Raw genomic sequence first — 55,663 nt, forward strand, 5'->3', positions numbered from 1 at the left:
GGGGCGCTGTCCCTGCTGTCCGTCGTGGGCGCGCGGGCCCCGGGGGGGGCCCCCGCCCCGCCCGCGTCAGCGCCCGCGACCCGTCTTCTCCTGCAACCGGTCGATCAACTGCGAAGCCTCCACCTTGGTCAGCTCCGCCGGCACCTCTTCGCCCGCCTCCTGCGCCAACGTGTGCAGGTAGGACTCCTGCGGACCGGTCATCGGCTCGTCGCCGGTCGTCCACTCCCGCGGGTCCTTCTCCGGATTGCGGTCCACGCGCGCCTCCTCACCTCGAACGCTCGTTCGAGGTACCCGCTGCGCTGTTCGGTCAACCACCTCCGGTCCACCCTTGACACGCCACAGGTGGTCTAGTCCAATTCTTCCCACCTGGAGGCCGCCACCGCTGGGAGGAGACGAATGTCGCGCAGAGTCCTGTTCGCCAGGGTGGCGGCGGTGACGGCGTTGGTGGTGGGCGCGGCGGCGGTGAGCTTCGCGCCCGCCTACGCCGCCTCGGTCACCGCGACGTTCACCAGGACGTCGAGTTGGGAAACCGGCTACACCGCGCAGTTCTCGATCAAGAACGAGACCAGTTCGGCCGTCTCCGGGTGGAAGGTCGAGTTCGACCTGCCCGCCGGCACGACCGTCGGCGCCTACTGGGACGCGTTGCAGACCAGCTCGGCCGGGCACCACGCGTTCACCCACCGCGAGTACAACGGCGGCATCGCGCCCGGCGCCACGGTGACGTTCGGCTTCAACGCCTCGGGCACCGCGAGCCCGACCAACTGCAAGATCAACGGCGCGTCGTGCGCCGGTTCACCGACCACCACGACAACAACCACCACCACGACCACGACCACGACCACGACGACCGGGCCGACGACGACCACGACCACGCCACCGGTCACCGGCCTGCCGAAGCGGGTCCTCGTCGGCTACCTGCACGCGAGCTTCGCCAACGGTTCCGGCTACATCCGGATGAGAGACGTCTCCGACGACTGGGACATCGTCAACCTGTCCTTCGCCGAACCGACCTCCGCCACCTCCGGCGACCTCCGCTTCGCCCAGTGCCCCGTCGCCGAGTGCGCAGGCGTCGAGTCCGAGGCCGAGTTCATCGCCGGCATCCGGGACAAGCAGGCCAAGGGCAAGGAGGTGCTGATCTCCATCGGCGGCGCGAACGGCCAGGTGCAGCTGTCCACCACGGCGGCGCGCGACGCGTTCGTCCGCTCCGCGTCGGCGATCATCGACAAGTACGGCCTGGACGGCTTGGACGTCGACTTCGAAGGCCACTCGCTGTCCCTCAACGCGGGCGACACCGACTTCCGCGCGCCGACCACGCCGGTGATCGTCAACCTCATCCAGGCGTTGAAGACCCTGAAAGCGCGCTACGGCGCGAAGTTCGTGCTCACCATGGCCCCCGAGACGTTCTTCGTCCAAGTCGGCTACCAGCACTACGGCGGCAGCGGCGGCGCCGACCCGCGCGCGGGCGCGTACCTGCCGGTGATCCACGCGCTGCGCGACGACCTCACCCTGCTGCACGTCCAGCACTACAACTCCGGGCCGATCATGGGCCTGGACAACCAGTACCACTTCATGGGCGGAAGTGATTTCCACGTCTCCATGGCGGACATGGTGCTGGCCGGCTTCCCCGTGCGCGGTGACGCGACGAAGGTGTTCCCGGGCCTGCGGCAGGACCAGGTGGCCATCGGCCTGCCGGCCGGCGTCAACGCGGGCAACGGCTTCACGTCCGTCGCCGAGGTGCACAAGTCGTTGGACTGCCTGATGAAGGGCGCGAACTGCGGCGCGTACCAGCCCAAGGCGGTCTACCCGAACCTGCGCGGCCTCATGACGTGGTCGGTCAACTGGGACCGCCACAACGGTTTCGAGTTCTCCCGCTCGCACCGCGCCTACCTGCCGAGGTGACCGGTGGCGGACCCGCCGGGACGTCACCCGGCGGGTCCGCTCGGCTCACAGCCGGGGGAACAGGGGCTGGGGCTGCGGGAGTCGGTCCGTCAGCGTGACGCACTGCTCGGAGATCCGCGTCGCCAACGCCGGCACGAACGGGGTGAGTTCGCGGGCCAGGACCCGGCACGCGGCCAGCAGCGAGGTGACGGCCGCGTCCAGGCGCTTGCCCGCCTCGGCGTCACCGCCGCGCTCGGCACGGGCCAGGTCCCACGGCCGCACCTGCTCGACGTACCGGTTGGCCTCCTCCACGATCCGCCACACCGCCGCCGTCGCCCGCCGGAAGTCGAAGTCGGACACGGCGGCGTGCACGAGGTCCGGCGCGTCCCGGCACGCCGCCGCCAGCGGTTCGGCGTCCGGGTCCGGCGCGGCCATGGGTGGTCGGCCCTCGCGGTAGCGGTGGACCATCACGGTGACGCGGTTGACCAGGTTGCCGAGGCCGTTGGCCAGGTCCTCGTTCGCGCGGGCGACCAGGCGGGCCTCGGTGAAGTCGGCGTCGCCGACGCGCGGTACGTCGCGCAGCAACCACCACCGCACCGCGTCCGAGCCGTACCGGTCGGCCAACGCCACCGGGTCGACCACCGCGCCGGCCGATTTGCTGATCTTGCGGCCGTCGGTGGTGAGGTAGTCGTGCACCAGGATGTCGGTCGGCAGCGGCTCGCCCGCCGACAGCAGCATGGCCAGCCACTGCACGGCGTGGAAGCGGACCACGCCCTTGCCGATCACGTGCACGCGCCGGTCGCCCTCCGCCCACCAGCGGCGGTAGTTCGAGCCGTCCGCGCCGTAACCCAGGCTGGTGATGTAGTTGCCCAGCGCGTCCCACCACACGGAGACGACCTGGTCCGGATCACCCGGCACGGTGATGCCCCACCCGTGCGCGCGGGCGCGGGAGCGGGAGACGGAGAAGTCGCGCAGGCCGGCGGCGATGAACGCCAGCACCTCGTTGCGACGCGCGGCGGGCTCGATCCGGACCGTGCCGTCGACGATCAGGTCGCGGAGCCGGTCGGCGTGGCGGGAGAGCCGGAAGAACCAGTTCTCCTCGGCCACCGGCTGCGGCTCGACCTCGTGCTCCGGGCACTTGCCGCCCACCAGGTCGGCGAGGGCGTAGAACTGCTCGCAGCCGACGCAGTACAGGCCCTCGTAGTGATGTCGGTAGAGGTCGTGCGCGCACGCCCGCCACAGCCGTTCCACACCGGCGCCGTGCCTGGCGTCGCGGCTGGTGCGGATGAAGTCGGTGAACGACAACGCCAACGGGTCGCGCAACGCCGCGAACGCCGCCGAGTTCCGGTCGACCAGCTCGCCGGTCGACACGCCTTCCGCCTGCGCGGCCAGCACGTTCTTCAGCGAGTTGTCGTCGGTGCCGGTCAGGAACCGCACCCGGTCGCCGCGCAGGCGGTGGTGCCGGGCCAGCGCGTCGGCCTGCACGATCTCCAGGGCGAAACCCAGGTGTGGGCGCGAGTTGACGTACGGGATGGCGGTGGTCACGTAGTAGCGCGACATCGCGAACCTCCTGGTGCGGGGGTTCACGGCCGGCTGAGACCCCCTGGGGCGGGGGCCTCGGACTCGTCATCCGTGCAGCGTCGGCGGCCCCGCGTGGCGGGGCATCATGACGGGGCACGACGAGGACATGGCGGCGACGCTAGCAGCGCCACCGCCCGTCCCGCGCCTGGTTTTCGCCCGGCTAGCAACCGATGCGGTCGGAGCCCAACGCGATGTCGTCCAGCCAGATGTCGTAGCTGCCCTCGTTGGGCTGGTAGAGCTGCCAGCCCAGCTTGACCGTGTCGAACCGGGGGAACAGGAAGTCGACCTGGTTGCCGCCGTGCTCGCGGGTCGAGACGGTCAGGTCCGGGTTCGGCTTGCCGTCGAACCACAGCGTGATCCGGTTGTCGGAGGCGTCCATCCGCCACTCGACGCACTGCCACACGCCGGCCTTCGACGGCGCCGACTCGCGCCAGTTCGTCCAGTCGCCGGTCGGGCCGCCGTCCGCGCCGACGCCCCACAACGCCTTGTCCAGCGTGGGCACGTACTGGCCGCCGAGCGGGCGGACGACCTCCGGGCCGTTGCCCGTGGCCTCGATCAACGTGTAGTGCGCCCAGTCCGGCGCGTCGGGGAACGCCTCGACGCGCACCCGGACCCGGCCGTAGAAGCTGTTGCCCGGCGCGGCGAAGTCGTCGACCTTGAGGAACGCCCGGCCGTTGCCCTCGGCCCGCACGTGCAGCACCTTCTGACCGCGCCGGTCGCGTTCGACCTCCAGCGAGCCGTTGCGGGTGTCCACGCCCCACTCGAGGCTGGTGCCCGCGCCGGTCGGCACGTGCTGGAAGTCCTCGCAGAACAGCAGGTCGGCGCGGGCGCAGGTCTTCAGCCGGTGATCGGCCTGACCGGGACCGGCGGCGTCCGCGACCGGGAGGGCGACGACCGACAGCAGGACGGCGAGGACCGCCGTGGACAACCGTTTCCGCACTGGTAGCTCCTTCTGCGCTGAGGGGGCAGCAGGAAGCTATCCGGTCTGGGAACGCTCCCATACCTCTGACCGGCGCAACAGTGCTGGTCCCTTCGCGGGTGCTACTCGAAGCGGGATGGATCGCCCGCGCCGTGCCGGACGATCTCCGGCTCGCCCTGGGAGAAGTCGACGACGGTGGTGGGCACGGTGCCGCAGTCGCCCGCGTCCAGCACGGCGTCGACCACGTGGTCCAGCCGTTCCTTGATGTCCCAGCCGTGGACCAGCGGTTCCTCCTGGTCGGGCAGCAGGAGCGTGCTGGACAGCAGCGGCTCGCCGAGCTGCGCCAGCAGGGCCTGCGCGACCGGGTGGTCGGGGATGCGCGCGCCCACCGTCTTCTTCTTCGCGTGCATCAGCCGGCGCGGCACCTCGGTGGTCGCCGGGAGGATGAACGTGTAACTGCCCGGCGTCGCCGCCTTGATCGCCCGGAAGACCGCGTTGTCCACGTGCACGAACTGCCCCAGCTGGGAGAAGTCGCGGCACATGAGCGTGAAGTGGTGCCGGTCGTCCAGGTGCCGGATCTGCCGGATCCGGTCCAGGCCCGCCTTGTTGCCGAGCCGGCAGCCGAGCGCGTAGCAGGAGTCGGTCGGGTAGGCGACCAGGCCGTCGGACTTGATCAGCTCCACCGCCTGGTCGATGGACCGTCGCTGCGGGTTCACCGGGTGCACGTCGAAGTACCTGGCCATGCGCGGAGCCTAGTAGTCCGATCGGCTCGCCGCGTGCAGGCCCGCGGGGTCAGGCGAACGCGAGCATGGCGCCGAGCGCGACGAAAGCGCCCGCGAAGCCCCGCCGGATCCACGTCTGCACGCGGGGGCGGCCGATGACGTGGTCCCGGACCGCGGCGGCGAACCAGCCGTAGCCGACGAACACGACGAACGTGAGCGCCATGAACACCGCGCTCAGCTCGACCATGCGCGGGACGGCGGCCGGCTCGTCCGGGCGCACGAACTGCGGCAGGAACGCGAAGAAGAAGATCGTCAGCTTCGGGTTGAGCAGGTTCACCATGACGCCGGACGCCACCACCCGCGCCGCCGTCCGGTTCGGCGCGCCCGGGTCGACGGCCAGCGCGGTCTTGTCGCGGAGCGTGCTCCACGCCAGGTAGAAGAGGTAGGCGACGCCGAGGTACTTGAGGACCTGGAACGCGGGCGTGCTCGCGTTGAGCAGCGCGGCCAGCCCGGTGAGCGCGGCCAACACGTGCGGCACGATGCCCAACGTGCAACCGAGCGCGGCCACGGCGGCGGCACGCGCGCCGCCGGTGAGGCCGGCCGAGGTCGTGTAGAGCACGCCGGTGCCGGGCGTGGCGACGATGACGAGGGACGTCAGCAGGAAGTCGACGGTCACCGGGAGCGCCCGGTCGTGGAGCGGTTCATGCCGTCCACCCTGGTGACAGACTGGTCCGGTGAACAGGTCCAATCCAGGCCCCGTCGACAGGTCCATAACGACGGGATCGGACTTCCTGCAACTCGACATCGGCGACGCGCCGGTGGGAGGTCGGGCCGACTGGCTGGCCCGGCGGCTCCGGCAGGCGATCGCGGACGGGCGGCTGCCGGTGGGGAGCCGGCTGCCCGCGACCCGGGTGCTGGCGGGCGAGCTGCGGATCTCGCGCGGGGTGGTCACCGAGGCGTACCAACGGCTCGCCGAGGACGGCCACGTCAGCGGACGGGGCCGGGCGGGCACCGTGGTGGTGGCCGCGCCGCACGCGGTCCCGCCCCGCCTGGGTGGTGCGCCGGGCGCGGGCGGTGTGGCGGGTCGGCCGGCCGATGGCGGCGTGTTCGCACGGCCGCCCGGCGCGGACGCGTTCGACGCGTTGCGCGGCGTCCGCGCGCGGATCGACCTGTCGCCCGGTGTGCCGGACCTGACCGCGTTCCCGCGCGCTGCCTGGTTGCGCGCCGAACGTGCCGTCCTCCGCACGTTGTCCGCGTCGGACTTCGGCTACGGCGACCCGCGCGGCACGCCGGCGCTGCGGCACGCGGTCGCGCACTGGCTCGCCCGCTACCGGGGCGTCCGCGTGGACCCGGACGAGGTCGTGATCGTCGCCGGCGTCGCCCAAGCGCTCGGCCTGCTCGCCCAGGTGCTGCGCCGCGACGGCGTCACCGAGGTCGCCGTGGAGGATCCCGGGTCGCTCGGCGCGCGTCAGCACCTGCGCAACTGGGACCTCGACACCCCGCCGGTACCAGTGGACGGCGAGGGCATCCGGGTGGACGACTTGCGCGCCGGGGGAGCGCCCGCCGTCTTGTTGACGCCGGCGCACCAGTTCCCGACCGGAGTGGTGCTCGGTGGCGCGCGTCGACGTGAGCTGATGCGGTGGGCCGAGGCGGGTGGTCTTGTCATCGAGGACGATTACGACGCAGAACACCGTTATGACAGACCGCCCGTGCCCGCGTTGCGATCAATGCTCCCCGAACGTGTTTGTTACGCCGGAAGTGTGTCCAAAGTGCTCGCTCCCGCATTGCGCGTCGGGTGGTTGCTCGTCCCCGACGCGAATCGAAACAGTGTGATCGAAGCGAAGCGGTACGCCGACCTCGGCAATGCGGTGCTGCCCCAACTCGTGCTGGCCGCCATGATGGCGTCCGGGGACCTGGAACGGCACCTGCGGTTCGTCCGCCGACGCCACCGCCGAAGGCGGGACGCGATGATCGCGGCGATCGCCCGGCACCTGCCCGGCGCGGTCGTGCACGGCGCCGCGGCGGGGTTGCACCTGCTGATCACCTTCGACGACGGCGTGCCCGACACCGAACTCGCCGCCGCCGCGCTCGCCCGAGGGGTGAAGGCGCAGCCGTTGTCGTGGCACGGGCAACGATCCGGGCGACCCGGATTGGTGCTCGGTTACGGCGCGAGCACGCCGACCGACATCGCCGAAGGCGTCGCCGTCATCGCGGACGTGCGCCGGCAATCGTGATCGTCCCTCTTGTTTTTGATCACTCAGAATTCCATCGCCGGCGGGACGGATCACACTATCGCGTGGATGATGTGCACGGTCGGATTTTGTTGATCATCCTAAGTGGACATGTCTGGCCGGCGCGGTCACGATGAGCGGACGCCGGGAAGTCGGGCGCGGAGATCCTGCGGCACTTCCGGGCAATTCACGCTCTTCGTTTGAAAGCAGAACACCACTCATGACCGCACAAGCACCTACGAAAAACCGCGATCGAGAGCACGACCGCGACCCGTTGCCCGTCCACCTCGTCGGCTCGCTGCCGCGTCCGCTGTGCGACGACCCCGCCACCGCCATGGGCTGGTTCCTCCGGCACCGGGGCGACGCCGCGCTGACCGCCCTGCCGTCCGACCGCGATCCGCGCTGGATCGTCGACTGGCTCACCCACCACATGTCCTCCGTGCCGTCCCTCGAACAGGTGCGCGGCGGCGAGAGCCGCGGCTACGACGACATGCCGTACTACCGCGTCCGGCCCGGTCAGCGGCTGTGCGCGGAAGAGATCGGCCTGTCCCGCGTCGACCAGGCGGACGCGGCGTTCGCGGCGCTGGACCGCATGCGCGGCACCGGAACCGACGAAGCGCTGCGCGTGCAGGTGGGCATCCCCAACGCCCTGGACCTGGCGGTGTTCGCGTTCGGCTCGATCGACGCCGCCCACGAGTGGCTGCCGACGATGCAGGTCGCGGTGGTGCACGAGGTGACCGAACTGGTCGCCCGGTGGGGTGACCGGCTGCAGCTCCAACTGGAGACGCCCGCGGTGCTGGTGGCCTACCACCTCACCCCGCCGTCCGCGTGGCCGGCGCTGACCGCCCAGCTCTCCGGGCAGGTGGCCGGCGTGCTGGCCGCCGCGCCGCTCACCCGGTGGGTGCTGCACCTGTGCTACGGCGACCTGGAGCACGTGCCGGTGTTCACGCCGACCGACCTGCGGTCGGCGGTGCTGTTCCTCAACGCGCTGGCCGACGTGCTGGCCGAGCGGGGCGTGCCGATGCCGACCGTGCACCTGCCCGTGGCCAGTGGTGCGAACCCGCCGCCCACCGACCCGGCGTTCTACGACGAGCTGAAGCACCTGCGGCGCGGGGTGGAGGTCATCGCGGGCGTCGTGGCCGAGGATCACCCCGAGGAGACCCGCGAGGCGCTGCGGCTCACCGCGGACGCGCTGGGCGGGCCGGTGGCCGGCGTCGCGGCGGCGTGCGGGTACGGGCGACGGACCGAGGACGCCGCCGCGGCGAACCTCGGTCTCGCCGCCCGGCTCGCCCAGGAGTGGAGCGTGCGCTGACCGCCCGGGCGGTGGGACCTCCGGCGTCCCACCGCCCGCCGCGGGAAGCGGGCCGCCCGGTGTCCCTCCGCCCGGTCCCGGAACGCACCGTGACGAGGGAGGTGCGAGGTGTGAAGATCGGCGGCCTCTGATGGCCCTGGTCGGCCGGCACGTACGGTGAAGGCTGGTTGCGCCGTTGGAATCACCGAGGAGTACGCGACATGGCCGAACGATCCCGTGCCAGGAGCGGGCGCGTGGTGCGCACCGAGCGGATCGCGCCGCAGATGGTCCGCGTGGTGCTCGGCGGTGAGGGGCTGGCCGACTTCGCCGTCGGCCCGTACACCGACAGCTACCTCAAGCTCGCGTTCCCGCTGGACGACGTGCTCTACCCGGAGCCGTTCGACCTCGCCGCGATCCGCGCGACCATGCCCCGTGACCAGTGGCCCCGCACCCGCACGTACACCGTGCGCAAGTGGGACGCGCGCGCCGGCGAGTTGTGGATCGACTTCGTCACGCACGGTGACGCGGGTGTGGCCGGTCCCTGGGCGGCGAAGGCCCAGCCGGGCGACGTGCTGCACTTCGCGGGTCCCGGCGGCGGGTACGCGCCCGACCCGGACGTCGCCTGGCACCTGATGGCCGGCGACGAGAGCGCGTGGCCCGCCATCGCGGCGGCGTTGGAGGCGTTGCCCGCCGGCGCCCGGGCGGAGGTGTTCGTCGAGGTCGACGGGCCCGAGGACGAGCAGACCGCGTGGTCGGCGGGTCGGGTGGACCTGCGGTGGCTGCACCGCGGCGGCGGCCCGCGTGGACGACTCCTCGTGGACGCGGTGAAGGCGTCGGCGTTCCCCGAGGGCGTGGTCCAGGTCTTCGTGCACGGCGAGGCGAACATGGTCAAGGACCTGCGCGGGCACCTTAAGGTGGACCGCGGCGTCCCGCGCGAGCAGATGTCGATCTCCGGCTACTGGCGGCTCGGCGCGGACGAGGACGGGTGGCAGTCGTCCAAGGGCGAGTGGAACCGGCGGGTCGAGCAGGAGCAGGGTTAGCGGTTCGTGCCGTCGGTGGCCCGGTGGGCGGCAGTGCCGCGCTTCTTGACGAGGGACTCCAGGTAGAGGTCGGCGTACGTGCGCGAGTCCTTGATCAGGTCGTCGCAGAACGCGGCGACGTCCTCGCCGACGAGCTCCAGGACGCCCTTGCCCGCCGCGACGCCCTCCTCGAAGAAGTCGACGATCCCGGAGAGCAGGGTCCCGTCGGCCAGCTCGACCGGGCCGACCTTGAAGAAGTACCGCTGCATCTCCTTGTAGACGATCCGGTAGTCCGGCGGCAGCGCCTTGACCCGCGCCACGTGCGCCCGCCACTGCTTCTTGCCCTCGATGATGTCCTGGATGCCCACGTCAGCCTCCCAGCTGGGCCAGTTTCCTCGCGACGTTCCGGTTCAACTGCTCGCGCCACCGGTCGCGGTGGGTGCGACCCCCGTGCTCGCCGGCCAGCGCCGCGCAGAAGCCCGCGACGTCGTCACCCAGCACGTCGCCGAGGGGCTGCCCGTCGGCCGCCGTCTCCTCCAGCAGTCCCAGGGCGCTGTCGAAGATCGGCATCAGACCCCGGCCGGTGAAGTCGGAGTAGCCCATGAGGTGGCCCTTGACCTGTTCCCACGCCGCCCGGTAGTCGGCCGGCAAGGCCGCGGCCCGTGCTTCGAACGCGTTCCACTCCCTGGTGAGGTCGCTGCCGGTGATGGTCTCCCAGAAGCTCATCTCCCGCCCTCCTTGAGCTTGTCGATCCGTGACGAGACGTACTCCCACTTCGCCCAGAACGTCGCGAGCTGCTCGCGTCCCGCGTCGTTGAGCGCGTAGAACTTGCGCGGCGGGCCCAGCTCGGACGGTCGTTTCGCCACCTGGACGAGCCCGTTCTTCTCCAGTCGCAGGAGGATGGTGTACACCGTCCCCTCGACGACGTCGGTGAAGCCGAGGTCGTTCAGCCGACGCGTGATGGCGTACCCGTAGGTCTCCTCGCTGCCGATGATCTCCAGCACGCAGCCCTCCAGCGTGCCCTTGAGCATCTCCGTCAGGTCGTCCATCGCGGGTCCTCTTCGGTCTTCCGGTACCCGGTGTCACCGAGTACTGCTACAAGGTATCACGGAGTAGTGGGTCAGCCCAGGGCGTCGCGCAGGCCGAGGCGCACCGGCGGCGGCAGCGGGTCGCGGGCCTGGAACGCCTGGAGGAAGTAGGCGACCAGGCGGCGGGAGGCGGCCACCGCCGCGTCCACCGAATCGGCGACCAGGCCGTTGTTGGCCATCAGCACGAGCGTCAAGTCGTCGAGGGTGAAGTCGGGCCGCAGCCTGCCGGTCGCCTTGGCGCGGGCCACGACCCCGGCGAACGCCTCCTCGGCCCGTGTGCGCAGCTCGTCCACCGGCACGGCGTCGGGGAACGCGGTCAGGAACGCCGCGCTGAACCCCCGGTCCCGGGCCTGCATCTCGCACAGCTTCTCCACCACCCGGCAGAAGCCGCGCCACGGGTCGGGGTCCTCCGCCGCCCGGTGCACCTCGCCCGTGCAGGCGGCCAGCTGCTCCGCGAACACCTCCCTGACCAGGTCGTCCTTGGTCGGGAAGCGGCGGTAGAGGGTGGCGACGCCGACCCCGGCGCGCCGGGCGATCTCGGTCATCGACACGTCCAGGCCGTCGGCGGCGAACGTCTCCCTCGCCGAGGCGACGATGCGCTCGCGGTTCTGCCTCGCGTCCACGCGCAACCGAGTCGTCTCACCTGGCACGTCTCTCACTTTAGCTCAAGTGGAGGGCACCCTCCGGTTCGCGTGTTAGCGTCGAAGTGGAGGGCGTCTTCCACTTGAGCGAGAGGTGAGCGATGCGCGCAGCGCTGTTCGACCGGTACGGGCCGCCCGAGGTCTTGTACGAGGGCGTCGTGCCCGACCCGGTGGCCGCGCCGGGCCAGGTGCTGGTGCGGGTCCACGCGGCCAGCGTCAACGGCGGCGAGCTGATGGGCCGGTCCGGGAAGCTGAAAGTCCTGCTCGGGCGGAAGTTCCCCAAGCGGGTCGGCATCGACTTCGCCGGCGAGGTGGTGTCCGGCCCCGGCTTCGCGCCCGGCGCGCACGTGTGGGGCGGACTGCCGCGCGGCCGGTTCGGCAGCGTCGCCGAGTACGTCGTCGTGCGCCCGCGCCAACTCGCGCTCAGTCCCGCCGGGCTGGACCTGGTCCAGGCCGCCGCGTTGCCGGGCGTCGGCACGACCGCCATCACCGCCCTGCGCGACAAGGCGAGGCTGCGCCGGGGGGAACGCCTCCTCGTGCGCGGCGCGAGCGGGGGAGTGGGCAGCGTCGCCGTGCAGGTGGGCAAGGCCTACGGCGCGCACGTCACCGCCCTGGCGGGCAGGGGAACCCTCGACTTCGTCCGCGAGCTGGGCGCCGACGAGGCGATCGACTACCGCACCGATCCCGCCGACCTCGGCCACTTCGACGTCGTCCTCGACACGTACGGCAGCACGCCCCGCGCGTACCGCCGCCTGCTCGGGCCCGGTGGCCGCATGGTCGGCATCGCGTTCCGCTCCGCCGCGGACGTCGGCTACCTCCTCGCGTCCGCGGTGTTCGGCCCCCGCCGCGTCCGCTTCTTCAGCGGCAACCCCGGGTCCGACCTGTTCGCCGACCTCACCGCGCTGGTCGAGGGCGGCGCGGTGAGGTCGGTGGTCGATGCCGTCCACCCGATCGCCCGGGTCGCCGAAGCCCACCGCGCGCTGGAAGCCGGTGGCGTGCGCGGCAAGCACGTGATCCAGGTGCTCTGATCACACGATCGGGCTGACGGTGTTCTCCGCGCCCACCAAGGCCGCGCCGTAGAGCTCCAGGTTCACCTGGGGGAGGAGCATCCCGTGGCGCGCGGCCACGTTCGCGTCACGCCAGATCCGCTGCAGCGGGCTGGCGTCGGCGAAACCACGCGAACCGTGCGCGTACAGCAGCGTTTCCAGGGCGCGGGTCACGTGGCGGACGGCCACGGAGGAGTCGGCGCGGCACCGGGCGCGGAGCAGTTCGGACGGGTACTCGGCGTCGGCGGCGTACCGGTCGAGGAGGTCGGCGGCGCGGTAGGCGTGCAGCTCGGCGCTGTCCACCGCCGAGGCGGCCTCGGCGACGAGGAGCTGGAACGCGGCCGAGTCGCGTTGCCGGTCGAAGCTGGTGTAGGCGATGCCCTTGTCCGCCGCGGCGTCGATGACGTGCGCCAACGCCGCACGGCCCAGCCCGAGCAACGGGCCGCTGATCATCGTCACGAGCGACGGCACGAAGGCGGCGCGGTAGGCGGCGGGGGTGTCGGGCGTGACGTTGGCGCCCGCGACCATCCGCTCCAGCCGCAGCACGCGGTGGTCGGGCACGAACGCCTCCCGCACCACGAACCGGTTGCTGCCGGTGGACCTCATCCCGGCCACGTGCCACTCGTCCACGACCTCGAAGTCCTCGCGGGGCACCAGCGTCCACGCCAGGCTGCCGTCCAGGACGGCCGCGGCCAGCCCCCACGACGCGTGCCCGATGCCGGAGGCGTAGGCCCACTCGCCGCTGAGCCGGTAACCGCCCGACACGCGCTCGACCGGGCCGCTCGGCATCAGCGTGCCGGCGACCAGGGCTTCGGGGTCGGCGCCCCACACGTCTTCCCGCGCCTGCTCGGGGAACAGGGAGGTGATCCAGTTGCTGCCGTTCCACAGCGCCGTGCACCAGCCCGCGCCACCGTCGATCCCGGCCACCGCCGCCGACACGTCCAGGTGCGTCCGGATCGACGCCTCCCCGCCGCCGTACCGCGCCAACCGCGTGACGCGGAACGTGCCCGCGTCCCGCATGGCCGCCACGGTGTCGGCGGAGACCTGGCGTTCCTCGTCGGCCCGCGCGGCGGCAGCGGTCAACCGCGGCGCGAGGCCCGCGATGGCGGTCAGGACTTCGGCACTCATCACGGAACCCCCTGCGACGGCGGCGGCGAGTGATCCATCGTCCCACCGCCGGTCGTCGGGCCGGCACGACCATTCGCGTGGCCCGGCCCGCCGAACGGGTCGAGGGCAACCGAACACCGACGCCATCTCGTCGTCCTGTGCGAGGGGGTGGACGGGTGAAGGACAAAGACGCCGAGTTCGTCGAGTTCGTGCGCGCGAAGCATCGCCACGTGCGGAGGACGGCGTTCCTGCTGTGCGCCGACTGGCACCTGGCGGAGGACCTGGCGCAGGCCACGTTGCTCAAGCTGTACCGGTCGTGGTCACGCGTGCGGCGGGCCGACTCCGTCGACGCGTACTGGCGCACGGTGCTCGTGCGCACGGTGATCGACCACCGGCGGCCGTTGAAGGGCTCGGAGAAGCCGGTGGCCGAGCCGCCGGACCTGCCCGCCGACGAAGTCGAGCACGAGAGCGGCATCGACGTGCAGCGCGCGCTGGCGGCGTTGCCACCAGGTCAACGTGCGGCCGTCGTGCTGCGGTACTGGGAGGACCAGTCGGTCTCGCAGACGGCGAAGCTGCTCAAGTGCAGCGAGGGAACGGTCAAGAGCCAGTGCGCCAAAGGGCTCGCCGCGTTGCGCCGAGACCTGGGCAGCACCTTGGAGAAGGGAGGAGTGGCGTGATGAACGACGTGGACGAGGTGCGGAGGATGCTCGCGCCGGCGCTGGAAGGCGACACCGGGCCCCGGCACTCACCGGAAGAGGTCGTGAAGTCGGCGCGCGAGGCCACGGCGCGACGGCGGGCGGTGGTGGCCAGTGCGTTGTCCGTCGGTGTCGTGCTGGCGATCGGGGCGAGCGCGCTCTTCGCCGTGACCGATCGGTCCACTGTGGAATGGGCGTCGAGTCCCGTGCTCACGACCACGCCGACCGACGTCCCCGCCGTGCCGACCACACCCGGGCACGCCGCCGAGCTGACCGCGAGACTCGCCGCGGCGGATGTCATCCCCGACGGCTTCGAGATCCTCCCCGCGCACTCGGACTGGAGCGCGCCGCCGCTGCGGTTCACCGCCTTCGGTCCGGACACCTCGGGCGGCTACCTGGCGTCGGCGGTGTTCTCCGACGCCGAGGGCAGCGTGACGCTGAGGCTCTACGTGCGGTCGGTCACCGAGCCGGAGAAGTGCACGGTGGAGAGCCGATGCATGCGCTTCACCGCGTTGAACGGCCCGTTCTTCCACCCGCCGACCGTGAAGTCCGTCGACGGTGTCGAGGTCCGGGTCGCGCGTGACCTCGGCACCGGCCTGCCGGGGGAGGTGTCGGCGGAAGCCCGCTTCCCGGACGGCACCGTCGTGGACGTCACCGTCACCAACCAGACCACGGTGAGGGACGACGGCTCGCTGTACATCCAGCCGTCCACTCGCGACGGCGTGCCGTTCACCGAGCAGCAGCTGATCGACATGATCAGCAAGCCGGGCTTCACCTACCGGTCGTGACCGCGCGGTCGTCGGCGTGCCTCCCCGCGGGGCGCGTCGACGGCCGCGCGTCGGCTCAGGGCACGCGCTGGTCGGCGATGTTCCGGTAGCCCGCCGCGTGGAGCAGGCGGGTGCGCCGGCGGTCGATGCTGGTCCTGGCCGGTGAGCCGGGCGGTGAGCCGCCGGCCAGCGCGCCGACGGCGACCGCGACGAGCAGCGCCGGCAGCAGCACGGTCCGGACCGTCATCGCCCACGGCGCCTTCAGCCCGACCCGGCGTCCGCTGGACACCCGCACGAGCTGGGTGCCGGTGAGCACGGCGCCGAGCGCGCGGCCGTTGCCGTAGCACAGGCCGTACAGCGGGGGCACCACGACGAACAGCGCGAGGTCGGCCAGGACGAGCTGGTTGTCGTCGATGGTCCCGGCGGTGTACAGCAGGCTGAGGACGACCACGCCGACGCCGACCGCGAGCAGGAACACCACGAAGTCGACGAACCACGCCAGGAGTCGGCGCAGGTCACCGGCGCCGACGTAGAGGACCCCGTCGGCGAACGCGTCGACGCGTGCGGCGGCGGCCCTCGACCCGAGGACGTGCGCCGCCTCGGCCTGGACGACCTCCAGCCTGGTCGGCGGCCGGTCGATGCCGGGAGCGGCCATGGCGTCCTCCAGTCGGTCGTGACAGGCGACATTCTGCATCACGTCGAATCCGGATCGGCCGCGAACGTATGATCCGGGCTCCACGACGTCAGGGGGACGGGACATGAACCCGAGTCCGAACGCCCGCGGCCACGCCGCCGCGCAGGCCGCTCCGGCGAAGGCGTCGATCGTCCCCTACTTCCTGGCGCACCTGCTGACGGGGATGGTGGTGTTCGTGGCGATGAGGTTCATCAGCCCCGCCCGCGACCCCCTCCCGTTCGGTTCCGATCTCCTGTACTACGTGACCACCCACCTGCCGGTGCCGCTGGTGCTCTCGACGGTGCTGGCGTGGTTGCTGACCAGGAGGGCGAGGCTGCCGTTCTGGGCGGTCCTGCTGCTGTCAGTGCCGTTCTACCTGGGCGCTTCGTTCGTCTACATGATGGGCCAGATCATGGCGTCCACCCAGCAGTGAGCCCGGCTCGCGTGCGTGCGGGCTCGTTCCCGGTCCACGTCTAAGGTCCTCGTGTGCCGACCGAACTCAGCCCCACCGCGAAGGCGCTGCGCGCCATGGAGATCCTCCAGGCGCGCCCCGGGGTGACGGCGGGCGAGCTCGCCGCGGGGCTGGGCGTCACGGAACGGGCCGTGCGCCGGTACGTCGGGATCCTCCGCGAGGCGGGCATCCCGGTGGAATCGACCCGGGGCCCCTACGGCGGCTACCGGCTGGGGCGCGGCACGCGGCTGCCACCGGTCGTGTTCACCGAGCCCGAGGCGCTCGTCCTGGTCATGGCGGTGCTCGACAACCCGGCCGACGACCTCGTCGACAGCGCCCTCGGCAAGGTCGTCCGGGCGCTCCCCGAGCACGTCGGCAAGCAGGCGGCGGCGCTGCGCGAGCACGCGTCGGCCGCGCCCGACCGGAACTCGGTCCGCCCGGACCCCACCACGACCAGCGCACTCGTCGCGGCCATCGCCGCACGGCGTCGCGTGGTGGTCACCTACGGCCAGGACACGGGCAGCGAGTGGGAGTCCGAGGTGGACCCGTGGGCGGTCGTCGTCCGGCACGGCCGGTGGTACCTGCTGTGCCACTCCCACCGCGCGGACGCGCTCCGCACGTACCGGATCGACCGGGTCCGCGCGGTGCGGCAGACCGAGCACGGGTTCGAGCCGCCCGCCGACCTCGACCCGGTGGCGGCGGTGGAGGAGAACCTGGGCGCCGGCTGGGAGTTCCCGACCCGCGTCGTGTTCCACGCGGCGCCGGAGCAGGTGGCGCCGTGGGTCCGGCCGCCGATGGGCCGCCTCGAACCGCTGGACGACGGGTGCGTGCTCGTCGGCAGCACGAGCAACCCGGCCATGTACGCGCAGGAGTGGTTGGCGGCCGTGCCCTTCGCCTTCCGCGTCGAGGGCGGGCCGGAACTGCGGGCCGCGGTCGTGGCGCTCGCCGCGCGGTTCGCCGCCGCCGTGGACTGACCACGAGCACGACCGCCGCCGCGGTCACCAGCGGTCCGAGCGGGTGACCGAGCCCGTTGGCGGTGCTCGTCGCGGGCAACGCACGTCCCCGGTCGCCACGCGCTGCCCGAGCCCTGCTCGCCGCCGGGTCCTGACACCGAACCCGTTCGGCGGATTGGCGGACGGGGTGACAGGGGGACCATGGGTCGGGGGGAGTGCTCATGGAATTCGGTCGCAGAAGTTTCATCCAGGCCACCGGACTCGTCGCGCTCGGCGCGTGGGAGAACGAGTGGGACCGGCTGCGCCGCGTGCTCACCGGCAGGCTGGTCCTGCCCGGTGACGACGTCTACGACACCGTGCGCAGGCCGTACAACACGGTGTACGCGCACCGCAGGCCGGCGGCCGTCGCGCTGTGCGCCGACGAGTCCGACGTCGCGCGGTGCCTCGACTTCGCGGCACGGGAGCGGATCCCCGTGGCCGCGCGCAGCGGCGGGCACAGCTACGCCGGTTACTCGGTGCCCGAGAACGGTCTCGTCATCGACCTGTCCGCGCTGCGCGCGATCCGCGTGGACCGCCGCGGCCGGGTCGAGGTCGGCGCGGGCACGCGGATGATCGACCTGTACGACGAGTTGGCGCGGACCGGCCGGTTGCTGCCCGCCGGGTCGTGCCCGACGGTCGGCATCGGCGGTCTCGCGCTGGGCGGCGGGATCAGCGTCGTCGGGCGCAAGTACGGCCTGACCGTCGACCACCTGCGCGCCGCGCGGATCGTGACGCCGGGCGGCCGGCCGCGCCGCACCGACGACCACGTGGAGCCCGACCTGTTCTGGGCGCTGCGCGGTGGCGGCGGCGGCAACTTCGGCGTCGTCACGTCGTTCACGTTCGACACCGAGCCCGCGCCGGACGTGGCCGCGTTCGTCCTGGGGTTCCCGGCGGGCGCGGCGACCGACGTGCTGGGCGCGTGGCAGGAGTGGGTGCTCGACACCCCGGACGGCCTGTGGTCCGCGTGCAACGTCCGGGCCGGCAGCCCACCGCCCGTCAACGTCATCGGCAGCTGGATCGGGCCCGAGGACGAGCTGGACCGGCTCCTCGACCGGTTCGCCGCGAAGGTCGCGCCGACCAGCCGCACGGTCCTGCCGATGGACTACGGCACCGCGATGCGGTTCTTCGCCGGCTGCCTGCCCGCGTGCCTGCCGGACGACGGCTCGCCGTTCGTGGCGTCGTCCAGGATGCTGCACCGGCCGGTGGACCCGGCGCGGGTCGTGGCCCTGCTGGAGGGGCGGCGGACGGGACGGGCCCAGTTCGACACGTTCGGCGGCGCGATCGCGCGCGTGCGGCCGGAGGCGACCGCGTTCCCGCACCGCCACGCCATCGCCAGCGCGCAGGCGTACGTCGACGTGGTCGGCGTCAGCGAGGCCGAAGCCCGCCGCATCATGGCCGACCTGCGCGACGGGATCGGCCACGACACCGGCTACGTCAACTACATCGACCCCGACATGCCGGACTGGCCGACCGCCTACTACGGCCGGAACCTCCCGCGCCTGCGCCGGGTCGCGCGCCGCTACGACCCGGACCGCGTCCTCGCGTTCCCCCAGGGGCTCGCCTGAGCCGGTTGTCACCCGTTGCCGGGCCGTGAGTCCCCCGGTCCGGTCACCGGTCGCCGCCGCGCCGGTCTGACGACGTACGACTGGGAACGGATCCGGTTCGCCATAGGCGTCCGGGAGTGTTACGGGCTACCCTGGGAGCGCTCCCAGGAGATTCCCCGCCGTCGTGGACCCTTCGGAAGGAGTTCCATGCGAAGCACTGTCCGCGCCTTCGTGCTGGCCGGGTTGATGGCCGCGTCCGCGGTCGTCGCCGCGGCCGGGCCGGCCCAAGCCGACACCACGATCTGCGAGCAGTACGGGTCGACCACCATCCAGGGCCGCTACGTGGTCCAGAACAACCGCTGGGGCACGTCGGCTACCCAGTGCATCAACGTCACCTCGACCGGTTTCCGGATCACCCAGCAGCAGGGCTCGGCGCCGACGAACGGCGCACCGCTGTCGTACCCGTCGGTGTTCCTCGGCTGCCACTACTCCAACTGCTCGCCGGGCAGCAACCTGCCGATGCAGGTCAGCCGGATCCGCAGCGCCTCGTCCTCGATCAACTACACCTACGTGGGCGGCACCTACAACGCCTCCTACGACATCTGGCTCGACCCGTCGCCCAAGACCAACGGGGTCAACCAGATGGAGATCATGATCTGGTTCAACCGCCAGGGCTCGATCCAGCCGATCGGCAGCGCGGTCGGCAACACCACCATCGGTGGCCGCAGCTGGCAGGTCTGGCGCGGCAGCAACGGCGCCAACAACGTGATCTCCTACGTCGCGCCGTCGCCGATCACGTCGTGGTCGTTCAACGTGCTCGACTTCGTCAACGACGTCCGCAACCGCGGCGCGATCACCACGTCCTGGTACCTGACCAGCATCCAGGCCGGTTTCGAGCCGTGGAACGGCGGCACCGGCCTGGCGGTCAACAGCTTCTCCGCCTCGGTCAGCGGCTGATCCCGGCACCGGGCCGGTCCGGGCCGACACCCGGACCGGCCCCTCGGCGCGGTCAGCGCCCGAACACGACCTCCGCCGCCGGCGCCAGGCGCACCGCGCCGCCGGGGTGGACGGCCGTGCTGAGGATCCGGTTGTGCCGGTCGACGACCTGCTCGGCGGTGAGGCCCGCCTCCGGGTCGCCGTCGGCCGCCGGCGAGTGGCCGTCGGTGACCAGCACGACGTCCAGGCCGTGGCTCAACGCGGACCGCGCCGTGGCGTCCACGCAGTAGTCGGTGGCCAGGCCGGTCAGCACCACGGTGTCCACGTCCCGTTCGGCGAGCAGCACGGCGAGGTCCGTGCGGTAGAACGCGTCGGTCGCCGTCTTGTCGAGCACCACGTCGGTCGGTTCGAGGCCGAGCCGTGAACTGATCCGCGTTCCCGGGTCCTCGGGGTCGAACGGCGTGCCGCTGGGCCCGATCTGCCGCAACGCGACCACCGGCACGCCGTTGCGACGGGCTTCGCGCGCCAACGCGGCGACGCGGTCAACCAGTTCCTCGCCGCGCCAGACGAGCGGGACCAGCATCTCCTGCAGGTCGACGATCAGCAGTGCCGCGTTCATGCCGACGCAGCCTATCCGGGCGGCTCGACGCGGTCAGTTGCTCCAGGTGTAGCCGGTGGTCCCGACCTGGGCGCCGCTGTCTGCGGACGCGGTGGCGGTCGAGCCGAGGAAGATCGTGCCGATCGCGAGCGCGAGAACCGGCAGCAGTCGCAGAACCCTTGCCATGGCGCGTCCCTTCCGATCCGACGAGGTCGCCTGGCGAACGCAGGCCCGGCCAGTGTCGCAGAGCGGGACCGGCCCGAGGACGCGAACGACGTCGGCGGTGCCGGCCTGTCACCCCATTGCCGCAACGCCACGACCGCGGCCCGGGCAGGCCGGGCTTCCACCCGGGTGACGAGGCCGGGCTCGACCAGGTGACCAGGCGACCGCTTTCCGTTCGCAGTGGGCCCTCGGTTTGCGGTGGGGGCGGTGTAACCGGTATAACCAGTTACATGGCACTGAGCTGGAAGCTGGTCATCGACACCAGGAACGCACCCGCCCTCGCGGACTTCTGGGCCGCGGCCCTGGGCTACGAGGTGGAGGACCCGAGCGCGCTCATCGAGCAGTTGCTGGCGGCCGGCCACCTCGGCGCGGAAGCGGTCATCGAGCACAACGGCCGCAAGAACTTCCGCGGTTTCGCCGCCGTCCGCCACCCCGAGGACCCGTTCGACGCGACCAGCGGTGTCGGCCGCGGGCGGCGGCTGCTGTTCCAGGACGTGCCCGAGGCCAAGTCCGGCAAGAACCGCCTGCACATCGACGTCCACAGCGAGCCGGGCGGCCTGGACGAGCTGGTGGCCCGCCTGGAAGGGCTCGGCGCCACCCGCGTCAGCGAGTTCGACAAGGGTCCGGCCGGGCACTGGTGGGTCATGCGGGACCCGGAAGGCAACGAGTTCTGCGCGTCATAGGGGAGCTCGGAGGAGTGACGGGGGCGTTGATCGGGTACCTGAGGCTCACTTGACTCGAAGGCGTGAACGTGGCCGTCTCCGGAATCGTCAGCGTCCTCGTCGTGGGCCTGATCACCGGTGCACTCGGCAGACTCGCGCTGCCCGGCGAGCAGAGCATCCCGATCTGGCTGACCATCGTGGTCGGCATCGTCGCGGCTGTCATCGGCACCTTCATCGCCAACGCGCTCGGCGTGGGTGACACCCGTGGCATCGACTGGATCGAAGTGGTCATCCAGGTCGCGCTCGCGGCCGGCGGCGTCGCCGTGGCGGCGGGCTCCTACACCCGCAAACGGGTCTCCTGACCGGGGGCAACCGACCTCGTCGCGCCTGACCTCCCGCTCACCCGGCGGGGGTTAGGCTTCGGCCATGTCGAGATGGCGCGGCCGGACGGCGGACACCGCCGCGGCGATCGCCGCCGGCCTGGTCGCGCTGCTCGGGCTGCTGGTGCAGTCGCGCGGCGTCGACACCCCGGCCGAAGGGGCGGCACTGCTCGTCGTGCTGGCCTCCTCCGGCGCGCTGGTCTTCCGCCGTCGCCACCCGATCCCGGTCGGCGTGGCGGCGTTGGCCGCCATCAGCGCGTACGGGGCGCTGCTGCACCAACCCGGCCCGGTCATGGTCGTGTTCGTCGTGGCGCTCTACACCGTCGTCGACGAGGGCCACCTCGCCGTGGCCATCGGGCTCGGCGTCGCCTCGGTCGTCGCCTTCGCCCTCGCGGACAGCTTCAACCGGACCGACAACGGCGCGACGTTCCTGCACGCCGGCTGGCTCATCGCGGTCATCGTCGGCGTGACCCGCAACCGCCGGGCCTACCTCGCCGAAGCGGAGGCCCGGACCCTCGCCGCCGAGCGGCGGATGGAGGAGGAGGCCCGGCGACGCGCCACCGAGGAACGGCTGCGCATCGCCCGCGAGCTGCACGACGCGCTGGGTCACCACCTCTCGCTGATCAACGTGCAGGCGAGCGCCGCGCTGCACCGCCCGGACCCGGCCCGCTCCGAGCAGGCGCTCACCGCGATCAAGCAGACCAGCAAGGAAACGCTGCGCGAGCTGCGCGCGACGCTCAACGCGCTGCGCCAGGACGGCGACGCGGCGCCCGGCCTGAACCGCCTGGGCGAGCTCGTCACGACGGCGGGCCGGTCCGGGCTGGAGATCCGCGTCGAGCTCGCCGAAACCCGGCCGCTGCCGCCCGAGGTGGACCTGGCGGCGTACCGGATCGTCCAGGAGGCGCTCACCAACGTGACCCGGCACGCGGACGCGACCGCCGCCGTGGTCCGCGTCCGTCCCGACCACGACACCGTGCTGGTGGAAGTGGAGGACGACGGCACCGGCGCACCGGGCGCGCCCGGCAACGGGATCCTCGGCATGCGCGAACGGGCCCAGGCGCTGGGCGGCGAGCTGACCACGGGCCCGCGCCCGGACGGCGGCTTCCGGGTCCACGCCCGCCTGCCGCTGCGCGAGGACCGGGTCCCTGCGTGATCCGCCTGCTGCTCGCCGACGACCAGACCCTGGTCCGCGCCGGTTTCCGGTCCATCCTGGACGGTGAGGACGGCATCGAGGTGGTCGGCGAGGCGGCCGACGGCGCCGAGGCGGTGCGGCTCACCCGGCACTTGCGGCCCGACGTCGTCCTCATGGACGTCCAGATGCCCGGGTTGGACGGCCTGGCCGCCACGCGGGAGATCACCGCGACCTCCGACGTCCGCGTGATCATCCTGACCACGTTCGACCTGGACGACTACGTCTACGGCGCGCTGAGGGCCGGTGCGAGCGGTTTCCTGGTCAAGGACACCGAGCCGGCCGAGCTGATCCACGGCGTGCGGGTCGTGGCCCGCGGTGACGCGCTCATCGCGCCGTCGGTCACCCGCCGGCTGATCGCCGAGTTCGCCACCCGCGCCACGCACCCGGACCCGGGCCCGCGGCTGAGCGCGCTCACCGACCGTGAACGCGAGGTGATGGCGCTGGTGGCCGCCGGCCTGTCCAACGACGAGATCGCGGCCAGGCTGGTGCTGAGCCCGGCCACCGCGAAGACCCACGTCAGTCGCATCATGACCAAGGCGCGGGTCCGCGACCGGGCCCAGCTGGTGATCCTCGCGTACGAGTCCGGCCTCACCGTCCCGGGCTGGCTGACCGATCAGGCGGTCTCCCGGCGGGAGCGCGCCAGCGCCGACCCGCCGAGGACCACGGCGACCGACCCGACCACCAAGGCCACGTAGGCGCCGCCGCGCCCGTTGCCCGTCCCGATGCCGCTGTCGGCGGTGGCCGCGACGAGCCCGCCGAGCGCCAGGGCGACGACGCCCGTCACCAAGGACACGAGGGCTCCGAGCCGTCCGGTGCGGACGCCGAAGCGACCGCGGGGTCGGGCCAGGGCCAGCGCGCCGACCACGAGGCCGACCAACCCCAGCAGCGCGCCCAGGCTCGCGCCGATCCGTCCGGGGCTCATCGTGTAGGCACTGGCTGCGGCAAGCACATTGGCGACATGCATCGGGGATTCCTCCGCTCGTACAACAGGTACGGGGAGCGTAGGAACCGACGTGGCCGCGAGTCGTCGTGCCGGAGTTGCCGATCGGCCTACCACCCCGGTTGTACGCCCTCCGCGCGCCGTACCACCGCAGTGGCGGTCACGGGGTCACGGTCACGTGCGGCATCGCGATCCTGAGGTCGGCCAACAGTCTCGGGTCGACCGACCCGTAACCCACCACGGACACCTTCTTCAGCGAGTCCGCCCACCTCTCGACGCCGGCGAACGACCGCAGCGAGCCACCCTCGATCCGCAGCTCCACGACCGACTCCGCGAACTCCAGCGACCGGAGGTCCCGCAGGTCCATCTCGAGGATGCTGAGGTTCGCCAGGCGCAACCTCGTCCTGATCGACGCCAGGTGCTCCTCCGGCCACCCGGAGATCCTCAGGTTCGACACCTGGGCGGGCAACTCGCAGCGGAGCTCCGACGACCAGCCGTCGCCGGGGTGCGGCAGGTGGACCTGCCTCAGCGAGCTCATGTACGTCACCGCCGTCCGCGCGACTTCGCTGTCCACGAGCAGGCGCGGCAGGGTCGACTTCGCCAGCACCGCCTCGCCGTACTCCCGGACGTCGAAGAACGCCATGCACCGCAGGACTTCCTGGAACACCCGGGACCGGGGATCGGAGGCGAACCGCGCGATCACCGGCAACGCCTCTTCGAGCCGCGTCTCGGCCAACGCCCGGATCGTCGCCGTCACCTCGTCGACGGTCTGGGGTCGGCAGTCCGCCAGCAGGTCGAGCACGAACGGGCCCGCCGACGCGATCGCCTTCGCCTTGTTGATCGAGGACGGCGGCAGCAGCCGTGCCGTGTTCAGCTGGATCTCCCGCCGCAGCGACCCGCTCAGCTCGGGCGCGGTCTCCAGCGACGCCAGCACCAGCAGGTTCAGGTCACCCCGTTCGAGCAGTCGCCCCAACAGCTCCTCGCGCTGCGCCTGCGACGCGTGGCCGACCGCCATCACGGCCACCTCGTGCCACTGGTCGAGGTGGCCGTTCTGCACCACCGTGCCCACGTCGTCGGTGTTCATGGCGTCGTGGGCGGCCAGGTACTCCTGGAACGTGCGGTGGATGAAGTCGACCCGGCCCTCGACCGGCTCGCGCAGCAGCCCCGAGCGTTCCAGCAGGTGCCGGTAGACGTCCTGGTTGCCCGCCCGGACCTGGGGCATCAGGTGCAGCCGCTGGGAGATGCGGTAGAGCGCCCGCGGCACGTCGACGTCCGTGTAGCCGTTGCGGATGAGCCAGTACGCGAGGTCGGCCAGCAACAACAACTTCTCGGTCCGGCCCAGCCCTTCGATCGCGCCGATCTTGCGCTCGACGTCGCGCCGCTCCAGCAGCATCTGCAACGCCACCTCGTACAGCTCCATCCGGTTGGCGGGCAGCGTGGCGCGCCGGTCGCGGTGCAGGGCGCACAACAACGCGCACAGCAACGGGTACCCGGCGAGCTTGCGCAGGTGGCCACGGGTGTCCAGCAGTTCGAGCAACCCGGTCTCGTAGTCGTCGAGCGCCTGGCGCGACTCGCCGTCGACGCACCCCAACCGCATCGCGTCGTGCCACCGCGCCACGAACAGCCGGACGTCGGCCCGGCTCATCGGTTGCAGGTCCAGCACCGAGAACCGCGCGTCACCCAGCCACTGCGGAGGCGCGGCGCCGGGCCGGGACGTGACGATCACCCGCGCCAGCGGGAACGCGCCGACCAGGTCGCGCAGCCACGTGCGCGCCTCGTCGCGGCGGTCGGCCGCCAACTCGTCCACGCCGTCGACCAACAGCAACGCGCTGCCGTCGCGCAGCTTGCGCTGCACCCAGCCGTGCGGCATCTCGTCCGCGACGTACTTGCCGACCTCGTCCAGGAACCGCTCCGGCGCGGGCAGGTCGCGGCCCGCGTAGCGCCGCAGCGGGATGAAGAACGGCACCGTCCCGTTCCAGTCGGCCAGCCTCTCCGGGAAGTCGCTCAACGCGCTGCGCACCGCGACCCACTGCAACAGCGTCGTCTTCCCGAGGCCGGCCTCGCCCCGGATGAACACCCGCCGCGCGCCGGCCAGCAGTTCCTCGACCCGGTGCACGGGGCTGAGTTCGTCGGCGGAGGCCATGAGGCTGATGTAGGCGACCGACAGCGGGTAGCGGCGGCTCGCGTCGGCCAGCGTCACGCCGAACATCTCGACGTGGTCGAGCTTGCGCGCGACGAGCTGCCGGTAGTCGTAGTCGAAGCCGTCCGTGCGGTCGCGCTGCGGCAGCCGGGCCAGGACCTCGCGGATGCCGTCGAGCATCTCGCGGTCCCGGCGCAGCAGCTCGGTCAGGGCGTTCGCGGAGAACGCGGGCAGCCCGCGGGAGATCTCGATGACGTAGCCGCAGCACTCGCGCAGCAGCAGGTCGTGCAGCGCCGTGCCGTCCGCCGACAGCAGTGCGCTCCGCGCCGGGACGCGGCGGCGGATCGCCCGGTCCAGGTGGCCGGCGTCGAGGTCGGCGGCGAACAGGTCGTCGTCGTCGAGGGCCGCCTCGTCGAACGTGTCGCGGACGGCGTCGATCGCGGCGAGCCGCTCGTGCTCGGGGAGCGCGCGGAACTCCGCGTCGACGATGGGCTCGATCCGGTCGACCACGGCTTCGGCGAAGTCGTCCAGGAGCCGCGCGAACTTGCGCCGGTCGCGTTCCCTGGTCAGCTGGCCGGACAGGTGGTCGACCGCGGCGCCGCCGACCTCCGCGGCGATCTTGTGATCGCCCAGCCACAACTTGGTGGCGGTGCGGACGGCGACCGTGCCCAGCGCGATCAGGGCGGCTTCGACGGACATCGCCCCATCCAAGCCCATCGGACGGCGGTGGGAGGTCGGATCGCGCCGGCCTCACCCGAATCGGCGCGCCGGTCCCTCCCGGCCGTCGTGGAGTGATCCGGGTCTTTTGACCACGGCTTGACACGGCGATACCACCCGGGGGTATGTTTCCGGTCGCTCCACGGGATACCCCCGGTGGGTATCAATCAGGAAGGACCCGTCATGAACCCCCATCCCCGGCGCTGGTGGGCACTCGTCGTGCTCGCGGCGGCGCAGTTCATGGTCATCATGGACACCTCGATCATCGCCGTGGCGCTGCCGGACGTGCAGCGCGAGTTGGGCTTCACCCCCGGCGGGCTCCAGTGGGTGTTCAACGCCTACGCGGTCGCACTCGGCGGACTGCTCCTGCTCGGCGGCAGGCTGTCGGACCTCTGGGGCGCACGGCGCGTGTTCGCCGTCGGCTGGACGACCCTGATCGTCGGCTCGGTCGTCGCCGCCGCCGCGACCGGCGCGGGCGTCGAAGTCCTCGGCCGCGCGGTGCAGGGCGTCGGCGCGGCGCTGATCGCTCCGGCCGCGATGACGCTGCTCATGGTGCTGTTCGCCGGTCAGTCGAACGAACTGCCCAAGGCGATGGCGTTCTACGGTGCGGCGGCGCCGGCCGGTGGCACCGCGGGCGTGTTCCTCGGCGGCGTGGTCACCGAGTGGCTGAGCTGGCCGTGGGTGTTCATCATCTACGTTCCCATCGGCCTGTTGACCCTCGCGCTCACGCCGAAGCTGCTCCCCGCCGTACCGGGGCGCAGCGGTGGCTTGGACGTCGGCGGAGCGGTCGCGGTCACCGGCGGGCTCGCGCTGGCCGTCTACGCCATCGTGCAGGCACCCGAACGCGGCTGGGCGTCGACCGCCACGCTCGTGCAGCTCGGCGCCGCGGCGGTCCTGCTGGTCGGGTTCCTGCTGGTGCAGCGTGCGGTGAAGAACCCGTTGATGCCGCTGAAGGTGTGGCGCACACCCGACCTGGCGCCGGCGAACGTCGCGATGGCGCTGCTGGGCGCGGCGTGGATCCCGATGTGGTACTTCCTCAACCTCTACGTCCAGCAGGTGCTCGGGTTCGGCTCGTTCGCCAGTGGCGCGGCGCTGCTCCCGATGACCGTGCTCACGACCGTGTTGATGACCACCGCCGGCGGACGGCTGATCGGCCGGTTCGGCACCAAGCCGCCGATCGTCACCGGACTGGCCGTGCCCGCCGCCGGCCTGGGCCTGCTCGCCACCGCCGACCCGGACGGCAGCTTCGTCGCCGACGTCCTGCCCGGCTCGCTGATCTCGGCCGTCGGCATGGCGCTGGTCTTCATCCCCGCGACGATGGCCGCCATCGGCGGGGTCGCCCCCGACCAGGGCGGACTGGCCTCGGGCATCGTCAACACCACCTACCAGGTCGGCTCGGCGCTCGGCCTGGCCGCGATGACCGCGGTGGCCACCTCGCAGGGCGCCGACCGGCTCGGCGACGCGGTCGCGCTCACCGACGGCTACTCGGCCGCCTTCACCGGCGCCGCGCTGGTCGCCCTGGCAGCCGCGCTGCTGGCCGCCTTCGCCCTGCGCGGCCGGGTCGCCGAGCCGGTGGCAGTCGACGCCTAGTGTCGCGGTGATCAGTACCCCGGCTGGGTATGCTACCTTCCCCTGCATACCCGACCGGGGTACTGGCCGTTTCCGCTGGTTCACCGCTGGATGGAGATCAGGTGCCCGAAACGAGCAAGTTGACCGTCTGCCGAGGCTGCTGCTGCGGCACGGTCGAGAAGCACCCGGACGTCGACCACGCGACGCACCTGCGGAAGTTCCGGGAAGCCGTGGGACCGGACGCGATCACCGTGGCCAACTGCCTCAGCTCCTGCGAGTTCTCCAACGTCGTCGTGGTCCGGCCTGCCCGGGGCGCGGGCGCCCGGCCGGTGTGGCTGGGCGGGGTGCTCACCGACGAGGCGGTGGACCACGTCCTCGACTGGGTCGCGGCGGGCGGCCCGGGCCGGGCCGAGATGCCGGCCGGCCTGGTCGAGCACCTGATCGACCGGCCGGCCGACGACAGCGCCGCGAGCTGACACCCGCGGTCGCCGTCGCCGTCCACCGGACGTCAGCCTGTCGGCAGCAGGCCCTGCATCTCGGTGATCTCGGCCTGCTGCGCGTCGATGATCCGCTGCGCGAGCTGCTTGGCCTCGGCGTTGGAGCCCTGCCGGAGTTCCGCGTTCGCCATGTCGATCGCGCCTTGGTGGTGCCTGATCATCATGCCCAGGAACATCCGGTCGAAGTCGGCGTCCTTCGCCTGCTCGAGCAGGTCCATCTCGGCGGCGCTCATGCCGGGCATGTCGGCGCCGTGGTCCATGCCCGGCATGCCCGTGGTGTGCACCGGGACGCCCCAGCCGGTCAGCCAGCCGGTCAAGGTCTTGATCTCCGGGTCCTGCGCCTTCTCGATGCGTGACGCGAGGTCGAGCAGCCGGGGGTTGGTGGTCCGGCCCTGGACGAGCTTCGCCATCTCGAGGGCGCCCTGGTGGTGGGGGATCATGCCCTGCGCGAACGCGATGTCCGCGTCGTTGTGCCCACCGGACGGCGCGCCGGCGGCGGCGCTCGTCGTGCCGGTCGTGCTGCCCGTGTCGTGTCCGGTGGAGTCGCTGCCGCACCCGGCGAGCACGAGTCCGGCGGTCAGGACGGCAAGCGCCGTCCCGACCAGGTTCTTCCTGGTCATGTTGTCCTCTGCGGTGTGAAAGTCGAGTCGGTCGCACGGCGTCGCGTCGGCGTCCTGAGAGGACGTCACGCGCCGCCTGTCACAGCCGCAGGACGCAGAGGGTGGCGAGCCGCGCCGGAGCGCCGCCCGGTCTCGGGGGAGGTGAGCGCGGCCGTGCCGACCGCTTGGCGACCGACGTGAGCCGCACGACGGCGCCGCGGCGGAAGAACGCGAGCAGCGCGAGCGCCAGACCGACGCCGGCGGCGAGGATCGCCAGGCACAGGTGCAGCAGGTCGTGCTGCTGCACCGGGCCGGGAGTGCGCTCCTCGGACGCGCCGTGCGCACAGCAGTCGGCCACCGCGGTCACCGCTGTCTGCTCGTGCGTGCCCGACTCGTGCGTGCCGAGGTGGTGCATCCCCACGACGGCGAACGCGACCGCCCACACCAGAGCCCACTGAGAGGCTCGGAGGCGGACGCGGTGCAGCACGGCCCCATGCTACAAGCACCTACGATGACGGATCGTCGACCACGAAGTACACGGGAGTCCGGGGGAGAACGGTGCGGCACGTGCGGGTGGTCGGCCTGGCCGTCGTGGTCGTGGTGCTCGCCGTCGCGGCGGCGGTCCTCGACCTGCCGGACCCCGACCGGCTCCGGAACTGGATCGACGGCAACGGCGCGTGGGCGCCGCTGGTGTTCTTCCTGGTGTGCGCGGTCGGGACGGCGGCGTTCTTCCCGAAACCGGTGCTGGCCACGGCGTCCGGCCTGCTGTTCGGCGTCCTGCCCGGACTCGTGGTCGCGGTGGCGGGCTTCACGGTGGGTGCGTTGATCGCCTTCGTCGTCGCACGCCTGCTGGGACGGCGGTCCGTGGCGCGGTGGCTGGGCTCGGGCAGGCTGAAGGTGCTTGACACGGTGTTCGAGCGCAACGGCCTGGCCGCCACGGTGGTGCTCCGCCTGCTCCCCGTGGTCCCGTTCGCGGTGTCCAACTACGGCGCGGGTGTCACCGCCGTCACACCGAAGTCCTTCGCCGCGGGCACCGCGCTCGGGTTGCTGCCGACCACCGCGCTGGCCGCGACCCTCGGTGACGCCGCGCTCGACCTCGGCTCACCCCGCTCGATCGCGGCCGGGGCGGCGTGGCTGGTGCTGGCCGTGGTCGGTGTCGTGTGGGGCAGGCAACTGCTCCGCCGGTCGAAGGGCTAGTACCGGCAAGGGTCACCCACCGAGCACGGCGCGGGCCAGGTCGTCGGCCACGGCGTGCCGGTAGGGGTTGGTCGCCGGACCGGCCGCCGTCGGGTGCACACGGTTGGTCAGCAGCAGCACGAACGACCGGCTCGCCGGCTCGACGACCAGCGAGGTCCCGGTGTACCCGGTGTGCCCCACGGTGTACGGCGTGGCCAGCATGCCCATGAACGCGGGCTTGTTGACGTCCAAGCCGAGCCCGCGGTCGGCGCCGGGAATGGCCGCGTTCCAGTTGGCCGTCATCGCCCGGACGCTGTCCGCCCGCAGGACCCGCCGGTTGCCGTACCGGCCGCCGTTGAGCAGCATCTGGGCGAAGACGGCGAGGTCGCGCGCGGTGGAGAAGACGCCGGCGTGCCCCGCCGTGCCGCCGAGGTACCAGGACGTCGAGTCGTGCACCTGGCCCCAGATCAGCCCGCGCGAGCCGCCTGTGAACTGGGTCGGCGCGATGCGCGGTCGCAGGCTCTCCGGCGGGTTGAACATGGTGTCGCGCAGCCCCAGCGGCTCGGTGACCTCCGCGGCCACGAGGTCCGGCAGCGACCGGCCGGTGACCCGTTCCAGCACCTTGCCGATCACGATGAGGCTCAGGTCCGAGTAGACGTACCTGGTGCCCGGCTGCGACCGGAGCGCCACCGCGTAGACCGCGGCCAGCCGTTGCTCGACCGTCGGGTAGGAGCCGAGCGCCAAACCGGCCGGCAGCCCGGAGGTGTGGGTCAGCAACTGCTTGAGCGTGACGTCCTGCTTGCCGTTCTGGGCGAACTCTGGCAGGTAGCGCGCGGCGGGCGCGTCCAGGTCGACCAGGCCGCGCTCGACCAGCCGCAGCGCGACCACCGCGGTGAAGAGCTTCGAGATCGACGCCACGTCGAAGATGGTGTCCTCGCGCATCGGGATCCGTTGGTCGGGCGGCAGTTCCGCGCCGTCGGACCCGTACCGCAGCGCGTCCCCCACGGCCGCGTGGCGGGCGATCACGCCGTTGCGCGCGGCCAGCACCACGCCGCCGGGGAACGCCTGGGGCACCGCCCGCACGCCCGCCTCGACGTCGGGCACCAGTCGGTCGACGTGCTCGGCGGCGAGTCCGGCTTGCCGTGCCGTGCCGTGGCGCAGGCGTTCGTCGGGAAGCGGTCCGTCCCAAGGGGAACCGTGCCGTCGGACGACGGCCAGCTCGGCCACCACCGGCAGGTGGTCCGACGCGCCGGTCGTGACGACGCGCGTCTCGCGCACCCGGGCCGGGTAGCCGGCGGCGACGTAGTCGATGCGCTTGGTCGGCGCCTCCGCCGGGTAGGTCGTGCCGGGGGAGGACGGGTCGGTCATGGCCCACGCGTCGACCAACTCCGTCCACAGTGGAGCGAGCTCGGGCGCGTCCGGCGTCGCGTTGAAGTCGCCGAGCAGCACCCGCGCCTCGCCCCGGTCCTCGGCCATCACGCGCAGCATGTCGGCGACCTGCGCCCGGCGCACCGCCGGGTCGGTGCGGTAGTCCAGGTGGGTGTCGTAGACGTGCACGCGTTCGCCGCGCACGTTCAGGACGACCTCGGGGAACCCCGGCGCCGGTGCGGGCGTCGGGTCCGGCACCTGGGTGGACAACCGGGTGATCGGGTGGTTCTCCGCCGCGGTGATCGGGTGCCTGCTGAGCACCGCCACGCCGTACTGCCGCCGCGGCTTGCCCGGTTCCGCCGGGTCGAGGTCGTAGATGGGCGCGAAGTAGACGTCCATGCCGACCGCGGCGGCCAGCTCCGCCGCCTGGTCACGCCACTCGCTGCGGGCCATCCAGTGGACGTCGACCTCCTGCACGCCGACCACGTCGGCGCCGGAGGCCGTGATGTCCGCGGCCACCCGCGCCAGGTCCAGCCTGCCGTCCACGCCGATACCGGTGTGGATGTTGTAGGTCATCACGGTCAACGGCACGTTCGCGGTGCTCGCCGGTTCGGCCACCGCGGACGGTGCCGCGACCAGCAGCGCGCACAGGACGGCGGTCGGCAGTCGACGCATCGGGTTCAGCCCTCCCAGGTCAGGCCGTGGCCGAACGGGTGCAGCGCGGTCGAGGGGTCGCCCGCGACCGGGATCGTGACGGGCAGCTTCCCGACCGGGGCGTGCTCCCCGTACAGCACCCGCACCGCCGACTCCACCGAGACCTCGGTGTAGGAGTAGGTCGCGAGGTAGGTCTGGGCTTCCGGGAAGTACGCGATGTCGTAGGGGTCCCGGACCGCGATGACGACGACCGGTTTCCCGGTGGCCAGCAGCGCCTTCACCAGGTCCTGCTGGCCGACGTCGGTCCACGCCTTGTTGGTCGCGACGATCGTCAGGTCGGCGGCGACGGAGCCCGCGACCGCGCTGTCGATCGTCGCCTGGCTCGGGTTCGTGCCGGTGACCAGCGCGTTCGTCGTCGCGGAACGTCGGCCGACGGCGTCGGCGAGCCGGTGCGGCACCGGGTCGGCGGTCGTGCCCCAGCCGGTGGTGAACACGGTTGCCGGCGGCGTGCGCAGGGGCAGGACCGCGTTGCGCACGAGCGTCGTGGTCCGGTCCGTGATCCGCTGCGCGGCCTGCTTGTTCGGGGCCGTCCCGACGACCTCCGGCAGCTTCGCCGGGTCGACGAACGGGTCGTCCAACAGACCGCGCTTCGCCTTCATCCGCAGGATCCGGCGGACCGACTGGTCGATGCGGCGTTCGGTGAGCTCGCCGCCGCGCACCGCCGCCAGCACCGCGTTGAACGCGAGGTCGATGTTCGGAGGCATCAGCAACTGGTCGACGCCCGCCTTCAGGGCCAGCACGGGCACGCGGTCGTCGCCGTACTTCTGCCGCACACCGGCCATCCCGAGCGAATCGGTGATCACCACGCCGTCGTAGCCGAGCCGGTCGCGCAGGACGCCGGTGATGATCGGCCGGGAGAGCGTGGCCGGATCGCCGGACGGGTCGAGCGCGGGCACCACGATGTGCGCGGTCATGATCGAGTCGATGCCGGCGGCGATCGCGCGGCGGAACGGCGGCGCGCCCAGCCGTTCCCAGTCCTCGCGGCTGTGCCCGATCACGGGCAGGCCGGTGTGGCTGTCCACGGCGGTGTCGCCGTGCCCGGGGAAGTGCTTGGCGGTGGCCGAGACACCACCCCGTTCGTACCCCCGGACCTGCGCCTGCACCAACCTGGCCGTCAGCTCCGGGTCCTCGGCGAACGAACGGACGCCGATCACCGGGTTGAGCGCGTTGACGTTGACGTCGGCGACCGGCGCGAAGTCCTGGTTGACGCCCATCGCGCGCAGTTCCCGCCCGGCGATCAGGGCCGCTTCGCCCGCCGCCTCCGGGTCGCGGGCCGCGCCGAGCGCCATGTTGCCGGGGAACGGCGTGACCGGCTCCCCGATCCGCGACACCACGCCGTACTCCTGGTCGGTGCTGATCAGGGCGGGGATGGCCGACACCCGCTGGATGCCGTTGGACAGCGCCGCGACCTGCGCGGGATTGGCGGTGTTGCCGGACCACGCGAAGTAGACGATGCCGCCGAGGTGGTACTTCCGGATCAGCTGCTCGGCGTTGTCCACGCCGTGCTGACGCCGGTTGGCGGCCACCGAGGCCGGGTCGGACGCGTCGACCGTCGCGCCGTAGGCGTAGGTGACGAACAGCTGGCCGACCTTCTCCTCCAGGCTCATCCGCCGCAACGCGTCCGCCACGACGTCACCGGTGCCGGCCGCCGCCACCGCCGGGGCGGAGGCGACCAGCAGGGCCGACAGCCCGACGAGCACCCGCCGCCGGTTGAAGATTTTCCTCATGTGCTCTCCTACAGTGAGGAAATCACCGATCCGGTCGAATGTACGCAGCCGGCGCCGGCGTCGGCATCGCCCGTTCGGGGGGCATTGGCGCGAAGGGCCGCGCCGGGACCCACTCGAAGAGGGCGTACTTGCCGGACGCCCGTGACGACCGCCGTCGGACCGACCACGCGGGAACCACCGCCGCGACCCCTGCCGTCGACGACTGCGGTCAGGTGCGGTCGTGGACCACGCGTGAGGTGCCCGATCGCGCGTAGGCGCCGGGTGCGGTGCCGAGCATCCGGCGGAAGTGCCGGGTCAGGTGGGACTGGTCGTAGAAGCCGACGGCCGGCGCGACCTGGGCCGGTGGCAGCCCGTCGAGCAGCAGGCGGCGGGCCAGGTCGACGCGGCGGCCGGTGAGGTAGCGGTGCGGGGGCAGGCCGAACTCGCGGGTGAACGCGCGGACCAGGCGCTCCGGGGCGGCGGCCAGCCGGGTGGCGGCGTCGGACAGGGTGAGCCCGTCGGTCACGTGGGCGTCCAGCAGGTCCCGCAACGTGCGGGCCAGGCCCGGCTCCGCGTCCGGTGTCGTCGGCGCGCGCCGGGTGAGGTGGGTGCGCAGCCGGTCGCGGACCAGGGCCAACCTGGACTCGGCCTCCCACTCGTCGCCGCCGTGCAGCACGCCGTGCAACTGGTGCACGCGCAGGCGCAGCGCCGGGTCGGCGAACGCGGGGTGGTCGACCGCCGCGCCGACCAGGTCCGTGCCGAGGACCGACGTGTCGAGGTAGAGGACTCGCTTGCGGAAGCCCTCGGAGGTCGCGTTGCGGCCGTCGTGCGGCACGTGCGGCGGCAGCAGGGTGACCGACGCGGGCGGCGCGCCGTGCTCGCGGTGGTCCAGGCCGTAGGTCACCGTGCCGGTGTCGACCAGCAGCAACGTCCACGCGTCGTGCGTGTGCGCTGGGTAGGCGTGGTCGGTGAAGCGCGCGTGCAGCACCTCGGCGATGCCCGGCACGGCGGGCCGCCACGCGGCGATGTCGGGGCCCACGTCAAGAACGTACAAGACGGGCGCCGTCCGGTTCGGCGACGGTGTGCGGGTGGAACGATTCGAGACGAAGTTCGCCGTCCTGCTCCGCGACGACCTGGCGCCGTGGCAGGCGTTGAACGTGACCGCCTTCCTGGCCGGCGGTCTCACCGCGGCCGTGCCGGAGGCCGTCGGGGAACCGTACGAGGACGCGGACGGCACGAAGTACCTGCCGATGCTCGGCCAACCGGTGCTCGTGCTGACCGGTGGCAAGGAAGTGCTGACCACCGCGCACGCCAAGGCCGTCACGCGGGGCCTGGCGCTGGCGGTGTTCACTTCCGACCTGTTCGCCACCGGCAACGACGTGGACAACCGCGCCGCGGTGCGAGCCGTGCCGGGTGCCGCCTTGGACCTCGTGGGCATCGGCGTGCACGGCCCGCGCAACGCGGTCGACAAAGCCCTCAAGGGCGCCCGGATGCACCCTTAGTGCTTCGAGTTGCTTCAGGCCAGGGGTTCAGGAGTGCCTTCGGCGCTGGAGGCCAGATCGGGTCTGAACCGGCGGACGGCGTCCATGCCATGGCGGCTTGTGGTCCCTGACAGGGTGAGTCGGCGAATGTCGTCCAGCGTGAGCAGGGTGTGGGGATTGTCGTGACCGAGCGTCAGCGCACGGGCGTCGGCCACAAGTCGAAGATGCGTCTCGGCAGCTCCTCGTTCTCCCAGTGCGACGAGGACGCGCGCGAGGTAGTGGCGGGTGGTCAGCGTCTTGGGATGGTCCGGGCCGATCACCTGTTCACGCGTGACGAGCGTTCTCTCGAACGTGAGCCTTGCCCTTTCGAGTTCGACGCCTTCCAGCCAGTAAGCACGTGCGAGGTTGTGCAGCGCGTAGAGCAAGAAGGGGTGTCGGAATCCGTAGACCTCCCTCATGGTGGAAATTATTTCTTTGAGTCCACTTTTTGCCTCGGCGTAATGACCCGCTTCGGCTTGCGCGCGATACAGATTATGTGCCGCTCTCGCAGTGTGGAAGTGTGTGGCGCCGAATCGCTGCCGCAATCGGTCGACTTGGTAGGTAAAACGGGCGATGATTTCCTCGCGGTCGGAAGTCAACTCGCTCAGCGCCGCATCCAGGCTCTGCACGGTCCGAAGGGTGTCCGGGTGATCGGGCCCCAGGGTTTCGAGTTGGATGGAATGCACTCGATCGGCGATCGACTTCGCTTGGTCGAGGTTGCCGAGTTCCGTCAGGACGAAGCTCAGTTGGGATTCCGCCTTGAGTGTTTCGGGATGCTCGGGTCCGAGCACGTTCGCGGTAGATTCTGCAACCTGTCGGAAGAGTAATTCGCTGTTGACGAACTGTCCCAGGCGGTATGCGATCTGTGCCAACTGGTAGGTCGGCCCGAAGAGGTCCTCGTGTTGAGTGCCGAGAGTTCGCTGTCTTATTGCCAGGCAACGCTCGAAGTGGGTGCGGGCGGCCGCGTACTCGCCACGGTCATGCAGGTACGCGGCCAACTTGTTGCTGGCGGCGTCGAGGATCTGCGGGTCGGAGTCGGTTCGCGTGGCGTGGTTGATATACGAGTCGACGTGCGGCGACAGCGTCACACACCTGTGCCAGAGTCGAAGATCGCCCGGATCTTCCGGGAATGCATGCGCCAGAAGTGCTCCGACGCTGTCGACCCATCGTTTCTCCGTCCAATGACCACTCCGGTCGCGAATTGAACCGGCCATATGTGCCAGGCGTTTTACGGGAGACCTGGTCGATTGGCTGACGGTGGCGCGGATAATACCTTGAACCAGGCCGTGAGTACGGATGAATCCGGGTCGGTCGAGACTGACCAGCGATGTGCCGACCAGGATTTCGACCAGGCTGTCCAGGACCAGCGGATCGCCGGATGCGGCGGCGAGTTCAGACGGCAATGCGGCGGGGAGGCAGGTCGAGAGATCACGGGGCACGGCTTCGGGGCCCAAGAATGCCAACATTCGGAGCAGTTGCACGGCGGCGACACTCTTCCGTCGCACTTGTTCCACTGCGAGGCCGACTGTGACGGTGACCGGAGCGGGGTAAGGGCTCACGTCCCCCTCGACCATCAAGCGCGCGACGCCGTCGAGGAATCGCTCATGGTACTCCGCCAAAGTGACGGCTCGGAATCGACAGTATGTGCCTGCCTGCGCGATGGCCAACGGCAGGCCATTCAACTCGGTGGCGAGCCTTGTCGCCGCCGGGACGTCCACATCACCGCTATGTGCGAGCAGGAGCTTCACTGCGTCACGTTCAGCGAGTGCCGGGACCGCGTTGGTCACTGCGACTGAGCCCCAAGCTGGATTCCGGGACGTGATGACGACTTGACCGGGACCATTAGGAATCAGTCCGGCAAGGGTCGAGTGGTCCGCCGCGTCGTCGAAGATCAGCAGCCATCCTCGCCGCCTCTCCAATGTCGCGATGACTGCCTGTGCGGCGCTCTCGTGTTCGTGGTCCTCGGTCGCCACACCAAGGTGCTGAGCGAGTTCGGCCAGTCCGGCCAGAGCCCAGAGGCGATCCGACGCGGTGATCCACCAGCCGATCTCAAAGTTTCCCCGAGACCGTTCCGCATAAGCCATGGCGAGCTGCGTCTTGCCGAGACCGGGCATGCCGTGCAAAGCCGCCACTGCGACGGACGTCGACGTCCGCGAGAGCTGCCGTCGTAACCGTGCGAGTTCGGTCGACCTCCCGATGAAAGTTTGCACCGGTTTTGGAATCGACCAGACCGGCTCCACGGTGCTCGTGTCGTTCGTCCTTGGCCCTTGTTCGGTGGGTGAATCGGCAACGACACTGGCGACGCGTCTCATTCGACGTTCGGCTAGCCCGGCGATCATCCCGCCGGTGACCAGCACCAACGTGCCAGCGACGTACTGATAGAGATTGAACAGAAGGCCGGCAAAGCCGAGTGTTACCCCGCTGAGCCCGATCAGGAGCGGTCTCCTCGGCACCTGACGCATCGGATGCCGAGACCGTCGCTGCTTCGTCCTGACGATCGTCACTACCACCTCAAGGGACTGCGATGCCAGAACCGGCATGGCCTGCACGCTCCCCGTGCGGGCCATGCCAAGCAAACCACACCGGGACTCACCGATGAACGGCTTGGTCTCCGCTATGTTGCGGACACGCCGGAAGCACGTTCAGTAGTTCCGTTGTGAGACTCCTGGACTTTGAGTACGAGGGCGTTTCGCTGGTATTCGATCGAGCCGTCGTGACGAATCGTCACAATTGACTTTACCGGTATCGGGCTTCACGGGCGGAAGGCGCGGAGGGTGGCGGTGACCAGGGCGTCGGCGAAGGCGTCGTCCAGTGGGCCGGAGCGCAGCAGCCAGCGTTGGGCCAGTGGCGCGTACAGCAGGTCGATGACGAGGTCGAGGTCGGCGTCGGGGGACAGTTGGCCGGCCTCCTGCGCGCCGCGCAGCCGTCGGCGCTTCGCCTCGCGCATCGGCCGTTCCATCTTCTCCCGGTAGGCGGCGGCGAGGTCGGGGTCGTTGATGATCTCCGTGTTCAGCGCCCGGATCGGGGCCTCGAACCCGGGATCGGAGAACTCGGCCGCCGTCGCGCGCAGGACTGCTTTGAGGTCGCGCTCGACGTCCCCGGTGTCGGGCAGTTCGATGCCGCCGTCCGGCCGTTCGCTCAACGCCAGCAGGGAGTCGAAGACGACCGCGCCCTTCGACGGCCACCAGCGGTAGATCGTCTGCTTGCCGACGCCCGCGCGGGCGGCGATGGCCTCGATCGTCAACTTGGCGTACCCGAGGTCGCCGATGAGCTCGCGCGTCGCGGTGAGGATCGCCAGTCGGGACCGCTCGCTGCGACGGGTGCTGTTCGGCGTGGTGCTGGTGGCCATGGCGGCACTGTACCGGGAACGAGACGGTCCGTCTTGACTTCTGTCCCGGCGTCTGCCAGGGTTCCGTACATCGAGACGGAACGTATCGTCTCACAACTGCGGGGAGACGCCATGACGCGCGAACACACTCGTACCTGGTTCATCACGGGCGCCTCGCGCGGTCTGGGGCGTGCGTTCACCGAGGCCGCGCTCGCGGCGGGCGATCAGGTCGTCGGCGTCGCCCGCGACGTCACGCCGTTGGACGACCTCGTCACCGGCTCCGGGGGCAGGCTGGTCGCCTTCCCGCTGGACGTGTCCGATCGGCAGGCGGTCGTCGGCGGGGTGCGGCGGGCGTTCGCCGCGTTCGGCCGGCTGGACGTCGTGGTCAACAACGCCGGTGGTGCGCTGCTCGGCATGGTCGAGGAGGTCACCGAGGAGCAGGCCCGCGCCCACCTCGACACCAACTTCTTCGGCGCGCTCTGGGTGAACCAGGCGGTCGTCCCGCTCCTGCGGTCGCAGGGCTCGGGCCACATCGTCCAGGTCTCGTCGATGGGCTCCGCCGGGGGCTTCGCGGCGACCGGCCTGTACAGCGCGGGCAAGGCCGCGCTCGACGCGATGAGCGAAGCGCTGGCGATGGAGGTCGAGCGCTTCGGGGTCAAGGTGACCATCCTGCAGCCCGGCGGCTACCGGACGGACCTGTTCACCCACGGCCTCACCATGACCGAGGAGGACTCCGCCTACGCGCCGCTGCGCACGTGGCTGAACGAGCTGTGGGGCGAGTCCGAGGACTTCGACCCGGGACTGGCCGCATCGGTCCTCATGCAGGTGGTGGACCTGCCCGAGCCGCCGAAGCGGCTGGTCCTGGGAGGTGCGGCCTACGGCATGGTCGAGGAGATGGCGCGGGCGCGCGCGGCCGAGCTCGCCAGGTGGGAGCACCTCAGCCGGCAGGCGGGCTGAAGCACGTCGGTCCGCCCGCCGCCGTCGGGCGGCGGGCGGACCCACGGGATCAGGACGCGGTGCAGGTGAGGGTCGGCGTCCCCGCGGTGCCGGAGGCGACGAACCCGAAGGTGGCGCTCGCGCCCGCGCCCACCGAGCCGTTGTAGGCGGCGTTGCGGGCGGTGACCGAGGACCCGCTGGTGGTCACGACGGCGCTCCACGAGGAGTTGATCCGCTCACCGTTGGTGAACGTCCAGCTGACCGTCCAGCCGGAGATCGCCGTCGCGCCGGCGGTCACGCGCGCCTCGACCTGGAAGCCGCCGGACCACTGCGAGGTCACCCGGAAGGTGGCCGAGCAGCCCGCCGAGGGGTTCCCCGTGGTGGTGGTGGTGGTGGTCGTGGTCGTGGTGCTGGTCGGGGTGGTGGTGGTCGTGGTGCCACCGTCGGTGAAGTTCACGTCGCTGCACGCGTAGTAGCTCTGGTCCAGGTGGCTGGCCTGCCACACCGTGAACAGGACGTGGTGGCCGCTGCGGCCGGGCGCGTTGACCTCGACGGGCGTCCGGTTGCCGGTGGGGATCCTGCCGGTCTGGCCGACCAGTTCCAGGTCGCTCCACTTCACGGCCTGGGTCTTGGGGTCGAAGCCCTGCTTGGTGGCGTAGACGCGGATGTAGTCGGCGCCGTGCGAGGACGTGTCGTTCAGGTTGAGGGTGAACCGGCTGGGCTTGCTCGGGGCGACCCACGCGCCGATCTTGTCCATCGCGGCGTAGCGGCCGTTGAAGGTCAGGCCGCCGCTGCACAGCTGCCCGTCGGGGATGGCGCCCTGGTGGTTGCCGGCGACGCCCTCCCGGAACAGGCCGTTCCAGTTGTACATCGCGGACGGGTCGGCCTGCCAAGCCTGGTAGCACATGGGGTCTTCGGTGGCCATCTGCTGCGACGGGCCGTTGGGCCAGCGGTGGTAGCAGCCGTAGTGGCGCGACGGCGGGTCGCTGACCGCGCCGTGCGCGGCGGCGTTGCCCGCGCCGAAGGTGACCAGCACGGTCGCCAGCAGCGTCAGGCAGGCGCCGAGGATCGCGGACGCCCGCCAGACGGCCGTCTTGCCGCGGGCCGGCACGACCTCCGTCGGGGTTCCCGGCGCCCGGCGGCGCCGGGCGGGGACGTCTTGGGAGAAGCGAAGCATGTGTACCGCCAAATCTTCGTTGATCGACGACGCGGACGTGCGCGGGTGCCTCCGCTTGCACCTGGGAGCGCTCCCAGAGCGGTGTTAGTGTCAGGTCGTGCCACTTGGTCGGCATCCGCCATTCGGGTTACGAGTTCGCAAAGCGGCCAGGTGGACCTGGGGGTGGGAGGCGAACCGGCCGTCTCGGGGGAGACCGTTCGGGGCCTTGCGCAACGTTGCGCAACGTGCAAGGCCACCCCTGGCGGTGCCCCGCCGGTGGTCTCCGCCGGGAGAATTCGAGGCGTCGAAGGGGGATCAGGGTGCCGCGCACGGAACGTCCGCTGGTCGAAGAGGACACCCCGGTGCTGAAGTTCGCCGGTGACCTGCGGCGGCTGCGCCGCGTCGCCGGGCTGCCGTCCTACCGCGAGCTGGGCCGCCAGGCGAACTACTCGCCCGCCGCGCTGTCCGAGGCGGTCGCGGGACGGAGGCTGCCCAGCCTCGCGGTCACCAGGGCGTTCGTCCGCGCCTGCGGGGGCGACGTCGAGGAGTGGACGGCCCGCTGGCGCGAGCTGGCCGCCGAGGGCCAGGACGACGGCGACGTGCCCTACGTCGGGCTGGCCGCCTACCAGGTCGCCGACGCCGACCGGTTCTTCGGTCGCGAGGCCGAGGTGGGCCGACTGCTGGCGCTGGTGCGGGAACGGCCCTTCGTGGGGGTGTTCGGCGCGTCCGGCGCGGGCAAGTCGTCGTTGCTGCGCGCGGGACTGGCCGCCCAGTGGGGGGCGCACCTGGTCATCACGCCCGGATCGGACCCGATCACCGAGTTGGCCGCGGCCCTCGCCGACGACCGGTCCGCGGTCGAGGTGCGCGCCGAGCTCGCCGCCGACCCCGAGCACCTGCGCGTCCTGCTGCGCCGGGCCGCCGACGACCTGCTGCTCGTGGTCGACCAGTTCGAAGAGGTCTTCACCCTCTGCCAGGAGGCCGACCGCCGTTGGCTGGTGCGCGCGCTCACCCACGCCGCGGGCGCCGCCCACGTCGTCATCGGCGTGCGCGCCGACTTCTACGGCCACTGCGCCCGCCACCCCGAGCTGCTCGACGCGCTGCACCGCTCGCAGTCGCTCGTCGGCCCGATGAACGCCGAGCAGTTCCGCCGCGCGGTCGTCGAACCCGCCGCCCGCCGCGGAGCCTCGCTGGAGAACGCCTTGGTGGCGCGGCTGATCGCGGACGTCGCCGCCCAGTCGGGCGCGCTGCCGCTGGCCTCGCACGTGCTGGTCGAGACGTGGCGGCGGCGCCGTGGCGCGGTGCTCACCCTCGCGGGCTACGAGGACGCGGGCGGCGTCGAACACGCCCTGGCCCGCACCGCCGAACAGGTCTACGACGCGTTACCCGGGCCGGACCGGGAGGCGGCGCGGCAGGTGTTCCAACGCCTGGTCGCACCCGGTGACGGCACCGAGGACACCCGCCGCCGCGTCGCCCGGGCCGAACTCGAGGCGGGCGACGCGCTGCTCGACCGGCTCGCCGCGGCCCGGCTGATCACCCTCGACCGCGACACCGTCGAGCTGACCCATGAAGCGCTGCTGCGCGCGTGGCCGCGGCTCGTCGGCTGGCTGGACGAGGACCGCGAGGCGCTGCGCGCCCACCGCAGGCTCACCGGCGCCGCCGACGACTGGCGCGCGCACGACCGCGACCCGGACGCGCTCTACCGCGGCGTCCACCTCGAACAGGCACGCCGCCTGGCGTCCCGCCTCAACGCCGCCGAGCGGGAGTTCGTCGACGCGGGCCTGGCCGCCGAACGCGACCGCGAGGCGCTGCGCAGACGGGGCGTGCGCAGGCTGCGGCGGCTCGTCGCCTGCCTCGCCGCGCTCGTCCTGCTGCTCACCGCCACCGCCGTCTACGCGGTCACCGCCCAACAGGCCGCCACCCGCGAACGCAACCAGACGCTGTCGTTGCGCGCCGCCGACACCGCCCTGGACCTGCTGGCCCGCCCGCGCGAAGCGGCGGCGCTCGCCCTGGCCGCCTATCGCGTCACCCCCACCACCCAGGCCCGCGACGCGCTCCTGCTCGCCCGCGCGGCGGGCACCGCTACCACCCTGGGCAGCGGTTACGTGCGCGTGCCCGGCCGCATCGCGGTGACCCGGGAGTACGGCCCCGAACCCGGGGTCCCGGGCGCACTCCGGCTCTGGGCCGGCCCGGAACAGCAGCAGGCCGGTCGGTTGCCACAACCGCCCACCGGCTTCCTGTACCAGATCAGCGCCGACGAGCGCACCGCGCTCGTGGTGGTCGACACCGACGAGTTCCAGCTGTGGGACCTGAGCGACCCCGCCGCGCCGCGCATCGCCAGCACCATGACCGACTGGCCGTTCCCCCTCGGCATCGACGCGACGGGCACCCTCCTGACCGGCGTCGAGGACGGCGGCGCGGTCCACTGGCGCCCCGGCGACACCACCCGCACCCGCCTGCCCGTCGACGACGTCGAGTACGCCATGCCGCTGGACGACGGCACCGGCGTGGTCCTGGCCCGCCACGACGGCGACCGGCGGCAGGTGGAGGTGTGGTCGCTGGACGGAAGGGTCACGCCGGTGTTCAGCCGCGACGCGCGGCTGTCGCTCGTGACGGGTCCGGGAGCCCTGCTCGCCGTCTCCGACCGGGACGACGCGCGCCTCACCGTGCTCGACGGGTCCAGGACGCTGCTGGAGGCGGACGGGATCCCGGAAGCGGCTGTGGTCGAGTTCTCCCGCGACGGCGAGGTCGTCACGGCGGTGCACCGCGACTCGGTGTGGCTGTGGGACCTGAGCGGTCGGGAAACGCTGTCGCTGCGCGCGTCGGGGGTGGAGTTCGACGCGGTGCGCTACGAACGGGGCGAGCTGCTCATGGTGGAGAGCCACGGCGCGTTGTGGCGGCTCACGGTGGACGTCGACCAGGTGATCCGCGACGTGTGCCCCGAACTCGTCGACGTCGACTGGGCGGCGCACTTCCCGGGGGTGGCGCGACAACCGCTGTGCCCGTGACGGCGCCGGGCGGGTGGACGGTCACCCGCCCGGCGCGTCCGCGGACCGTCAGCCGAGCCGGTAGGCCCGGATCACGGTCTGGCTCAACTCGCCGCCCCGGCCGTCGGTGGCGTGCACGCGCAGCGAGGCGAACGTCCCCGGCTTCGCCCGGTTGCCCACCAGCGCCGCACGCCCCAGCACCGGGAGGCTCACCCAGCTCGCACCGTCGTCGTAGGACACCTCCACGCGGAAGTGGCGCAGCGGCGGGTTGTCCACGCCGCGCTGCTGGTCCACCACCAGCGGCACGATCAGCGGCCGGTACGCGGGCGCGCTGCCCGTGTGGTCCAGCTCCGGGGTGAACCGCACCACCGACATCGGCAGCCGCCGTTCGCGGTTGGTGGTGTCCGAGCGGAACGTCCAGTCGACCTCGATGCGCGTGCTGAAGTCCGAGACCTCCGGCGCGCGCGTCACCTCGGTCCGCGCCCGGAACACCGCGGGCCCCGGTGGCACCAAGAACACCCCGTGGCCGCTGCTGTCGTTCTCGCCCACCAGTTCCCCGTCGCGGTACAGCGCGGTCCGCGCGGCGGCGGTCCTGGAGTAGCCCTCGTTGCCCTCGCGGTCGCCGAACAGCGACAGGGAGATCGCCACCTCGTTCCCGGTGCGCACCAGGTTCGGGTAGTCGCCGGAGTACATCACCGGACCGATGACGGGCGCGCCGAACGACCGGTCGTAGGTCCGGCCCGCGCCGTACCGCTCCTGTTTCGCGGTCATCAGAGCTCCTTCGTCGACGTACAGCGTCTGCCAGACGACATCCGGTGTCGTGTAGCGCGTGAAGACGGGCGAGGAAGCCACGTCCGTGAACAAGGCCGGACCGATCGCACCGGACGGCGCGACCACGTAGCCGCCCAACTCCCGGTACCCGCCCGTGCTCTTCGGGGCGAACGCGGTGCGCACCTTCGCCAGGTCCGACTCGCGTGGCCGGCGCACGAACCCGTCGGGCACCCGGCCGTGCTCGACCCACTCCAGCCAGTAGGCCGCCGACGGGCTCGCGGACTGCGCGGAGAAGAAGACGTCCAGCTCGTCGGCGGGCAGCGACGGCCCGGCGTGACCGATCCGCGTCCCCGCCCGGAAACCGCCGGGGTGGTACACCCCCACGCTCACGGCGTGCTCGCCGAGCCGGCGCTCGACCACCATGTGGTGCTCGCTCGCCGTCGCGGCCGGATCGGGCGCGACGACCTCCAGCGGTCCCGCCGCACGGGCGTCGAGGACCACGTGCGCCGCTCCCTCGACCCGGAGGTCCGGCCGCGTGACGATCGTGTGCGGGCCCTCCTCCGGGCCCAGCAGCGTCTGCACCAGGTAGTCGCCCTTGGGCAGCCGCGCGGTGCCGTCCCGCACGTAGGTGTGCGCACCGGTGGCCATGTGCACCAGGAGCGTGAACGCCCTGCCGTCGGTCGCGCCGGGGTGGTCGAAGGTCACCGGGTAGCTCTCCGCCTCGCGGTTGAGGCCGACCGGTGTCCGCAGCACCTCCGTGCCGCCCGCGGTCGCCACCACCGTCCCCGAGTGCGCGCCGTCCGCGGACGCCTGCCGCGCGTCACCCGTGACGGCGACCTCGGCGGTGCCGCCCGCCGGGACGGTGACGCTCGTCGGGGACACCGAGAACACGCCGGGCCCGTTCGCCCGCACCGCCAGGTCCAGCGTGACCGGCTGCGCGCCGTCGTTGCGGTAGGCCAGGGGTTTCGTGGTGGGCCGGTCGTCGTCGTGCGGCCACTCGTGCCTGCCGAGGACGACCGACGTGGGTTGGCTGGTGATCGTCGTGGACAGCGCCGCGGCGATGTCCAGGCGGCCCGAGCCCTGGTCGTGCACGCCCAGCGCCGGGTTCGGCCGCGCCGAGGCGGTCAGCGCCGCCTTGAGCCGCGCGCCGTTCCAGTCCGGGTGCCGCTGGGCCAGCAGCGCCGCGGCGCCGGCGACGTGCGGCGAGGCCATCGACGTGCCGGACAGCGCCACGTGGTGCTCGCCGACGGGCGTGCCGAGGGCTCCGCCGGTGCTCGCCTTCGCCGCGACGACGTCCACGCCCGGCGCGGTGATGTCGGGCTTGACCGCGCCGTCCGCGACCCTCGGTCCCCGGCTGGAGAAGTCGGCCGGCGAGTCGTCGCGGTCCACCGCGCCGACGGTCAGCGCGGCGTCGGCGGTGCCCGGTGAGAGCAGGGTGCCCGGCGCGTCACCCGAGTTGCCCGCCGAGACGACGAACAGCGTGCCGTGGCTCGCCGACAGGGCGTCCACGGCGGCCTCGACCGGGTCGACGTCGTCGCTCGGCGGCAGGCCGAGGCTGATGTTCACCACGTCCGCGCCCTGCTCCGCGGCCCAGCGCATCCCCTCGATGATCGCCGACTCCGGGCAGAAGCCCTCGCGGTCGCACACCTTCGCGTCGAGCAGTCGCGCGTCCGGCGCGACTCCCCGGTACGGCGCGCGGTGGCCGAGGATCGTGGACGCGACGTGCGTGCCGTGGCCGAAGTGGTCGACGCCGTCCTGCTCGTGGCTGAAGTCGCGCCCGGCGACCTCCCGCCCGACCAGGTCGGGGTGATCGCCCTCCACGCCGGTGTCGACGACCGCGACGGTCACGCCCGCGCCGGTCAGCCCGGCCGCCCACGCCGCCGGCGCGCCGACCTGCGTGGTGCTGCGGTCCAGCAGCGGTCGGGCCATCCCGTCCAGCCACACCTTGCCGGGGCCCTCGGGCAGTTCGAGCCACCCGGTCGACTTCGGGACCTCGGCCGCCACCGCGTCGACGGCGGGCAGCGCGTCGGCCACCCGTGCGCCCGACGGCGGGCGGCTCCCGGAGACGATCACCGGCACGGTGTCGCGCCGCGCGTCGTCGTACCCGGCCTCGACCAGCCCGGTGACGTCGAACAGCCGCTGGTCCACCCGGCCCTCGGCCAGCGGTCGGGCCACGTCGGCCGGGACCACGCGCAGGCGGCCCGCGTGCCGGGTGACCTGGAACGAGACGTCCTGCCGGTGCGCGCCGGGGGTGACGGAGACGACCCGGTCGCCGTCGAGGACGACCCGGTCGCCGGTGACGAGGGTGACGGTCTTGCGGTCGTTCGGCGACGTCGTGCCCCGCGCGCCGCCGGGCGCGGTCGTGTCCGGTGGTGTGCTGTCGGGTGCGGCGTGGGCGGGCGCCGCCGTTCCCGCCAGTGCGGCGGCCAGCGCCAACGCCACTGCTCTTCGCGCCACGGGACCTCCCTGTCCGTAAGGGAGCCCGTGCCGCGGACGGTGGACGCGGCACGGGCTCCGTCATCGGTCCCGAGTGAAGCGGCGCGGAGGGTGTTCAGGTTCGCCCGGAGCAGGCTGAACAACGAGTTGTGAACACCGGCGGCGCGGTCGTGTCCGGCGGTGGGTCTAGGCCGGGCCGTCGGAGTCGGCGAAGTCGCGCAGGATCATCCCGATCAGCGCGTCGACGTCGGCGTCGACCATCGGCACGCCGGTCATGCCCATCCGGTGCAGCAGGGTCCCGACGACGACGTCGATGAAGAGCAGGACCCGGTCCTCCGGCTCGCCCAGCGCGTCCTGGAGCACGGCGAGGTACGGGGCCTGCAACCGCGTCGACAGGACTTCGCGCAGGGCCGGATCGCTGATGGCGTCCACGAACACGCCCGCGAACGCCGCGGCGAGCCCCGGCTCGCCGATCTTCGCCGCGGCCAACCGGACGGCCGAGGTCAGGATCTCGACCCGGTCGGCGCTCTCCGGCCGCAGCGGGCCGAACGCGTCGAGGATGCAGTCCACGATCAGCGCGCCCTTCGACTCCCACCGGCGGTAGAGCGTCGTCTTCGCGACCCCCGCCGCTGCCGCGATGCGGTCCATCGTCGCGCCCGCGTAGCCGAGCTCGTGGATGGTGCCCAGCGTCGCGGCGAAGACCACCGCGTCGATGCCGGCGCGCGGGCGGCCGGGCGGCCTGCCGGACGGGGTCGCTCGGGTCATGACCACACGATAGCCAATTGCGCTACGATCGGTATCGATACCATCGGTAGCGAAACTACGGTGGTCGAGGAGGAGACATGGACGACGTCACCGGCGCCGAACGCCCGTCGATGGGGATCCGGCTGCTGCACGCCCTGAGGAAGGAGCCGGACTGGTCGGCGATGACGGGGGAGGAGCTGATCGCCTTCCGCGACGCGGAGAACCGCAGGCGGGCGTCCCGCCTGGGCCGGGTGATCACCGGGCTGCCGGATCGCGGCGCCGGGATCCGGTGGCAGGAGGTGACGTTGCCCGACCGCGAGGTCCGGGTCCGGGTGTACCGGCCGTCGCCGGACCGCGGCGGGGGCGTCGACCTGCCGCTCGTGCTCCACGTGCACGGCGGCGGCTTCGTCGGCACGGCGGCGCAGAGCGACTGGGTGAACAGCCACCTCGCCGCACGGCTGCCCGCGGTCGTCGTCTCGGTCGAGCACCGGCTCCTCGCTCCGGGGACTCCGCTGCCGGCGGCCGTCGACGACGGTTGGGACGTGCTGCGGCACGTGGTGCGGCACGCCGGGCAGTGGGGAGTCGACCCGGCGCGGACCGCGGTCTTCGGGGAGAGCAACGGCGGGGTGATCGCCGCGCTGGCCGCGATCCGGGCCAGGGAGTCCGGGCTGCCGCTGCGGGCGCAGGTGTTGGTCAACCCCGCGCTCGACCTGACCGACGCGGCGTTCGACCACCCCTCGATGACCCGGCACGCGAACAGCCCGATGCTGACCACGACGTACGTGCGGCTGTACCGGCGATTGGCCGTTCCGCCGGGAACGGATGCCCGTGCGATGTCGCCGCTGCGCGCCGACGACCTGAGCGGGCTGGCCCCGGCGCTCGTGGTGGTGCCGACCGTCGACCCGCTGGCCGATCACGGCCGCCGCTACGCCGAACGGCTGCGCGAGTCGGGGACGCCCGCGCGGCTCACCGAACACCCCGGGGCGACGCACGGGTTCCTCAGCATGCCGGGCGTGGTGCGGCAGGCGAAGGCCGCGCGCGCGGAGGTTGCCGGGTTCCTCCGGGACCGCCTCGCGACGAGACCGGCGAAGGTGGGGGACCGATGACCGTCACGGGGGCGAGCGCGCGGTCCGCGGCGCCGGCCGTCGACCCGGCGGGACCGGGCCTGGCAGGGCTGCTGCGCCCCCACCGGTGGACCTTCGCCGCCGTCGTCGTGCTCCAGGTGGTCGGCGCGGTCGCGGGGCTGGCGCCGTTGCTGGCGGTGGTCGAACTGGGTCGTGCGCTGCTGTCGCCCGGTCCGGTGGACCACGGCCACGTGTGGTTCGTCGTGGTCGCGGGCGCGGTCGGCCTGGTGGTGCGGCTGCTGTTCACGTCCGCGTCGGCCGCGGTGGGGCACCTCCTCGACGGCCGGGCGCAGCTGTCGTTCCGACGGGCGTTGGCCGCACGGCTGGGGCGTGCGCCGATCGGCTGGTTCTCCGGCCGCCGGACCGGCGAGCTGGCGAAGGTCGTGGGGGAGGACGTGAGCGCGGTGCACCCGGTCATCGCCCACGCCCCCGGCGAGCTCGTCTCCGCGTTCGTGGTGCCGCTGGTGTCGTTGGCCTACCTGGTCACCGTCGACTGGCGGCTCACGCTGATCACGTTGATCCCGGTGGCGCTGGCGGTGGCGCTGGTCCCCCTGATGATGACGCCGGCCCGGCTGCGCGAGCAGGAGGAGTTCGACGGCGCCATGGGCCGGATCGCGAGCTCGGTGGTCGAGTTCGTGCGGGGCATCTCGGTGGTGAAGGCGTTCGGCGGTGGTGAGCGCGCCCATCGCCGGTTCCGCACGGCGGTGGACGATTTCGTCGGCGCCTTCAACCGGTGGGTGCACGGCATGGCCGGGGTCGCCGCCGGGATGCAGCTGGCGCTGTCGCCGCCGTTCGTGCTGCTGGTCGTGCTGATCGGCGGCGCGGCCCTGATCACGTCCGGTGGCCTGGCGCCGGCCGACCTGCTGCCGTTCGTGCTGCTCGGGCTCGGCCTGACGGCTCCGGTGGCGGCCCTCGGCCACGGCTTCGACGACCTCCAGGCCGCACGGCGCGCGCTCGACCGGATCCGGGACGTGCTGGCGGTGCGGTCGCTGCCGGAGCCCGCGCACCCGGTCGCGCCACGCGGGCACCGGGTGGAGCTGCGTGACGTGCGATTCGGCTACGAGCCGGGTCACGAGGTGTTGCGCGGGATCGACCTGGTGCTCGAACCGGGCACGACCACCGCGGTCGTCGGCCCCTCGGGCAGCGGGAAGTCCACGCTGGTCCAGCTGTTGCCGCGGTTCTTCGACCCGACCCGCGGCTCGGTCCTCCTCGGCGGTGTCGACCTGCGCGACCTCGGCAGCCGCGAGCTCTACCGGAGGGTCTCGTTCGTCTTCCAGTCCACGTCCCTGCTGCGCGCGTCGGTCGCGGACAACATCGCGCTGGCGGTGCCGCACGCCGATCGCGACGACGTGGTCCGCGCCGCCCGGCTGGCCGACGTCCACGACCGGATCCTCGAACTGCCGCGCGGGTACGAGTCGGTGATCGGCGAGGACGCCGGGCTGTCGGGCGGCGAGGCGCAGCGGATCTCGCTCGCCCGCGCGCTGCTCGCCGACGCGCCCGTGCTGGTGCTGGACGAGGCGACCGCCTTCGCCGACCCGCGGACCGAACAGGCGGTGCGCCGGGCGCTGGCGACGTCGGTGGGCGACCGGACGACCCTCGTGATCGCCCACCGCCTGGAGACGATCGCCGACGCCGACACCGTGGTGGTGCTGGAGGACGGGGTGATCGTGGAGCGCGGCGCACCCGCCGAACTGCTGGCGCGGAACGGGAAGTTCGCCGCGTTCTGGCAATCGCACCGAGCGGCGACGGACGACGAGACCCCCGCCCGACGAGGAGGCGAACCCCGATGATCCGGATGCTGCTGCGGGTGCTGGGGAACGAGTACGCCCGGCCGGTGCGCCGCACCGTGACCCTGATGACGATCACCGCGATAGCCGAAGGCCTGTCCTACGCGCTGCTGGTCCCCGTGCTGCGGGCACTGCTCGGGAACACGCCCGGAGACGTGTGGCCGTCGCTGATCGCGTTCGGCGCCGCCGTCGCGGTCTACGCGGTGCTGCGCTACCGCAGCGACCTGTCCGGGTTCCGCGCCGGGACCACGTTGCTGCGCGGCATGTACCACCGGCTCGGCGACCACCTGGCCCGCCTGCCCGTCGGCTGGTACGACGGTGGCCGGGTCGGGGAGCTGTCCGTCCTGGCCGGCACCGGGGTGCTGCAGGCCATGGGCGTGATCGCGCACCTGCTGGCGCCGTTCGTCTCCGCCGCCGTGACCCCGCTGACGATCGTGGTCGTGATGCTCGGCTTCGACTGGCGGTTGGGGCTGGCCGCGCTGGTGGCGGCACCGGTCGTGGCGGCGGTCCAGTCCTGGACGGGACGCTCGGCGGCCACCGCCGACGCCGAGCGCGCCGAACGCGACCACGAGGCCGCCGGGAGGGTCATCGAGTACCTCCAGGCGCAGCCGGTGCTGCGGGCCGGCGGCCGGACCGGCGAGCGCTTCCGGTCGCTGGACGACTCGCTGCGGGACGTCCAGCGCGCGTCACGCCGCTCCGTGCGGTCGGCGTTGCCCGGCGCGGTGGGCCTGGCGCTGGTGGTGCAGGCGATGTTCACCGTGGTGCTCGTCCTGGGCGCGCACCTCGCGCTCGGCGGGCACATCGGCGCGGCCGAGGTCGTGGCGATCCTGGTGCTGGCCGCCCGGTGCGCGGACCCGCTGCTGTCGCTGTCGGACATCGGCGGCAAGCTGCGCGGCGCGCGTTTCGAGCTGGCGCGGCTCGACGCGGTGTTGCGCGCCGAGCCGCTGCCGCGACCACGTGAGCCGGTCCGGCCGCGCCACCACGGGCTGGAACTGGACGCCGTCACCTTCCGGCACGGTGACCGCACGGTGGTCGACGACGTGTCGTTGACCGTGCCGGAGGGGCAGCGGCTCGCCGTGGTCGGCCCGTCGGGCGCGGGCAAGAGCACGGTGCTCCAGCTGCTCGCGCGGTTCTACGACGTGGACGCGGGCGCGGTGCGCGTGGGTGGGGTGGACGTGCGCGCCATCGACACCGAGGAGCTGATGGCGCGGATCGCGTTCGTGTTCCAGGACGTCTACCTCTTCGACGGCACGATCGAGGAGAACGTGCGCCTCGGCCGTCCCGACGCGAGCGCCGCCGAGGTGCGGGAGGCAGCGTCGGCGGCCCGGTTGGACGAGGTGGTCGAGCGGCTGCCCGGCGGTTGGGCGACGAACGTCGGCGAGGGCGGCGCGCGGCTCTCGGGCGGTGAGCGCCAGCGCGTCTCGATCGCGCGGGCGCTGCTGAAGGACGCGCCGATCGTGCTGCTGGACGAGGTGACCTCCGCCCTCGACCCGGTGAACGAGGCGGCCGTCCACGACGGTGTCGAGCGCCTGATGGCGGGCCGGACGGTGGTGATGGTGGCGCACCGGATGCGGACCGTCCGACGTGCCGACCGGATCGCCTTCCTGGACGGCGGCCGGATCGTCGAGGAAGGCTCCCACGAGGAGCTGCTGCGCCTCGGTGGCCGCTACGCCGAGTTCTGGCGGCTGTCACAGCCGACGCCGGTCTCGTGAGCCGTCCGGTCAGGCCGGGGGCGGCGCGGTGCTGGAGCGGACCACCAGGCGGGTCGGGACCAGCGTGGTGCCGGGCTTGGTGCGGCGGTGGTGCACCTGGCGCAGGACGCGTTCGACGCAGCGGCGGCCGACCTCGGTGAAGTCCTGGTGCACGGTGGTCAGCGGCGGGATGAAGGAGGTGGTGTCGGGGATGTCGTCGAAACCGACGACGCTGATGTCGCGCGGCACCACCTTCCCCTTCTCGTGGAACGCGCGCAGCAGGCCCAGCGCCATCTGGTCGTTCGCCGCGAACACCGCCGTGCAGCCGGGCTCGTCGGCGAGCGCCAGCCCCGCGCGGTAGCCGGAGCCGGCCGACCAGTCGCCGCGCGACATCGCGGGCACGGGCAGGCCGGCTTCGGTCAGGGTCGCGCGCCACGCCTCGGCCCGGCGTTCGGCGGCGTAGGAGTCCTCGGGGCCGGCGACGTGCCAGACGGTGTGGTGGCCCAGTTCGAGCAGGTGGCGCACCGCCTGGCGGGTGCCGTCGGCCTGGTCGGTGTCCACGACGGTGTAGCGGTCGCCGCCGTTGGAGTCGACGATCACGGCCGGGATGCCGAGCGGGAGCGTCATCGTGGCCGCGTCGAGGAGGTGCACCTCCATGATCACGATGACCGCGTCGACGGCCAGCTCGCCCAGCCGGGTGAACGCGCCGAGCACGCCGTCCTGGGTGGGCACCGCCACGGGGATCAACGTGATGGCGTAACCCTCGTGCGCGGCGTGGTCCACTATGGCCTCCAGGGTGCGGCTGTTGCCGACCGTGGAGAGGGTGAAGAGGATGACGCCGATGGTGCGGAACTCGCCGTACTTGAGCGCGCGGGCCGCGCTGTTGGGCCGGTAGCCGAGGCGCCGCATGGCGTCCAACACCTGCTCGCGCGTGGAGCCGACGACGCTGGGGTGCCCGTTGGACACCCGCGACACCGTCTGCGCCGACACACCGGCCAGCCGGGCGACGTCGGCCATCGACACCCGGCGGGCGGGCGCGCGCCGCACGGCGGGCTGCCCGGACGCGGATTCCCCTGTCACGTCTGGGCTCCTCTCCGGCGGCAGCGTCGACGCCGTGTGGCGCGTCGCCACTATAGCCGGTGCCCGGTGCGGATTGTTTGCGCAAACATCGATCACGCTTCGGTGTGGCCGAGGAGCGGTTCCGGCACGAACCGGGCCGTGGGATCGGTCAGGGCGGCGAGTTCGAGGACGGCCAGCTCGTTGCCCTCGGCGCGCAGCACCGGGCCGGGCACGTACAGGGTGCGCTGCGGGCCGCGCGACCAGTACCGGCCGAGGCAGAACCCGTTGACCCACACCACGCCCCGGCCCCAACCGCCGGTGTCCAGGTGGAGGTCGGTGGGCCGGTCGAGGTCGAACCGGGCGCGCAGGAACACCGGACCCGGCACCGCTCCGGGCACGGGTCTGCGCTCGTCCCCGTCCGGCCACGCCGCCGGTGGCGCGTCGAGGGCGAGCGGGAGCACGTTCCAGCCGGTCAGGGGACGGCCGTCCAGGGTCGCGCCGCCGACGAGGCCCTTGGGTTCCCCGATGCGCGGCCCGTAGTTGACCCGCCCGTGGTCCTCGACCAGGACCGCCAACTCGCCTGCCGCGCGCGGCAGGCCGAGGGCGCGTTGGTGGTGCTCGCGCAGCAGGGCGCCGACCGGTCGGCCGTCCAGGAACACCGAGGCGTGGTCGCGCACCTCGCCGAAGCACAGCACGGCGGGGTCCGAGGCGTCGACCCGCGTGGTCGCCAGCGCCAGCCGCGGCGCGCCGTCCAGGTCGTCGAGGGCGGGCACGGTGTCGTGGCGCTGCCAGGCGGTCGACCGCCGGGCCAGGTCGAGCAGGGCAACGGGATCGGTCAACGCCACCGTGAGCCGCGGTGTCGGTCGCGCGGCGGGCGGCGGCTCGTCGGGCACGTCGTGGTGGCGGGCGATGACCTCGCGGAACGCGTGGTACTTGGCGGTGGGGTTGCCGGCTTCGTCCAGCGGTGCGTCGTAGTCGTAGGAGGTGATGGTCGGCTGGTAGACGCCCTTGTCGTTGGCGCCGCTGGTGAAGCCGAAGTTGGTGCCGCCGTGGAACATGTAGACGTTGACCGAGGCTCCGGCGGAGAGCAGCGCGTCGAGTTCGGCGGCGCTGTCCGCGGCGGGGGTGGTGTGGTGGTGGCTGCCCCAGTGGTCGAACCAGCCGTTCCAGAACTCGGCGCACATCAGCGGACCGGTCGGCTGGTGGCGGCGCAGCGCGGCCAGCCGCTCGACCGCCCGTGAGCCGAAGGACGCGGTCCGGTGCAAGCCCTCCAGGCTGCCCGCCGCCAGCATCTCGTCGGTCGGCTGGTCGATGGTGGTCAGCGGCACGGTGATGCCGGCGTCGCGGGTGTGCTCCGCCAAGGTCTTGAGGTAGGTCCTGTCGTCGCCGAAGGCGCCGTACTCGTTCTCGATCTGCACGAGGATGACGGGGCCGCCGTGCTGGACCTGGAGCGGGGCGACGACGTCGTAGACGCGGTCGAGGTAGGTCTTGACGGCCGCCAGGTAACGGGGTTCGGCGCGGCGGACCCCCACCTCGGGGTCGCGGAACAGCCAGGCGGGCAGGCCGCCGTTGTCCCACTCGGCGCAGATGTAGGGACCCGGGCGGACGATCGCGTGCATGCCGGCGTCGGCGACCAGGCGCAGGAAACGCCCGAGGTCGAGCCCGCCGGTGAGGTCGAAGGTGTCCGGTGCGGGCGCGTGCGCGTTCCAGGCGACGTAGGTCTCGATGGTGTTCAAACCCATGCGCCGGGCCTTGTCGATGCGGTCGGCCCACTGGTCGGGGTGCACGCGGAAGTAGTGCAGGGCCCCGGACAGGATGCGGAACGGCCTGCCGTCGAGCAGGAAGTCGCGCTCGCCGATGCTGAAGTCGGGCACGGGATCGGGTGTTCCTTCCGGGTGTGGCGCGGGTGTGCGCGGTGGGCGGGACGGCCGGTCGGCGGCCGTCCCGCCGTCGAGTCAGCCGTTGACGGTGAAGCCCTGCTGGTTGCCGTAGTCGACGAGCGCCTTCTGCCAGTCGGTCAGGCCGGGGTCCAGGCCGGTGGCCCCGGTGTAGGACTTGCCGACGGT

52 protein-coding genes (1 of these 52 cut by a window edge) are annotated in these 55,663 nt (G+C 72.3%); 24 read left to right on the forward strand and 28 right to left on the reverse strand.

The window, feature by feature from the left end; translation table 11 throughout:
* Positions 1–66: 66 nt before the first annotated feature.
* Positions 67–255 carry a DUF3072 domain-containing protein gene (locus tag AB0H12_RS28740; protein WP_308257583.1) on the reverse strand — a complete coding sequence of 63 codons (189 nt, stop codon included), beginning with the start codon at positions 253–255 and terminating at the stop codon, positions 67–69.
* A 141-nt stretch (positions 256–396) separates the two neighbouring features.
* On the opposite strand from AB0H12_RS28740, the gene AB0H12_RS28745 reads away from it, so the two are divergent.
* The gene (locus AB0H12_RS28745) at positions 397–1,899 is read left to right on the forward strand and encodes a chitinase (RefSeq protein WP_499626966.1); all 1,503 of its coding nucleotides are present in this window, start codon (positions 397–399) and stop codon (positions 1,897–1,899) included.
* Positions 1,900–1,944: 45 nt separating this feature from the next.
* Here AB0H12_RS28745 and AB0H12_RS28750 read toward each other — a convergent pair whose 3' ends face one another.
* The 4 genes from AB0H12_RS28750 to AB0H12_RS28765 all read right to left on the reverse strand — a co-directional run bounded on the left by AB0H12_RS28750 (position 1,945) and on the right by AB0H12_RS28765 (position 5,776).
* Positions 1,945–3,438, reverse strand: coding sequence for a methionine--tRNA ligase (locus AB0H12_RS28750; RefSeq protein WP_499626968.1), 1,494 nt, complete (start codon positions 3,436–3,438; stop codon positions 1,945–1,947).
* Positions 3,439–3,619: 181 nt separating this feature from the next.
* Positions 3,620–4,399 (reverse strand): hypothetical protein, encoded by a 780-nt coding sequence (locus AB0H12_RS28755; protein ID WP_499626969.1) that lies wholly within the window; start codon positions 4,397–4,399, stop codon positions 3,620–3,622.
* Positions 4,400–4,500: 101 nt separating this feature from the next.
* Entirely contained in the window at positions 4,501–5,121 is a 621-nt protein-coding gene (locus AB0H12_RS28760; RefSeq protein ID WP_499626971.1) for an L-threonylcarbamoyladenylate synthase, read from the reverse strand.
* Positions 5,122–5,170: 49 nt separating this feature from the next.
* Positions 5,171–5,776 carry a LysE family translocator gene (locus AB0H12_RS28765; protein ID WP_499626973.1) on the reverse strand — a complete coding sequence of 202 codons (606 nt, stop codon included), beginning with the start codon at positions 5,774–5,776 and terminating at the stop codon, positions 5,171–5,173.
* Between the two features lie 58 nt (positions 5,777–5,834).
* On the opposite strand from AB0H12_RS28765, the gene pdxR reads away from it, so the two are divergent.
* The 3 genes from pdxR (at position 5,835) to AB0H12_RS28780 (ending at position 9,662) form a co-directional block, all read left to right on the forward strand.
* Positions 5,835–7,334, forward strand: coding sequence for a MocR-like pyridoxine biosynthesis transcription factor PdxR (pdxR, locus tag AB0H12_RS28770; RefSeq protein ID WP_499626975.1), 1,500 nt, complete (start codon positions 5,835–5,837; stop codon positions 7,332–7,334).
* Between the two features lie 271 nt (positions 7,335–7,605).
* Positions 7,606–8,643 (forward strand): hypothetical protein, encoded by a 1,038-nt coding sequence (locus AB0H12_RS28775; RefSeq protein ID WP_499626977.1) that lies wholly within the window; start codon positions 7,606–7,608, stop codon positions 8,641–8,643.
* 200 nt (positions 8,644–8,843) lie between these two features.
* Entirely contained in the window at positions 8,844–9,662 is an 819-nt protein-coding gene (locus tag AB0H12_RS28780; protein WP_499626978.1) for a siderophore-interacting protein, read from the forward strand.
* Here the strand turns inward: AB0H12_RS28780 and AB0H12_RS28785 are convergent.
* The 4 genes from AB0H12_RS28785 to AB0H12_RS28800 form a co-directional block, all read right to left on the reverse strand.
* Positions 9,659–10,009, reverse strand: a complete 351-nt coding sequence (locus AB0H12_RS28785) for a DUF1048 domain-containing protein (protein ID WP_499626980.1) — start codon at positions 10,007–10,009, stop codon at positions 9,659–9,661. The two genes, AB0H12_RS28780 and AB0H12_RS28785, sit on opposite strands and share 4 nt — an antisense overlap.
* Before the next feature lies 1 nt (position 10,010).
* Positions 10,011–10,367: a DUF1048 domain-containing protein gene (locus tag AB0H12_RS28790; protein ID WP_499626982.1), complete on the reverse strand. Its 357-nt coding sequence runs from the start codon at positions 10,365–10,367 to the stop codon at positions 10,011–10,013.
* Complete coding sequence (locus tag AB0H12_RS28795) at positions 10,364–10,690, reverse strand: PadR family transcriptional regulator (protein WP_230573101.1); 327 nt, start codon at positions 10,688–10,690, stop codon at positions 10,364–10,366. Before AB0H12_RS28795 ends, AB0H12_RS28790 begins: the two co-directional genes overlap by 4 nt.
* A 71-nt stretch (positions 10,691–10,761) precedes the next feature.
* Positions 10,762–11,379, reverse strand: coding sequence for a TetR/AcrR family transcriptional regulator (locus AB0H12_RS28800; protein WP_499626984.1), 618 nt, complete (start codon positions 11,377–11,379; stop codon positions 10,762–10,764).
* 92 nt (positions 11,380–11,471) lie between these two features.
* On the opposite strand from AB0H12_RS28800, the gene AB0H12_RS28805 reads away from it, so the two are divergent.
* Positions 11,472–12,398: an NAD(P)-dependent alcohol dehydrogenase gene (locus AB0H12_RS28805; protein ID WP_499626985.1), complete on the forward strand. Its 927-nt coding sequence runs from the start codon at positions 11,472–11,474 to the stop codon at positions 12,396–12,398.
* Here AB0H12_RS28805 and AB0H12_RS28810 read toward each other — a convergent pair whose 3' ends face one another.
* Positions 12,399–13,544, reverse strand: a complete 1,146-nt coding sequence (locus AB0H12_RS28810) for an acyl-CoA dehydrogenase family protein (RefSeq protein WP_499626987.1) — start codon at positions 13,542–13,544, stop codon at positions 12,399–12,401.
* Positions 13,545–13,699: 155 nt separating this feature from the next.
* Between AB0H12_RS28810 and AB0H12_RS28815 the strand changes: the two genes are divergently transcribed.
* Together AB0H12_RS28815 and AB0H12_RS28820 are read left to right on the forward strand one after the other, a co-directional pair.
* Positions 13,700–14,200, forward strand: coding sequence for a SigE family RNA polymerase sigma factor (locus AB0H12_RS28815; protein ID WP_499626989.1), 501 nt, complete (start codon positions 13,700–13,702; stop codon positions 14,198–14,200).
* On the forward strand, positions 14,200–15,006 hold the full coding sequence (locus tag AB0H12_RS28820) for a hypothetical protein (RefSeq protein WP_499626991.1): 807 nt from the start codon (positions 14,200–14,202) through the stop codon (positions 15,004–15,006). Before AB0H12_RS28815 ends, AB0H12_RS28820 begins: the two co-directional genes overlap by 1 nt.
* A 55-nt stretch (positions 15,007–15,061) precedes the next feature.
* On the opposite strand, the gene AB0H12_RS28825 is transcribed toward AB0H12_RS28820, so the two are convergent.
* On the reverse strand, positions 15,062–15,640 hold the full coding sequence (locus AB0H12_RS28825; protein ID WP_230573095.1) for an RDD family protein: 579 nt from the start codon (positions 15,638–15,640) through the stop codon (positions 15,062–15,064).
* 103 nt (positions 15,641–15,743) lie between these two features.
* On the opposite strand from AB0H12_RS28825, the gene AB0H12_RS28830 reads away from it, so the two are divergent.
* The 4 genes from AB0H12_RS28830 to AB0H12_RS28845 all read left to right on the forward strand — a co-directional run bounded on the left by AB0H12_RS28830 (position 15,744) and on the right by AB0H12_RS28845 (position 19,602).
* Positions 15,744–16,091 (forward strand): hypothetical protein, encoded by a 348-nt coding sequence (locus tag AB0H12_RS28830; RefSeq protein WP_499626993.1) that lies wholly within the window; start codon positions 15,744–15,746, stop codon positions 16,089–16,091.
* Between the two features lie 53 nt (positions 16,092–16,144).
* Complete coding sequence (locus AB0H12_RS28835; RefSeq protein ID WP_499626995.1) at positions 16,145–17,083, forward strand: helix-turn-helix transcriptional regulator; 939 nt, start codon at positions 16,145–16,147, stop codon at positions 17,081–17,083.
* Positions 17,084–17,283: 200 nt separating this feature from the next.
* Positions 17,284–18,666 carry an FAD-binding oxidoreductase gene (locus AB0H12_RS28840; RefSeq protein ID WP_499626997.1) on the forward strand — a complete coding sequence of 461 codons (1,383 nt, stop codon included), beginning with the start codon at positions 17,284–17,286 and terminating at the stop codon, positions 18,664–18,666.
* 186 nt (positions 18,667–18,852) lie between these two features.
* The gene (locus AB0H12_RS28845) at positions 18,853–19,602 is read left to right on the forward strand and encodes a GH12 family glycosyl hydrolase domain-containing protein (protein WP_499626998.1); all 750 of its coding nucleotides are present in this window, start codon (positions 18,853–18,855) and stop codon (positions 19,600–19,602) included.
* A 52-nt stretch (positions 19,603–19,654) separates the two neighbouring features.
* Here AB0H12_RS28845 and AB0H12_RS28850 read toward each other — a convergent pair whose 3' ends face one another.
* On the reverse strand, positions 19,655–20,200 hold the full coding sequence (locus tag AB0H12_RS28850; protein ID WP_499626999.1) for a cysteine hydrolase family protein: 546 nt from the start codon (positions 20,198–20,200) through the stop codon (positions 19,655–19,657).
* A gap of 33 nt (positions 20,201–20,233) precedes the next feature.
* On the reverse strand, positions 20,234–20,365 hold the full coding sequence (locus AB0H12_RS28855; protein WP_499627000.1) for a hypothetical protein: 132 nt from the start codon (positions 20,363–20,365) through the stop codon (positions 20,234–20,236).
* A gap of 266 nt (positions 20,366–20,631) precedes the next feature.
* Here AB0H12_RS28855 and AB0H12_RS28860 point away from each other — a divergent pair, with 266 nt between their 5' ends.
* From AB0H12_RS28860 to AB0H12_RS28875, 4 genes are all read left to right on the forward strand, one after another.
* A complete protein-coding gene (locus tag AB0H12_RS28860; protein ID WP_499627002.1) occupies positions 20,632–21,084 on the forward strand; it encodes a VOC family protein in 453 nt (150 codons plus the stop codon).
* A gap of 68 nt (positions 21,085–21,152) precedes the next feature.
* Positions 21,153–21,425 carry a GlsB/YeaQ/YmgE family stress response membrane protein gene (locus AB0H12_RS28865; RefSeq protein ID WP_499627218.1) on the forward strand — a complete coding sequence of 91 codons (273 nt, stop codon included), beginning with the start codon at positions 21,153–21,155 and terminating at the stop codon, positions 21,423–21,425.
* Between the two features lie 64 nt (positions 21,426–21,489).
* Positions 21,490–22,596 carry a sensor histidine kinase gene (locus AB0H12_RS28870; protein WP_499627004.1) on the forward strand — a complete coding sequence of 369 codons (1,107 nt, stop codon included), beginning with the start codon at positions 21,490–21,492 and terminating at the stop codon, positions 22,594–22,596.
* Complete coding sequence (locus AB0H12_RS28875; RefSeq protein ID WP_499627006.1) at positions 22,593–23,330, forward strand: response regulator transcription factor; 738 nt, start codon at positions 22,593–22,595, stop codon at positions 23,328–23,330. Before AB0H12_RS28870 ends, AB0H12_RS28875 begins: the two co-directional genes overlap by 4 nt.
* Here AB0H12_RS28875 and AB0H12_RS28880 read toward each other — a convergent pair.
* On the reverse strand, positions 23,249–23,599 hold the full coding sequence (locus AB0H12_RS28880; RefSeq protein WP_499627008.1) for a DUF6223 family protein: 351 nt from the start codon (positions 23,597–23,599) through the stop codon (positions 23,249–23,251). The genes AB0H12_RS28875 and AB0H12_RS28880 overlap by 82 nt on opposite strands.
* A 136-nt stretch (positions 23,600–23,735) precedes the next feature.
* Positions 23,736–26,414: an NACHT domain-containing protein gene (locus tag AB0H12_RS28885; RefSeq protein ID WP_499627009.1), complete on the reverse strand. Its 2,679-nt coding sequence runs from the start codon at positions 26,412–26,414 to the stop codon at positions 23,736–23,738.
* A gap of 201 nt (positions 26,415–26,615) precedes the next feature.
* Here AB0H12_RS28885 and AB0H12_RS28890 point away from each other — a divergent pair, with 201 nt between their 5' ends.
* Together AB0H12_RS28890 and AB0H12_RS28895 are read left to right on the forward strand one after the other, a co-directional pair.
* Positions 26,616–28,022, forward strand: coding sequence for an MFS transporter (locus tag AB0H12_RS28890; RefSeq protein WP_499627010.1), 1,407 nt, complete (start codon positions 26,616–26,618; stop codon positions 28,020–28,022).
* A gap of 101 nt (positions 28,023–28,123) precedes the next feature.
* Positions 28,124–28,477, forward strand: a complete 354-nt coding sequence (locus AB0H12_RS28895) for a hypothetical protein (RefSeq protein ID WP_499627012.1) — start codon at positions 28,124–28,126, stop codon at positions 28,475–28,477.
* 32 nt (positions 28,478–28,509) lie between these two features.
* Here the strand turns inward: AB0H12_RS28895 and AB0H12_RS28900 are convergent, their stop codons facing one another.
* Positions 28,510–29,118, reverse strand: coding sequence for a DUF305 domain-containing protein (locus AB0H12_RS28900; protein ID WP_499627014.1), 609 nt, complete (start codon positions 29,116–29,118; stop codon positions 28,510–28,512).
* Between the two features lie 79 nt (positions 29,119–29,197).
* The gene (locus tag AB0H12_RS28905; RefSeq protein WP_499627015.1) at positions 29,198–29,584 is read right to left on the reverse strand and encodes a hypothetical protein; all 387 of its coding nucleotides are present in this window, start codon (positions 29,582–29,584) and stop codon (positions 29,198–29,200) included.
* 71 nt (positions 29,585–29,655) lie between these two features.
* Between AB0H12_RS28905 and AB0H12_RS28910 the strand changes: the two genes are divergently transcribed.
* Positions 29,656–30,294, forward strand: coding sequence for a TVP38/TMEM64 family protein (locus AB0H12_RS28910; protein ID WP_499627017.1), 639 nt, complete (start codon positions 29,656–29,658; stop codon positions 30,292–30,294).
* 12 nt (positions 30,295–30,306) lie between these two features.
* Here AB0H12_RS28910 and AB0H12_RS28915 read toward each other — a convergent pair whose 3' ends face one another.
* From AB0H12_RS28915 to AB0H12_RS28925, 3 genes are all read right to left on the reverse strand, one after another.
* The gene (locus AB0H12_RS28915) at positions 30,307–32,316 is read right to left on the reverse strand and encodes a serine hydrolase (protein ID WP_499627019.1); all 2,010 of its coding nucleotides are present in this window, start codon (positions 32,314–32,316) and stop codon (positions 30,307–30,309) included.
* A gap of 5 nt (positions 32,317–32,321) precedes the next feature.
* Complete coding sequence (locus tag AB0H12_RS28920; protein ID WP_499627020.1) at positions 32,322–34,082, reverse strand: glycoside hydrolase family 3 protein; 1,761 nt, start codon at positions 34,080–34,082, stop codon at positions 32,322–32,324.
* Positions 34,083–34,290: 208 nt separating this feature from the next.
* Entirely contained in the window at positions 34,291–35,100 is an 810-nt protein-coding gene (locus AB0H12_RS28925; protein WP_499627022.1) for an AraC family transcriptional regulator, read from the reverse strand.
* A gap of 49 nt (positions 35,101–35,149) precedes the next feature.
* On the opposite strand from AB0H12_RS28925, the gene AB0H12_RS28930 reads away from it, so the two are divergent.
* Positions 35,150–35,563, forward strand: coding sequence for a DUF2000 family protein (locus AB0H12_RS28930; protein ID WP_499627025.1), 414 nt, complete (start codon positions 35,150–35,152; stop codon positions 35,561–35,563).
* Between the two features lie 14 nt (positions 35,564–35,577).
* On the opposite strand, the gene AB0H12_RS28935 is transcribed toward AB0H12_RS28930, so the two are convergent.
* Both AB0H12_RS28935 and AB0H12_RS28940 read right to left on the reverse strand, forming a co-directional pair.
* Positions 35,578–38,121 carry a tetratricopeptide repeat protein gene (locus AB0H12_RS28935; RefSeq protein ID WP_499627027.1) on the reverse strand — a complete coding sequence of 848 codons (2,544 nt, stop codon included), beginning with the start codon at positions 38,119–38,121 and terminating at the stop codon, positions 35,578–35,580.
* A gap of 212 nt (positions 38,122–38,333) precedes the next feature.
* Positions 38,334–38,930 carry a TetR/AcrR family transcriptional regulator gene (locus tag AB0H12_RS28940; protein ID WP_499627029.1) on the reverse strand — a complete coding sequence of 199 codons (597 nt, stop codon included), beginning with the start codon at positions 38,928–38,930 and terminating at the stop codon, positions 38,334–38,336.
* Between the two features lie 111 nt (positions 38,931–39,041).
* Here AB0H12_RS28940 and AB0H12_RS28945 point away from each other — a divergent pair, with 111 nt between their 5' ends.
* Positions 39,042–39,866 (forward strand): SDR family NAD(P)-dependent oxidoreductase, encoded by an 825-nt coding sequence (locus AB0H12_RS28945; protein ID WP_499627031.1) that lies wholly within the window; start codon positions 39,042–39,044, stop codon positions 39,864–39,866.
* Between the two features lie 49 nt (positions 39,867–39,915).
* Here AB0H12_RS28945 and AB0H12_RS28950 read toward each other — a convergent pair whose 3' ends face one another.
* Positions 39,916–41,022 carry a lytic polysaccharide monooxygenase auxiliary activity family 9 protein gene (locus tag AB0H12_RS28950; protein ID WP_499627033.1) on the reverse strand — a complete coding sequence of 369 codons (1,107 nt, stop codon included), beginning with the start codon at positions 41,020–41,022 and terminating at the stop codon, positions 39,916–39,918.
* 299 nt (positions 41,023–41,321) lie between these two features.
* Here AB0H12_RS28950 and AB0H12_RS28955 point away from each other — a divergent pair, with 299 nt between their 5' ends.
* Positions 41,322–44,006, forward strand: a complete 2,685-nt coding sequence (locus AB0H12_RS28955) for an nSTAND1 domain-containing NTPase (protein WP_499627035.1) — start codon at positions 41,322–41,324, stop codon at positions 44,004–44,006.
* A 48-nt stretch (positions 44,007–44,054) separates the two neighbouring features.
* Here AB0H12_RS28955 and AB0H12_RS28960 read toward each other — a convergent pair whose 3' ends face one another.
* Positions 44,055–47,213, reverse strand: coding sequence for a S8 family serine peptidase (locus tag AB0H12_RS28960; protein ID WP_499627037.1), 3,159 nt, complete (start codon positions 47,211–47,213; stop codon positions 44,055–44,057).
* A 165-nt stretch (positions 47,214–47,378) separates the two neighbouring features.
* Complete coding sequence (locus AB0H12_RS28965) at positions 47,379–47,957, reverse strand: TetR/AcrR family transcriptional regulator (protein ID WP_499627039.1); 579 nt, start codon at positions 47,955–47,957, stop codon at positions 47,379–47,381.
* Positions 47,958–48,034: 77 nt separating this feature from the next.
* On the opposite strand from AB0H12_RS28965, the gene AB0H12_RS28970 reads away from it, so the two are divergent.
* Genes AB0H12_RS28970 through AB0H12_RS28980 form a run of 3 tightly spaced genes read left to right on the forward strand, consistent with a single transcriptional unit; the run spans position 48,035 to position 52,559 of the window.
* Positions 48,035–49,042 (forward strand): alpha/beta hydrolase, encoded by a 1,008-nt coding sequence (locus tag AB0H12_RS28970; protein WP_499627040.1) that lies wholly within the window; start codon positions 48,035–48,037, stop codon positions 49,040–49,042.
* Positions 49,039–50,850 carry an ABC transporter ATP-binding protein gene (locus AB0H12_RS28975; protein WP_499627042.1) on the forward strand — a complete coding sequence of 604 codons (1,812 nt, stop codon included), beginning with the start codon at positions 49,039–49,041 and terminating at the stop codon, positions 50,848–50,850. Before AB0H12_RS28970 ends, AB0H12_RS28975 begins: the two co-directional genes overlap by 4 nt.
* Positions 50,847–52,559 (forward strand): ABC transporter ATP-binding protein, encoded by a 1,713-nt coding sequence (locus tag AB0H12_RS28980; protein WP_499627044.1) that lies wholly within the window; start codon positions 50,847–50,849, stop codon positions 52,557–52,559. The genes AB0H12_RS28975 and AB0H12_RS28980 overlap by 4 nt, the downstream gene beginning before the upstream one ends.
* Before the next feature lie 9 nt (positions 52,560–52,568).
* Here the strand turns inward: AB0H12_RS28980 and AB0H12_RS28985 are convergent, their stop codons facing one another.
* The 3 genes from AB0H12_RS28985 to AB0H12_RS28995 all read right to left on the reverse strand — a co-directional run.
* Complete coding sequence (locus tag AB0H12_RS28985) at positions 52,569–53,618, reverse strand: LacI family DNA-binding transcriptional regulator (protein WP_499627046.1); 1,050 nt, start codon at positions 53,616–53,618, stop codon at positions 52,569–52,571.
* Positions 53,619–53,710: 92 nt separating this feature from the next.
* A complete protein-coding gene (locus tag AB0H12_RS28990; RefSeq protein WP_499627047.1) occupies positions 53,711–55,471 on the reverse strand; it encodes a glycoside hydrolase family 35 protein in 1,761 nt (586 codons plus the stop codon).
* A gap of 81 nt (positions 55,472–55,552) precedes the next feature.
* Positions 55,553–55,663, reverse strand: partial view of an ABC transporter substrate-binding protein gene (locus AB0H12_RS28995; protein WP_499627049.1) — the end only. It continues 1,236 nt past the right edge of the window; 111 of the gene's 1,347 nt are visible here — the last part of the coding sequence; the start codon falls outside the window, past its right edge; its stop codon occupies positions 55,553–55,555.

It is taken from the genome of Actinosynnema sp. NPDC023794, assembly GCF_040639675.1.
Classification (GTDB): domain Bacteria; phylum Actinomycetota; class Actinomycetes; order Mycobacteriales; family Pseudonocardiaceae; genus Actinosynnema; species Actinosynnema luteola.

Excerpts from the sequence above, each read along its gene's own strand:
- AB0H12_RS28745 (WP_499626966.1), top strand. The coding sequence starts at position 397 with ATGTCGCGCAGAGTCCTGTTCGCCAGGGTGGCGGCGGTGACGGCGTTG.
- AB0H12_RS28750 (WP_499626968.1), bottom strand. The coding sequence starts at position 3,438 with ATGTCGCGCTACTACGTGACCACCGCCATCCCGTACGTCAACTCGCGC.
- AB0H12_RS28760 (WP_499626971.1), bottom strand. The coding sequence starts at position 5,121 with ATGGCCAGGTACTTCGACGTGCACCCGGTGAACCCGCAGCGACGGTCC.
- AB0H12_RS28780 (WP_499626978.1), top strand. The coding sequence starts at position 8,844 with ATGGCCGAACGATCCCGTGCCAGGAGCGGGCGCGTGGTGCGCACCGAG.
- AB0H12_RS28790 (WP_499626982.1), bottom strand. The coding sequence starts at position 10,367 with ATGAGCTTCTGGGAGACCATCACCGGCAGCGACCTCACCAGGGAGTGG.
- AB0H12_RS28795 (WP_230573101.1), bottom strand. The coding sequence starts at position 10,690 with ATGGACGACCTGACGGAGATGCTCAAGGGCACGCTGGAGGGCTGCGTG.
- AB0H12_RS28805 (WP_499626985.1), top strand. The coding sequence starts at position 11,472 with ATGCGCGCAGCGCTGTTCGACCGGTACGGGCCGCCCGAGGTCTTGTAC.
- AB0H12_RS28810 (WP_499626987.1), bottom strand. The coding sequence starts at position 13,544 with ATGAGTGCCGAAGTCCTGACCGCCATCGCGGGCCTCGCGCCGCGGTTG.
- AB0H12_RS28820 (WP_499626991.1), top strand. The coding sequence starts at position 14,200 with ATGAACGACGTGGACGAGGTGCGGAGGATGCTCGCGCCGGCGCTGGAA.
- AB0H12_RS28825 (WP_230573095.1), bottom strand. The coding sequence starts at position 15,640 with ATGGCCGCTCCCGGCATCGACCGGCCGCCGACCAGGCTGGAGGTCGTC.
- AB0H12_RS28830 (WP_499626993.1), top strand. The coding sequence starts at position 15,744 with ATGAACCCGAGTCCGAACGCCCGCGGCCACGCCGCCGCGCAGGCCGCT.
- AB0H12_RS28840 (WP_499626997.1), top strand. The coding sequence starts at position 17,284 with ATGGAATTCGGTCGCAGAAGTTTCATCCAGGCCACCGGACTCGTCGCG.
- AB0H12_RS28845 (WP_499626998.1), top strand. The coding sequence starts at position 18,853 with ATGCGAAGCACTGTCCGCGCCTTCGTGCTGGCCGGGTTGATGGCCGCG.
- AB0H12_RS28850 (WP_499626999.1), bottom strand. The coding sequence starts at position 20,200 with ATGAACGCGGCACTGCTGATCGTCGACCTGCAGGAGATGCTGGTCCCG.
- AB0H12_RS28855 (WP_499627000.1), bottom strand. The coding sequence starts at position 20,365 with ATGGCAAGGGTTCTGCGACTGCTGCCGGTTCTCGCGCTCGCGATCGGC.
- AB0H12_RS28860 (WP_499627002.1), top strand. The coding sequence starts at position 20,632 with ATGGCACTGAGCTGGAAGCTGGTCATCGACACCAGGAACGCACCCGCC.
- AB0H12_RS28870 (WP_499627004.1), top strand. The coding sequence starts at position 21,490 with ATGTCGAGATGGCGCGGCCGGACGGCGGACACCGCCGCGGCGATCGCC.
- AB0H12_RS28880 (WP_499627008.1), bottom strand. The coding sequence starts at position 23,599 with ATGCATGTCGCCAATGTGCTTGCCGCAGCCAGTGCCTACACGATGAGC.
- AB0H12_RS28885 (WP_499627009.1), bottom strand. The coding sequence starts at position 26,414 with ATGTCCGTCGAAGCCGCCCTGATCGCGCTGGGCACGGTCGCCGTCCGC.
- AB0H12_RS28890 (WP_499627010.1), top strand. The coding sequence starts at position 26,616 with ATGAACCCCCATCCCCGGCGCTGGTGGGCACTCGTCGTGCTCGCGGCG.
- AB0H12_RS28900 (WP_499627014.1), bottom strand. The coding sequence starts at position 29,118 with ATGACCAGGAAGAACCTGGTCGGGACGGCGCTTGCCGTCCTGACCGCC.
- AB0H12_RS28915 (WP_499627019.1), bottom strand. The coding sequence starts at position 32,316 with ATGCGTCGACTGCCGACCGCCGTCCTGTGCGCGCTGCTGGTCGCGGCA.
- AB0H12_RS28920 (WP_499627020.1), bottom strand. The coding sequence starts at position 34,082 with ATGAGGAAAATCTTCAACCGGCGGCGGGTGCTCGTCGGGCTGTCGGCC.
- AB0H12_RS28935 (WP_499627027.1), bottom strand. The coding sequence starts at position 38,121 with ATGCCGGTTCTGGCATCGCAGTCCCTTGAGGTGGTAGTGACGATCGTC.
- AB0H12_RS28940 (WP_499627029.1), bottom strand. The coding sequence starts at position 38,930 with ATGGCCACCAGCACCACGCCGAACAGCACCCGTCGCAGCGAGCGGTCC.
- AB0H12_RS28945 (WP_499627031.1), top strand. The coding sequence starts at position 39,042 with ATGACGCGCGAACACACTCGTACCTGGTTCATCACGGGCGCCTCGCGC.
- AB0H12_RS28950 (WP_499627033.1), bottom strand. The coding sequence starts at position 41,022 with ATGCTTCGCTTCTCCCAAGACGTCCCCGCCCGGCGCCGCCGGGCGCCG.
- AB0H12_RS28965 (WP_499627039.1), bottom strand. The coding sequence starts at position 47,957 with ATGACCCGAGCGACCCCGTCCGGCAGGCCGCCCGGCCGCCCGCGCGCC.
- AB0H12_RS28970 (WP_499627040.1), top strand. The coding sequence starts at position 48,035 with ATGGACGACGTCACCGGCGCCGAACGCCCGTCGATGGGGATCCGGCTG.
- AB0H12_RS28975 (WP_499627042.1), top strand. The coding sequence starts at position 49,039 with ATGACCGTCACGGGGGCGAGCGCGCGGTCCGCGGCGCCGGCCGTCGAC.
- AB0H12_RS28980 (WP_499627044.1), top strand. The coding sequence starts at position 50,847 with ATGATCCGGATGCTGCTGCGGGTGCTGGGGAACGAGTACGCCCGGCCG.